Origin of the sequence: Pseudomonas sp. ABC1 (assembly GCF_013395055.1) — a bacterium.
GTDB lineage: Bacteria > Pseudomonadota > Gammaproteobacteria > Pseudomonadales > Pseudomonadaceae > Stutzerimonas.
Genome location: NZ_CP058349.1, coordinates 3014693 through 3072363, shown reverse-complemented (window position 1 = coordinate 3072363; position 57671 = coordinate 3014693). Strand labels below are relative to the sequence as shown.

The following is a 57671-nucleotide window of genomic DNA, read 5'->3' as shown; positions in this document are numbered from 1 at the left end:
AGTGGATCCCCGACGGCAAGGCCTACAAAGTCCTCGGCACCGACGGTTTCGGCCGCAGCGACAGCCGCAAGCAGTTGCGCCACCACTTCGAAGTGGACCGTAACTGGGTGGTCATCGCCGCCCTGGAAGCCCTGGTCGCCGAAGGCGAGCTGGAAGCGCAGGTGGTCGCCGATGCCATCGCCAAGTTCGGCATCGACCCTGCCAAACCCAACCCGCTGGACTGCTGAGGAGCGAAGCCATGAGTGAATTGATTCGCGTACCCGACATCGGCAGCGGCGAAGGTGAGGTCATCGAACTGTTCGTCAAGGTCGGCGACCGTATCGAAGCCGACCAGAGCCTGCTGACCCTGGAATCGGACAAGGCCAGCATGGAAATCCCGGCGCCCAAGGCCGGGATCATCAAGAGCCTGAAGATCAAGCTGGGCGACCGCCTGAAGGAAGGCGACGAACTGCTGGAGCTGGAGGCCGAAGACGCGCAAGGCGCCAGCGATGCTCCGGCGCAAGCGCCTGCCGCAGAAGCGCAAGCCAAGCCGGAACCCGCACAGGACGAGGCCCCACAGGCCGACGACAGCGCCGACAAGGGCGAGGCCGGCAGCCAGGAAATCCGTGTGCCGGATATCGGCTCGGCGGGCAAGGCCCGGGTCATCGAAGTGTTCGTCAAGGCTGGCGACACGGTCGAGGCCGAGCAATCGCTGATCACCTTGGAGTCGGACAAGGCCAGCATGGAAATCCCCTCGCCGGGCGCCGGTGAAGTGGAAAGCCTGAGCATCAAGCTGAATGACGAAGTCGGCACCGGCGACCTGATCCTGACCCTCAAGGTCAAGGGCGCCGCTCCCGCCAAGGCGGCACCGAAGGATGAGGCCAAGCCAGTCGCGTCGGCTCCGGCAGCCCCGCAGCAACCGACGGCGAAAGCCGAGCCAGCCTCCAAGCCGGTCGGCGCCCCCAGCCGCGACGGTGCCAAGGTGCACGCAGGACCGGCCGTACGCCTGCTGGCCCGCGAGTTCGGCGTGGAACTGTCCGCCGTCAACGGCACCGGCCCGAAAGGCCGCGTGCTCAAGGAAGACGTACAGGACTACGTCAAGAGCGTGCTGCAACAGAGCAAGACAGGCACTGCTCCGGCCTCGGCTGGCGCGGGTATCCCGCCGATCCCGGCGGTCGATTTCGCCAAGTTCGGCGAAATCGAAGAAGTGGCGATGACGCGCCTGATGCAGGTCGGTGCCGCCAACCTGCACCGCAGCTGGCTCAACGTGCCCCACGTGACCCAGTTCGAGTCGGCCGACATCACCGAACTGGAGGCCTTCCGTGTCGCCCAGAAGGCGGTCGCCGAGAAGGCCGGCGTCAAGCTGACCGTGCTGCCGCTGCTGCTCAAGGCCTGCGCCCACCTGCTCAAGGAGTTGCCGGACTTCAACAGTTCGCTGGCCCCCAGCGGCCAGGCGCTGATTCGCAAGAAGTACGTGCACATCGGTTTCGCCGTGGACACGCCGGACGGCCTGCTGGTGCCCGTCATCCGCGACGTCGACCGCAAGAGCCTGCTGCAACTGGCGGGCGAAGCGGCCGAACTGGCGGAAAAGGCACGCAGCAAGAAGCTCTCGCCGGACGCCATGCAGGGCGCCTGCTTCACCATCTCCAGCCTCGGGCACATCGGCGGCACCGGCTTCACGCCGATCGTCAATGCGCCGGAAGTGGCGATCCTCGGTGTCTCCAAAGCCGCCATGCAGCCTGTATGGGACGGTAAGGACTTCCAACCGAGGTTGATGTTGCCCCTGTCCCTGTCCTACGATCACCGCGTGATCAACGGCGCAGCCGCTGCACGCTTCACCAAGCGGCTCTCCGAGCTTCTGGCGGATATACGCACCCTGCTGCTCTGACCCCCAGCGTCCCCCGCCTACTGGCGGGGGACGCTTCTCAAAACTCCGGAATACCTGACCGGAAACGTCGCTCATACAAGAAAAAGCGTTTCATTAACAATAAGTTGGAAAGCTCTCTTGTCAGCACGATAGAGCTTGGTGCAACCTTGCCAAAAGGATCGCGAAGACTCGCCTTGAATCGTGCGAAAAACGCTCCGACCACGCCAACCAGCCCACTGCGAAGCAGCCATTCGATGAAAAGACATCCCGATGCCGCCAGCCGTATGGCGAGTGAGGTTGTGGCGCCATCACCCGAGCCCGCGCGGCTTGGCATGCTGCATTTCGAACGGCTCAACGAGCCCGGCTGGACACTGCTCTACCTCGACCCGAACTGCGAACAACAATTCGGTATCGCCGCCAGCAACCTCTGCGCGTTGATCGACACCCCTTACGCCAGGTTGATGGAACCGAACATCCATCAACCCCTGCACGAAACCATTCAGCGACAACTGGCCCAGACGGGCCATTATTTCGTGCGCTACCACCTGAATACGCCACACGGGCTGATCCGCCTGATCGAAACGGGCGAGGTCCAGCAGCGCTTTGGCAAGGAACTGCTCAGTGGCTATCTGTTGGCGGACCTGCAGGAAGACGCCGGCGAGGCGAGACAGGAGCCGCAGTATGCCGATCAGCCCGAACACCTGTTGCGCTCGCGAGCGCAACAGAACCTGATCGTCAAGCTGGCCAGGCAGCGCTACAAAGCCGCCGACCCACACCAGGAAGCGGCCCAACTGATCACCCAGGCCGCCTGCGAAGCCTACGGCCTCAGCCGCGCGGCGATCTGGCGACTGGATAACGACAAGCTGTTCCCCATTGCGTCCTACATCACCGACGCGCAGAGCGGCGAATACCCGTCGGAACTCGACATAAGTGGCTTCCCCGCCTACCTGCAAGCGCTGCACAGCGATCGCGCGATAGACGCCAAGGATGTCGAGGAAGACCCGCGTACACGGGAGCTGTTCGGCACCCTGTTCCAGCCCTTCGGCGTGCGCTCGATCCTCGATGCCAGCATCCGCATAGGCGGCGATGTCGTCGGCGTGCTTTGCCTGGAACACAAGGGTGAACCGCGCAACTGGCATCCGGACGAGATAGCCTTTGCCGGCGAGCTGGCGGACCAGTACGCACAGGTCATCGCCAACCAGCAGCGCCTGAGCCTGACCCATACCCTGCACCTGTTCCAACGCGCCATCGAACAGAGCGCCAGTGCGTTCATCCTAGTCGATCGCAAAGGCATCGTGGAGTACGTCAACCCCAGCTTCACCACCATCACCGAGTTCTCCAGCGAAGAAGTGCAAGGGCGCCACCTGACCGAACTCACGGCCATGGAAAACCTCAGCACGCTGCTGTTCGACACCTCCTCGGTCATGGCGGGCAGCAACAGTTGGCAGGGCGAGTTCCGCAGCCGCCGCAAGAACCTCGACCCCTACTGGGGGCAACTCTCGATTTCCAAGATTTTCGATGAAGACGGCGAGCTGACACACTACATCGGCATCTATGAAGACATCACCCAGGCCAAGCTGGCCCAGGAGCACATCGAGCGCCTGGCCTACACCGACAACCTGACCGGCCTAGGCAATCGCCCTTGCTTCATCCGCGAGATCGGCAAGCGCTTCACCAAGAACCCGGATACCCAGCAATGCCTGTTGCTGGTGGACATCGACAACTTCAAGCGCATCAATGACAGCCTCGGCCACCACACCGGCGACAAGTTGCTGATCAGCCTCGCCCAGCGCTTGCGCAACGGCCTGAGTCGCGAGGCGTTGCTCTCGCGCTTCGCCAGCAACGAGTTCGCCCTGCTGTTCGATGACATGAATGCGGTAGACGGCCAGGTCATGGCCGACCAGGTGCTGAGCATCATCGACAAGCCGCTGTTCGTCGATAAGCAACTGATCAGCATCAGCGCCTCCCTCGGCCTCGCCTGTAGCCCGCAGCATGGCAAGGACCCGGCCACCCTGATGAAGCATGCAGGCCAGGCGCTGCACAAGGCCAAGGCGAACGGCAAGAATCAGGTGCAGGTCTTCACCGACGCCCTGCACGCCGAAACCAACTACAAGCTCTTCGTCGAGAACAACCTGCGCCGGGCGCTGGTACAAGACGAGCTGGAAGTCTTCTACCAGCCCAAGCTCTGCCTGCGTACAGGCAAACTGCAAGGCCTGGAGGCTTTGCTGCGCTGGCGCCACCCCGAGAAGGGCATGATTCGCCCGGACCAGTTCATCACCGTTGCCGAAGAAACCGGCCTGATCATTCCTATCGGCAAATGGGTGGCCCGTGAGGCTTGTCGGATGGGCGTGAAACTGGCAGCACTGGGACGCGGCGCCCCGCAGATCGCCATCAACCTGTCGCCCAAGCAGTTCTCCGACCCGGAGCTGGTCGAAGCCATGCAGGCCATTATTCAGGAAGAAGGCCTGCCACCCAGCCAACTGGAGCTGGAACTGACCGAAAGCCTGCTGCTGGAAGCCACTGGCGAAACCCGCAAACAGCTACAAGGGCTCAAGGCACTCGGCCTGACCCTGGCCATGGACGACTTCGGCACTGGCTATTCATCCCTGAGCTACCTGAAGAAGTTCCCGATCGACGTGATCAAGATCGACCGCAGCTTCATCAAGGACATCCCCGACAACCAGAACGATATGGAGATCACCTCCGCAGTGATCGCCATGGCGCGCAATCTCAAACTGAAGGTCGTGGCCGAAGGTGTCGAGACGGTCGCCCAGCTCAACTTCCTGCGTCATCACAACTGCGATATCGGCCAGGGCTACCTGTTCGACAAACCCATCCCCAGTGGCGAACTGCTGGAATCACTGGATCGCTATCCGCACTGGCTTTGACGGCAAGCTCAGGGCCATCGTATAAAAATCGCCATGCTTGCTCATGGTGCCCATGGGCAGTGAGTGCACCTTTGCCCTCCCCCGCCTGCGGGAGAGGGTTAAAGACGCAAGAGCCCGCTCACATCGACCGTGCTTGCAGCAGCCCGATCAGCGCACCAGCAGGAAGGGAAGATTGATGCGACGCAGCATATTGGTCGTGGTGCTGCCCACCAGAAAGCGGCGTATTCGCGAGTGCCCATAGGCCCCCATCACCAACAGGTTCACGCCGTGCTCGTCGATATAGGCTTCCAGCACATGCTCGACCAGACCATCGCGTACCGACACCGAGCCTTCGACACCAGCCTCTTTGAGGCGCTCATGCACCCACGCCAGATGCAAACGTGTCACCTCACTGTCGCTACCGACCAGCAGCACATGCAGTTGCATGCCCTGGCATAGCGTGCCGCCCAGCAAGAGCTCCAGCGCCCTGCGTGCGGTATCACTGCCATCGAAGGCAAGCAGCACGCTGGATGGCTCGATGAAGTGCTCCGGCACCACCAGAATCGGCTTGTCGAAGACACGGATGACGCTCTCCAACTGGCTGCCGACATAATCCTCTTCCGAGGACTCCTCCCCCTGGCGCCCGATCACCAGCAAGCGCGTACCAGCCGCCTGTTCCTTGGCCACACGCGGCAGGCTGCCTTCGCACAAACGCAACTGTGCTTCCGGCGCCCCTGACGCCACCAGCCAGGATGCGGCCGACTCCAGCAAGGCCTGGCCCTGCTCGAGCGCAACACGGCTCTTCTCCGCATCCAGACGCACCAGCTCGTCCAGGAAGTGCTCGCGCCCTCCGAGGCCGATGGTTCCACTCAGGGAAACGAAACCCGGATAGCGAGGCCGATCGACTACATGCAGCAACATCAATGGCGCAGACAACTTGCAGCATGACCATGCGGCGTAGTCGCAGACCGCCGGAAGAAACGGCGAAGTATCGAGACAGGCAGTTACGTAAGACATTCCTTTTCCTCCCTTGAATCGAACAGGTTCATGAACCATACCCGATAAACAACCACTCAAGCAGCATGGTTATATGGACGAAAGGTAACAAGGGAAGAACGACGAAACGGTAACGGCCTGATGACAGGCAGAAAAAAAGCGAGCCAAGGCTCGCTTTCTTCATGCAGCGGTCGATCAGTCTTTCTTGCGGACGTACAACACCAGGTTGTGGTCGACCAACTCGTAGCCATGGCGCTTGACGATGTCCTTCTGCAGTTTCTCGATCTCCGGATCGAAGAACTCGATGACATCGCCCGTATCGACGCAGACCATATGGTCGTGATGACCACCGTCAGCCAGTTCGAATACCGCATGGCCGCCATCGAAATTGTGCCGCACGACCAGACCAGCCGCTTCGAACTGAGTCAGAACGCGATAGACAGTCGCCAGACCGACATCTTCGCCGGCCTCCATGAGCGCCTTGTAGACATCCTCGGCACTCATGTGACGCTGCTCGGCAGTGTCGAGCATTTGCAAGATCTTGACCCGAGGCAGGGTCACCTTTAAACCAGCTTTACGCAGTTCGCTATTCTCTACCATGGTTGGCTTTCTCACTGCTGCTGTTTCGCAGCATCCTCCAATGCGGGTATGATCCGGTTGTTTGCCCAGCCAAGATAGTGGAAGTCACCCACCGATGCAAAATACCAAGCTCATGCTGACAAGCCTAACCTTCGTCGGGCTACTCGCACTCGCCGGCTGTTCATTTCCCGGGGTTTACAAGGTCGACATCCAGCAAGGCAATGTCGTCACTCAGGACATGATAGACCAGTTACGCCCCGGAATGACCCGTAGGCAAGTAAGGTTTATCATGGGTAACCCCATGATAACCGATACCTTCCACCCTAGCCGCTGGGATTATCTCTACAGCATTCAGGTGGGCGGCAGCCAACGGCAGCAGGAACGCGTAAGCCTGGAGTTCAGTGACAACGATCAGTTGATCGGCCTTGCAGGCGACTTCATGCCGGGCGTCAGCCGCGACCAGTCGATTCTCGGCGAAGAACGCGCCACGAGCGTCGTTCCCAGCGAAAGCGACAAGGCTCCAGTCATCGAGGCGCGCCCTGTACCCGGCTCGCTGGAAGACGACATCCAACGGGAAGTCGACGCCGCCAAAGCCGCTCCAGTGGCGACTCCCGAACCGCTCGACACCCCCTGATCAGGATTGGCCAGCGCGCTCTTTTGCCCTGGCCGCCCTCAGTTTCCGCACTTCCTTCGGATCGGCCAGCAAGGGCCTGTAGATTTCCACCCTGTCGCCCTTGCTGAGCAGACGCTTTTCGGGTTCCGCCACACGCTTGCCAAAAAGCCCAAGTGGCGCATTTAACAAGTCCAACCCGGGAAAGCTGGCGTCCAGCCCACTTCGCACAGCCGCATCCCTTACGCTCGCCCCTTCCGGCAGGCGAATACTGACCAGCCGCTGCTGGTCAGCCAGGGCATAAACGACTTCAACCTCGATCCCCGGCTCAGCCATACAAGGCTTTAGCCCGCTCGCAGAACGCATCCACCAACGTATTCGCAGCCTGGTTGAACAGCGGCCCGAGGGTCGCACGCACCAGCGGCCCGGCATACTCGAACGTCAGGTCCAGGCTGATCTTGCAGGCCTTATCCCCCAGCGCCTTGAACTCCCACACACCGTTCAACTGACTGAAAGGCCCTTCTTCAAGGCGCATTTCAATACGCTTGCCCGGCTCAAGCTCATTGTGAGTCCTGAACGTCTGGCTCATGCCGGCCTTAGCGACCGTCATGCTGGCCCGCATCTCGCTCTCGTCAGCGAAGAAGACCTCGGTCGCGGAACACCAGGGAAGGAAGCGGGGATAACTGGCCACATCATTGACCATGTCGAACAGGGCCTGCGCCGGGTAGGGCAGTAACGCCGAACGTTGGATATGCGTCGTCATTCAAACCTTCTGCAATCGGGATTTCAGCCGCAGCCTGATGGCATATTGTCAGACATAAGCGCCCGCCCCTCAAGTTGGCCAGCAGCAAGCCATCTTGCATATCGCCAGCAAGGCTCGGACTGCCTATAATCGCCGGCTATGGCCAAGCAAAAGAAACAGTCCCCCGGGACCATCGCGCTCAACAAGAAAGCGCTACACGACTACTTCATCGAACAGAAATTCGAGGCGGGCCTCGTCCTGGCCGGCTGGGAAGTGAAAAGCCTGCGCGCGGGCAAGGCACAGCTGGTCGACAGCTATGTCCTGCTCAAGGACGGCGAAGCCTGGCTGCTCGGCAGCCACATCACGCCGCTGACGACCGCCAGCACCCACGTGATCGCCGACCCGACCCGCAGCCGTAAACTGCTGTTGAACAAACGCGAGCTGGGCAAGCTGTTCGGCGCCGTACAGCAAAAAGGCTACGCCTGCGTCGCCCTGTCGCTGTACTGGAAGAAGCACATGATCAAGTGCGAGATCGCCCTGGGCAAGGGCAAGAAAGAGTTCGACAAGCGCCACACGGAGAAGGAGCGCGACTCCGACCGCGAGATTCAGCGCGCCATTCGCTCCAAGGGCAAGGACGACTGACAGTCGTGATCGGCAGAATGACGCTTTCACTCAAGAATTTTGAAGCGTCTTTCTGCCCTGGCCTGCTACCTGTCGCTTGCCGCAGCTACAACTTGTAGCTGCCCTCTCCTCCCAGACGTCGCTGCGCCCGCTCCATCCGCTGGTGCTCCTGCTGCCCCTCTGCCAACACCTCCTGAACGTAGTCGATATGCCGTGTCGCGACATCACGGGCATCGTCGGCGCGGCGCGCCAGGATGGCATCAAGCAGTTCCCGATGCTGCCTCATCAGCATGTCGCGTGTCTCGTCGCGCAGGGCATACATGCCCCCGATGTTGGTCACGACATTACGCTTGAGCAGATCGAACAAACCTCGGATTGTATGCAGCAACACGACGTTGTGACTGGCCTCGGCAATAGCCAGGTGGAAGCGCGCATCCGCCGCCCCCTCTTCGGCTCGGCTCACGTTGTCATGCTGCGCATAGCAGTGCTGCAACGTTTCGAAAGCTGCCAGCAGACGCTGGTGGTCGGGTGCGGTTGCACGCTGGGCCGCGTAATAGGCGCAGGCACCTTCCAGCGTATGGCGCAGCTCCAGCAAATCCCGCTGCGCGGCCTCGTTGCTCTCCAGCAACTGCACCAGCGGATCGCTGAACGTGGCACCCACCCCCTCGGAAACGAAATTGCCACCACCCTGGCGACTGACGATCAGGCCGCGCGCAACCAGCTTCTGGATCGCCTCGCGCAGGGATGGCCGCGACACGCCAAAGCGCTCGGCGAGAACCCGCTCGGCCGGCAGCCGTTCGCCGACCGCCAGCGTACCTTCCAGAATCATTGACTCCAGACGCACCACGATATCGTCTGACAGGCGCCGTTGGCGCACCGGATCAAATGCCATCCTTTCCTCTCAGTTCACAGGCCCGGATGTTCCGGGAAATTTCCTTCTGCTCATGGGCCTTCTGCGGACCCTTTCTGCGTCACCCGGGCCACGCACGACAGGGTCACACAACCCGACAATCATCCCCGCTTCCACAAGAGGCGAGCGCGCCTTAAGACGAAAGTTGTAGTGAGTCAAATTGACGGGCTCCCAACTCGAATCTTATGCTTGGTCAGCGCCAAGGTAAATTGGTAATACCAATAATACAAAACAATCGGGATTCAGCCGCCCCTCCCCCGATACAGCGAAAACAACCCGCTTAAGCGAGCTTTCGACATGCAAACATGGCAACAGCTTTACACGCCGCTCGGCAGTCTCGGCCTGTCCGCACTGGCCGCCGTCGTCCCGATTGTCTTCTTCTTCCTGGCCCTGGCCGTCTTCCGCCTCAAAGGCCATGTCGCCGGCAGCATCACCCTCGCCTTGTCGATCATCATCGCCATCGCCGCGTTCGGCATGCCGGCGGACATGGCCCTGGCGGCAGCAGGCTATGGCTTTGCCTACGGCCTGTGGCCGATCGCCTGGATCATCGTCGCGGCAGTGTTCCTCTATAAACTGACGGTCAAGAGCGGTCAGTTCGAGGTCATCCGCAGCTCGGTCCTGTCCATCACCGATGACCAGCGCCTGCAAGTGTTGCTGATCGGCTTCTCCTTCGGGGCCTTCCTGGAAGGCGCGGCGGGCTTCGGTGCCCCAGTGGCGATTACGGCGGCCCTGCTGGTCGGCCTCGGCTTCAACCCGCTCTACGCCGCAGGCCTGTGCCTGATCGCCAACACCGCGCCAGTCGCCTTCGGTGCCCTCGGCATCCCGATCATCGTCGCCGGGCAGGTAACGGGGATCGATGCGTTCAAGATCGGCGCCATGACCGGTCGTCAGTTGCCGATCCTGTCGGTCATCGTACCCTTCTGGCTGGTTGCCATGATGGATGGCTGGAAAGGCATCCGGGAAACCTGGCCTGCCGCGCTGGTCGCGGGTGTCAGCTTTGCCATCACCCAGTACTACACCTCCAACTACATCGGGCCGGAGCTGCCGGACATCACCTCGGCACTGGTCAGCCTGGTTTGCCTGACCCTGTTCCTGAAGATCTGGCAGCCCAAGCGCGCCGGGGAGACTCAGATCGCAGGCGTATCCGGCGGCGGCGCCGTCGCCAGCGCGGGTGGCTTCGGGCGCTCCAGCCTGCCTCCGTCACCCTACAACTTCGGACAGATCCTCAAGGCCTGGTCGCCCTTCCTGATCCTCACCGCCCTGGTCACGATCTGGACCCTCAAACCCTTCAAGGCGCTGTTCGCCGCAGGTGGCGCACTGGAGAGCTGGGTGTTCCTGATCGCCATTCCCTACCTGGACCAGATGGTGATCAAGGTCGCGCCGATCGTCGCCAACCCGACACCGATCGCAGCGGTCTTCAAGCTTGACCCTGTCTCAGCCACCGGCACCGCGATCTTCTTCTCCGCACTGCTGTCGATGCTGGTCCTGCGGATCAATGTAAAAACTGGTCTGACCACGCTCAAGGAAACCCTGTTCGAACTGCGCTGGCCAATCCTCTCCATCGGCATGGTGCTGGCATTCGCCTTCGTCACCAACTACTCGGGCATGTCCACCACCCTGGCGCTGGTTCTGGCTGGCACTGGTGCGGCCTTCCCGTTCTTCTCGCCGTTCCTCGGTTGGCTGGGTGTGTTCCTGACCGGCTCGGACACCTCGTCCAATGCCCTGTTCAGCTCACTGCAGGCAACCACCGCGCACCAGATCGGCGTCAATGACACCCTGCTGGTTGCGGCCAACACCAGCGGTGGCGTCACCGGCAAGATGATCTCGCCGCAGTCCATCGCCGTCGCCTGCGCCGCAACCGGCATGGTCGGCAAGGAGTCGGACCTGTTCCGCTTCACCCTCAAGCACAGCCTGATCTTCGCCACCTTCGTCGGCCTGATCACCCTGGTCCAAGCCTATTGGCTGACCGGCATGCTGGTGCACTGAGTGACAGTCCGCGTCTAACCTGTGAACGAGGAACCACCGCGAGGTGGTTTCTCTTTTCTCTTTCGCAACGGCAGGAATCCACATGATCATCTCCGCCTCCACCGATTATCGCGCCGCCGCCCAGCGCAGGCTCCCGCCCTTTCTTTTCCACTACATCGACGGCGGTGCCTACGCCGAGTACACCCTCAAGCGCAACGTGGAAGACCTGGCCAGCATCGCCCTGCGCCAGCGCGTCCTGAGGAACATGTCCGAACTGAGCCTGGAAACCGAGTTGTTCGGTGAAAAACTGTCGATGCCGGTGGCCCTGGCGCCGGTCGGCCTGACCGGCATGTACGCGCGACGCGGCGAAGTGCAGGCGGCCAAGGCGGCGGCAGACAAGGGCGTGCCTTTCACCCTGTCCACCGTGTCGGTGTGCCCGATCGAGGAAGTCGCCCCGGCGATCAGCCGCCCGATGTGGTTCCAGCTGTATGTATTGAAAGACCGCGGCTTCATGAAAAACGCCCTGGAACGCGCCAAGGCCGCCGGTGTGACCACCCTGGTGTTCACCGTAGACATGCCCACCCCAGGCGCCCGCTACCGCGATGCTCACTCGGGGATGAGCGGCCCGAACGCCGCCGCGCGACGCATCCTGCAAGCCGTCACGCACCCGGCCTGGGCCTGGGACGTGGGCCTGCTGGGCAAGCCTCATGACCTGGGCAACATCTCCACCTACCGCGGCAACCCCACTGGGCTAGCGGACTACATTGGCTGGCTGGGCGCCAACTTCGATCCGTCGATCTCCTGGAAAGACCTGGAGTGGATTCGCGAATTCTGGGACGGCCCGATGGTGATCAAGGGCATCCTCGACCCGGAAGATGCCAAGGATGCAGTCAAGTTTGGCGCCGACGGTATCGTCGTTTCCAACCACGGCGGTCGTCAGCTCGATGGCGTACTGTCCAGCGCCCGAGCCCTGCCGGCGATCGCCGATGCGGTCAAGGGCGACCTGAAGATCCTCGCCGACTCCGGCATCCGCAACGGCCTGGACGTGGTGCGCATGATCGCCCTGGGCGCCGATACCGTGATGCTCGGCCGCGCCTTCGTCTACGCACTGGCTGCCGCCGGCGGTGCGGGCGTGACCAACCTGCTGGACCTGATCGAGAAGGAAATGCGCGTAGCCATGGTCCTGACCGGCGCCAAATCCATCAGCGAAATCAGCGCCGACTCGCTGGTGCAGGAGCTTTGACCCATGAGTGAAACAAGCCGCGATACCTTGCTGGCAACCCTGCACGACCTGGTCGGGCCATCTCACGTCCTCACCGATGAGCAGGCCACTCGACGCTTCCGCAAAGGCCATCGCACCGGTGAAGGCGGCGTACTCGCCGTGGTGCGCCCTGGCACGCTACTGGAGCAGTGGCAGGTTCTGCAGGCAGCGGTCGCGGCGGATCGCATCGTCATCATGCAGGCTGCCAACACTGGCCTGACGGGCGGCTCCACCCCCGATGGCAACGAGTACGACCGCGAGATCGTGCTGATCAGCACCCTGCGCATCACCGGAGTGCAACTGATCAACGACGGTGAACAAGTGGTCTGCCTGCCCGGCGCCACCCTCGACCGCCTGGAACAGGCCCTCGCGCCACTGGGCCGAGAGCCTCACTCGGTGATTGGCTCCTCCTGCATCGGCGCCTCGGTGCTCGGCGGCATCTGCAACAACTCCGGCGGCGCACTGGTTCGGCGCGGCCCCGCCTATACCGAACTGGCGCTGTATGCCCGGGTGAAGGAAGACGGCTCGCTGGAACTGGTCAACCACCTGGGCATCGACCTGGGCAGCACGCCCGAGGACATCCTCACTCGCCTGCAAAAAGGCGACTACACCCCGCAACAGGTACACAACGACAGCCCGGGCAAAGCCTCGGACGCCAGCTATGCCGAGCATGTACGCGAAGTCGATGCCGACACCCCGGCACGCTTCAACGCCGACCCGTCGCGACTGTTCGAAGCCTCCGGCTCCGCCGGAAAGCTGTGCCTGTTCGCCGTGCGCCTGGACACTTTTCCCAAAGAACCCAGCTCGGTGTTCTACATTGGCAGCAACGACCCGCACGACCTGACCGAAGTGCGCCGGCACCTGCTGACCGACCTACCACGGCTCCCCATCGCCGGCGAATATATCCACCGCACTGCCTTCGATATCGGCGAGAAGTACGGCAAGGACACCTTCCTGGTCATCGACCGCTTCGGCACCGCCAAGGTACCGGCCGCCTTCGCCCTGAAAAGCCGCATCGACGGCTTCTTCGAGCGCTTCGGCCTGCGCGGCGTAACTGACAGGGTGATACAGGCCACGATGAACCTGCTCCCCAGCCACCTGCCACAGCGCATGCGCGACTACCGCGATCGCTACGAACACCACCTTCTGGTACGTGTATCCAACGACACCCTGGAAGCCACCCGCGCTTTCCTCGGCGAATACTTCGGCAACAGCACCAGTGGCGCCTTCTTCGAATGTGACGCCGAGGAAGGCCGCAAGGCATTCCTGCACCGCTTTGCCATTGCCGGCGCAGCGATCCGCTACCGTGAAGCCCACCGCGACAGCGTGGAAGACATCGTCGCCCTGGACATCGCCCTGCGCCGCAACGACCGAGACTGGGTGGAAACGCTGCCGCAGGCCATGGAAGAGCAAATCATCCACAAGCTCTACTACGGCCACTTCTTCTGCCATGTCTTCCACCAGGACTACATCGTGCGCAAAGGCGTCGACCCGCTGGACATGGAGCACCGCATGTGGGCACTGCTGGACGAACGCCGCGCCGAATACCCGGCCGAGCACAACGTCGGCCACCTCTACATCGCCAAGCCGGCCCTGGCCGGCTTCTACCGCGAACTGGACCCGACCAACACCTTCAACCCCGGCATCGGCCACACCCCGAAACAACGCGGCTGGGGCGAATGCTGCGGCCAGGAGCATCACTGAGGCAGCGCCAAACGGCTGGAAGAGTGGTCGACGCTGCCCGGCCTTTGGCGTAGACTGCGCCCTACCTGTCAAAGACAGTTATGGGGCCGATTAGGATTCGACGCCGGTAACGAAACTTGAGGGGCATGCCGAGTTGGTAACAGAACTCGTAAATCCACTGTTGCAAACCTATAGTTGCCAACGACGACAACTACGAAGGGTACGCGCTAGCCGCCTAACCTTCATCTGGTCGCTTCGGCGCCAGCGATCACCAGGGGATGCCTGTAAACCCGAAGTGATCGTCAGATAGAACAGGATCGCCGCCAAGTTCGCTGTAGACGTAACGGCTAAAACTCATACAGCTCGCTCCAAGCACCCTGCCATTCGGGCGGCGCGGAGTTAACTCAATAGAACTGGCTACGCATGTAGAACCGATAGCGGAGAGCTGGCGGACGGGGGTTCAAATCCCCCCGGCTCCACCAAATTAACATCTAAAGACGTCCACGGACGTCTTTTTTTGTGCCTGAAAGCCAGTAAATACGAGGCTTTCAACGCTATCGGCGTCCACGCACGTCCATGAGAAGCTACACCTTTTGGCATTCCAAATGGCATTCCAAGCCCGTAGGTGCTAATTTTTGGAATGCCAAAATCAAGTCTGGAATGCCAATGTGCGCACAAGCTACCCGCCTCTCTGAACTCAAAGTCAAATCTGCCAAGCCTGCTGAAAAGGACTACGTCCTATTTGATGGCGGCGGACTTCAAATGCGAGTGAGAAGCAATGGCTCTAAGCTATGGAACTTCAACTATCGACACCCTGTGACGAAGAAGCGGATCAACATGGGACTGGGAACCTTCCCCGAAGTTTCGTTAGCGCAAGCACGCAAGGGTTCCGTTGAAGCGAGGGAAGCCCTTGCCCACGGCATCGACCCTAAAGAGAAACGGGCCGCTGTGCTGCAAGCTAAACAAGCTGCGACTGAGCACACATTCCAGAATGTGGCGACGTCCTGGTATGAACTGAAGAAGGATGCTGTGACGCCGGCCTACGCTGAGGACATCTGGCGCTCGCTAACATTGCACATATTCCCGGACTTGGGCGCCACACCGATCTCAGCCATCAGCGCACCTCAAGTCATCAACCTGCTCCGGCCACTCGAAACCAAGGGCAGCCTTGAAACCGTGAAGCGGCTGACGCAGCGGCTCAACGAGATCATGACCTACGGGGTCAACTCTGGACTGATTCACGCGAACCCGCTCAGCGGTATCCGCTCCGTCTTCAAGAAACCGAAAAAGAAAAACATGGCGGCACTACCCCCCGAAGAGCTGAAAGAGCTCATGGTGGCAATCGCCAATGCCAGCATAAAAAGAACTACCCGCTGCCTGATTGAGTGGCAGCTCCACACCATGACCCGGCCAGTCGAGGCAGCAACCACCCGCTGGGCAGATATCGACATCGAGAAGAAGATCTGGACGATTCCTGCGGAGCGCATGAAGAAGCGCCGCGCGCACATTGTCCCACTCACCGACCAGGCTCTTGCGCTCCTAGAAGCAATCAAGCCTTACAGTGGACATCGGGAATTTGTGTTTCCCGCAGACCGAAACCCTCGTACCCACTGCAATAGCCAAACCGCCAACATGGCGCTAAAGCGCATGGGCTTCGAAGGGCGCTTGGTAAGCCATGGGATGCGCTCTATGGCGAGCACCATCCTCAACGAGCACGGCTGGGATCCTGAATTGATCGAGGTTGCGCTTGCCCACGTCGATAAAGACGAGGTACGTAGCGCGTACAACCGAGCAGATTACATAGAACGCAGACGCCCTCTGATGGCGTGGTGGAGCGACCACATTCAGGAAGCTGCTACAGGCAACCTGTCGGTGTCAGCCATCAGAGAAAATCAAGATAAAAAAGTCGTCTCGATACGTTGACCCAACGTCAGCCCCTAGCCCAAAGCGGGCTACGGACATGATGCTACCTCACAGGGTTGCCGATGGTGACCCATGTGCTGTGGTTCACTTGGATCAGTTTTCGCTCAGGACCGCGAGCGTCCCAGTTCCTCATAATTTAATTATCGACCTTCCTCGCCCTTCTCAAAGCCTGAGGGACCCCTTTCCGGTTACGTCTACAGCGCTAGATTAATCGAAATTGGATCCAAAAATATTTCAAACCTATATCACCTCATTGAACACCCCGCAGTATCGACTGCTGCAGGGGGATTTGGCGTGCCAGCTTCTACCTCGGCACGCCCATCACTTGAGAGGATCTGCGTATGTATACACCTTGCCCAAGCTGTAACTCTGGACGCGTCATCACTAAAAATATCGGTAAACAAACGGGAGGTTTAATTGGTGCCGCAGGCGGTGCAGCCAGTGGCGCCGCCGGTGCCCTGTCAGGTGCGGAAGCCGGCGCGGTACTGGGTGTAGTCGGTGGGCCGGTGGGCATTGCTATCGGAAGCATCGCCGGGGCGATTTTGGGTGGCCTGTTTGGCGGGGTCGCTGGCGGCATCGCCGGGGCCACGCTGGGCGAGCAGATCGACGACAACGTGCTGGCCAATTACCAATGTCTGGAGTGCGGTTACAGCTTCAGCGCCAGCCGTTAAGCCTTTGTGAACAGGCGTCGCTCGTTGATGAAGCGACGCTCTTTCCCCTTCATCTGTAAGGAATCATTCTCATGGCTCATCTCGTTGATACCATGGCCTACGCTGGCGCTACTCCCTGGCATGGCCTGGGCAACAACCTGCCCCGTAAACAACCTATTGAGGTCTGGCAGAGCGAAGCCGGCATGGACTGGCAGATTCTCGAAAGCCCGGTGCACTTCAAGTCGGACGCAGTCGGCCACCTGGGCACCATCCATTCTTTCCCCGAACAAAAAGTACTCTACCGCTCAGATACCAAGGCGCCGTTGTCGGTGGTCTCAAAGCGCTATCACACCGTACAACCCCGTGAGGTATTGGAGTTCTACCGCGACCTCACCGAGGTGTCCGGCTACGAGTTGGAAACCGCAGGCGTGCTTAAAGGCGGGCGCAAGTTCTGGGCGCTTGCACGTACCGGGCAAGGTGCAGTGCTCAAGGGTAACGATCAGGTCAACGGTTACCTCCTGCTCGCCACCTCCTGCGACGGCACTCTGGCCACTACCGCCACACCGACCACGGTGCGGGTGGTGTGTAACAACACCCTGACCATCGCCTTGGATGGCAGCAGCCGCGCCATCAAGGTGCCACACAACACTCGCTTTGACCCGGCGACGGTGAAAAAGCAGCTAGGCATCGCCGTCTCTGGCTGGGACGAGTTTATGTACCGCATGAGGGCTTTGGCTGAACGCAAGGTGCAGTGGCATGAGGCACTGGGTTTCTTCATGAACGTGCTTTGTGAAACCACTCCGACCGGTGCTCTGCCGGAGGTGCTGCCCAATGAGCGTGCCCTGCGCAAGGTTCAGGAACTGTACGAAGGGCGTGGCCGGGGTAGCCAGATTGACTCGGCACGCGGCACCGCCTGGGGTCTGCTCAACGCCGTGACCGAATATGTCGACCACGAACGCCGTGCGCGCAGCAACGAGTACCGCCTGGACTCAGCCTGGTTCGGCCAAGGGGCGCAAATCAAGCAACGCGCTCTGGATGCCGCTCTGCAACTCGCCGCCTAACTCTAACTCACATCAACCCTTGCGCCCGGTCAGCCTTGTGCTGGTCGGGCGTTTTTATGTCTGCCGGTGAATACGATGAAAGCAACGTCATTGAATAGTAGCACCCGTAAGAAACACACTGCCCTGCGCCTGGTCAGCACCAAGGAGCTGCCCCGCGAGGACTGGTTGCAGATCCGCAAGCAAGGCATCGGCAGTTCGGATGCCGCCGCTGCGGTGGGCCTGAATCCCTACAAGTCGCAGTTGGAGCTGTGGCTAGAGAAGACCGGTCGCGATGCTGGGCTACCGAAGGCCGATCCTCACGATGAGCAAAGCCCGCTGTACTGGGGCAATGTGCTGGAGCCCATCGTGGCTTGGGACTACAGCAAACGCAGCCAACACAAGGTTCGACGGATCAACGCGGTGCTACAGCATCCCGATCCGGCGCTGCCCTGGATGCTCGCCAATATCGACCGCGAGGTGATCGGCGCTCCAGAGGTGCAAATCCTCGAATGCAAAACTGCCGGCATAAACGGGGCACGCCTCTGGAAAGAAGGCGTGCCCGAGTACGTGCAATTGCAAGTCATGCACCAGCTCGCCGTCACTGGTAAGCAGGCCGCTGATGTGGCGGTCCTGCTCGGTGGCCAGCATCTGGAAATCCATCGCATCACACGCGACGAGGCACTGATTGCTCGGCTGATTGATCTGGAACGGCTGTTCTGGGATTACGTCGTCAGTGACACCTCGCCACCGGCCGACGGCACAGCGTCTGCGGAAGCGGCATTACGCTGCCTCTTTCCCGAGGATAACGGACAGACCCTGGACTTCAGCCAGCACACGGAACTGGCCAGCACCTTTCTAGAACTCAAGTCTATTCGCCAAACCATTGCCCAGCAGGAGACACGTGAAGCGCAGCTCAAGCAGGTTCTGCAACAGGCCATGGGGGAAGCCACCCGTGCCGAGTTTGCCGAGGGCTATGTCAGCTGGAAGAAGTCCAAGGACAGCATTGGCCTGGATGTCGAACAGATGCTCAAAGACAAACCCTACCTGCAGGCCCGCTATCCCAAGACCAAAGCCGGAAGCCGTCGCTTCCTGATCGCCTGAAGCAGCCTGTTCATCCTGGCCACCCGGACCGTTCAAGTCCCGGTGGCTTTTTTATTTGCAGATCAAGGAGTACCACCATGCTCAAAGGCTTAGCCATCACCCCGCCGGTACTCGGGCGCATTTCCATCGGCAAGGTCGTCGAGAAAAACGGCAAGCGTCTACCCGAAAAAGACGATCAGTTCACCATCACCTCGCAAGTCCAGAGTCGTGACGGCTGGTTACTGCACCCACTCAATGACGAACTACGCAATGGCCAGGATGGCAAGCTGCGCAGCATTCCGATCCGCTTGTTGTTCAACGAACCGGACCTCAACTTTCGCGCGGACTACAGCCTGTTCGATCGTACTACGGGCAGGCCGTTGTGCGTCGGCAATGGTGAAACTTGCAAGCGTTTGACCAAGGACGGCATCCAGTCGCTGCCCTGCCCTTCGCCAGATGGCTGCCCACTGGCCCAAGGCAATGCCTGCAAGCCCTACGGCCGACTGAACGTGGTGATCGGTGAAGATGATCCACTGGGCAGTTTTGTCTTTCGCACCACGGGGTTCAACAGCATCCGTACCTTGGCGGCGCGTCTGCAGTACTTCAGCGCCATCTCTGGTAATCGCTTGGCATACCTGCCACTAGAACTGCGTCTGCGGGGTAAGTCTACGCGGCAGAGCCACGGGACACCGATCTTCTATGTGGACATCACCGTGCGTCACGGCATGAACCTGGAAGAGGCATTGCTGGAAGCCAAACAACGGGAAGAAGTTCGACAAGCGTCGGGCTTTCATCAGAGCGCTTTGGATCACGCAGCCCGTCAGGGCTTCAACAATGGCGCTTTCGAAGACAGCGAAGAGGACACCAGCGCCATCGTCGAGGAGTTCTTCCCCAACATTGAAGATCAGCCCAGCCCTGGAGGGCCCCAAGCCCAACCGGTAGCACTTGGAAAACCCTCACTGGCTCAGAAGCTGGAGGCTCAGGCTATTCAGAACAGCACTAGGCCATAGGTCCAGTAACGCTCTCCTCCTCCACAGCATGCCCCTCGTTCGTATAGGACTATTGTCATGAAATATCACAAACTCAAAGCCGGTGAAACGACCGGCACCTACGTCATGGAATCACCAGTCACCGAAGCCGACATCCTTCAGATGGCGCAGCAACTGGCCATGAGTCGTCTGTCTAAAGGCCGGGCACTGACTGAGCCGAAGCAGGTGTTCAACCACTTGCAAACACTGTTGCAATACCATGAGTACGAAGTCTTCGCTTTGCTGTTGCTCGATTCCAAACACCGAGTTATAGGCTTTAGAGAACTGTTCAGAGGCACGCTGGATGGGGCCAGTGTGTACCCACGAGAAGTGGTCAAGATCGCCTTGGAACACAACGCTGCGGCCGTCATTATGGTTCACAATCATCCCTCCGGCGATCCAGAGCCCAGTCAAGCTGATCGCACCCTGACCACCATCCTCAAGAACGCTCTGAACATGGTCGGCACCCGGATATTGGATCATGTGGTGGTGGGCCATGAAGGTTGCGCATCCTTGGCCGAACGAGGTTACCTCTAACCAATGCCGCATATGAAGGTTGTCCCTGGAGATCCCCAGGGGTAAACCTTCCAAACAGGAAGTTTTTTATTTTTTTGTCTTGATGTGACAACACTGCCGTCATACCGAATCACATTATCCTCGACAATCTGCATGATCACCTCGCGCAACGCCCCTAAGGGCTGCCGATCTACGGAGACGCAACCAGAGCCTCTCACTCTCCGGCATCCTCGACCCTGACGAACGTCGCGCTGAACTCCTTGCATTGGCGATGTTGCTGTAAGCGATTCACAAAGCTAAACGCGTCGTTCAACTCGAAGCGCTGGAAGATATCCAACCCACGTCCAAGAATAATTTTCCAGCCAGTGTCAGTAGTAATGTCACGATCATGCTTAGTCCCTGTCGTGTCATACGCCCAGCTGAACTGAATACCCACCCCCGCACAGGCGTCGGCAATTTTCTGCAGGCTTTCGGTTTGACGATCACCGTTGAACTCATCCTCCACGGTGACTACATGTACAGCCACTTCCTCACCTGAGATCAGCTGCTTGCTGATCGTCTCCAGCAGCTCCATGAGATTGCGCAGTTGATGGAACATCCGCAGGTACGGATCTATAACGATGATCCGCTTGGCCCCTTTTAAATAGGGCCCAAACAATTTATCAAAGGTAACGCCGCGCTGATTCTCCTGAATAACCAGATGCTGAGGCTTCAGCTCTTGCTCTCTGCTCGCCGAAACAGCAAGTTGTTGAATAGGCAGAGGACTGGCTGCATCGCTATCCGACTCGCTGGGAACGACCTTAGCCATATCGAATAGATCCGACTCCGAGACGTCACTCGCCACTCGCCGGTGGTACTGGTTCGGATACTCCCCTTCCTCAAGGGCGCTGACCAGCCTCTCCACGCCATCTTTTCCTTGATAGGCAAAACGCACAGCTGGGTAGGTGGTGTCTATGCGCAGCAGCTGATCCTTGACCCGCTTGCGCCCTTCGATGGCACAGCGCAGCACATCTTCGACCTCCGACTCAGTCGCCTCACCATGTGGGAAGAGGATCTTCATCAGACCGGAGAAAGTTTTATTGATGCCGTCACGATCACGTGTGGAGATTTCATCCGACAACGTGAACAGACATTTGTAGCGATCCGAGAAGTCATGGCTGCGCAATGAACGGAGGATCTCGGCCAGATAATCGACCACAAAGCCGTAACCGCCGGAGAACATCTCCCCACGGATCACGTCCACCTCCCAGCCCGGAATGTAGCTGTGCAGACGGTCGAGGAAGGCGGAGTCGTGGAACTTCTCCGGCAGAGGGTCGAACAGGTCGCTGTGCTTGAGCATATACGGCACTGTGTGATCGGTGTTGCCCACGAATACCATGCTGGCCTCGGCCCCAAGGGTTTCCACTCCCCGCGAAAACGACTTGTTGGCCATGTAGTTCTTCATGATGTCGACCAGCGCCTTGTCCACGCGCTTCTGCTTGCCGGCGAACTCGTCGAAGGCCACCACATCCCAGTAGCCCACCAGACCGAGCTTGCCCGTGCCGTTGTGGACGAACAGCTTAGGCACCGTCACCTCGCCACCGGAGATCAGAATGCCGTGAGGCGAGAACTCCGAGTAGACATGCGACTTGCCGGTGCCCTTCGGCCCCAGCTCGATCAGGTTGTAGTTGCGCTCGCAGAACGGAATCAGACGGATCAGCTGCAGCAGCTTATTGCGCTTGCCGAACATCTGAGGGTTAAAGCCGACGCTCTGGATCAGCAAGTCGATCCACTCATCGGTGGTGAACTGCTTGCGGGCATCCAAGTAGCCCTCGAAGTCGAAGCGGGAGATCTGAATCGGCTTGAGCGATGCAAGCACCCACGGTGAGGCCGACTTGTCTTCGGTGTACTCGTACTCCAGATCGGCGATGCACCACACGCCGCCGACCAGCAGCTTCTGGTGGGACTTCACCGTACTGGAGTCGATCAGCACCTTCTTGATGCCGAGGTTGGCGAATTCCGCCTCGTAGACGTCATCCTTGTCGTTCAGGGAGACGCTGACGCGGTCGATCACCTTATGCCGGCCTTTCTCCTTGATGATAGAGCGTACCAGGCCAGCTTCATTGCGATGCACATAGTGCTTGCGCAGGATCTCCTTGACCGTCTCGATGCCGGCCTGGATCGTGGCCTCGTCGTTGGTGGCGCAGTATTGGCCCAACAGGTACTCCAGCACATAGGAGGGCACAATGGCGTTGCCCTTTACCGCCTTGACCAGATCCTTGCGGACGACCAGACCGGCGAAATACTGGTTGATCTTGTCATCGAGCTGACTCATGAAGGCTCCCGCTTAAAAATCGAATTCACTGGTGAACGAACGACGAATCGTATACCGAGCAGCCTTGTACCGGGTGAAATGCGAGGTGCCTTCCACCTGCTCTTCGAGCCGCAGCTCCACCTGCTGGTTGTTCGCCTCATCGGCCTTGCGACTGAGGATGAAGCGTACCGACAGCTCGCGTTCACGTGGATTTTCCGACGCAAAGTCGAAGGTCAGCTCATGCGCATCCGAGATCAGCTCACTGTCTAGGGTATACAGGCCAGCGCGCAGTCTGCGTGGCTGCTTCTTCTCGGTGACCGCCTCGGTCTGATACAGCACCACGGCCAATTGCCCGGTAGTGATCGTCTTGCCACCAGCGCCGATGAAATCGACTTCCACACGGCCCACATCGCTCTGACGTTTCTTGTTGATGCGGACCACCGGAATCACCACCTCCTGCAGCGTCGCCCCGCCATGCACGAAGCGGCTGCCGGAGCCTTTCAGACGCAGACGGTTGATGGACTTGGGTATCTGCACCTCCAGAGTTCCTTCCAGGCCCAGCTGGTTAGGGCTGAAGGTCTTGAAGCCAGCTTGGCTGCACAGGCCACGCCCCAAGACAAATCGCCGGTCGCGATACAGCACCTCATCACCATCCGGCTCAGTGCTGAGGAAGTCACTCTCCTCCAGGGGAAGGTTCTGGTAGATGAAGCCGTGGTCCGCAGTGATCAGCAGATTGCTGGCATTGGCATTGGTCAGCTTCTTCACCAGGCGGACCAGCTCGGACAGGGTTTCCTCTGCCGCCGCAAACACTCGCTCCTCGGTGTCACGGGTATCACCGGTCTTGTCGATCAAGTTGTGATAGACGTAGACCACATCGTTGTCACGCAGCAGCGCCCGTGAGTCAACCTGGTTCATGGCCAGCAGATCCTTGGCCAGCACTACCTCAGAGTTCGGCACTGCTGCTGCGAGGATCTTGCCGCGATTGACCGCCCCCTGAGCGCTCTGACCGTTCACCATGGCACCGCCACTGTCGTTTTCAGCCAGCTGCAGTGCCTGGTTGGGCAATAGCGCTGCCATGCCCAGCTGGGTGTAGCTCGGCAGCATCGACAGTGCAGGCTCAAGCTCGGCCTCGAAGCGGTCCTCGCGGCGAATCAGGCTTTGCAGCTCCTCGCCAACCTCGTAGCGGAATGCATCGGAGATTACCACGCAGACCTTGGTCTTGCGCTCGACGAATGGCTTCACATAGCGACCAAAGAAATTCCGCTGCAGCATGATCGGTGCGGCTTCCCAGCGATGCGCGGCATCGACGTGCTGCTGCCAGCGGTCATTGAGGCGCACCAGGAAATTGTTGGTGTAATGGTTTTCAACCTGAGTGTTCAGCTCCTCCAGCAACGAGGCCTGCCCCGATTCGCGGGCGTGATAGACGAACTTGCGGTACAACTGGTCGAGTCGATACCAGCTCTGCGCATACTTCTCCACGCCATCGCTCAGCGATGTCATCTCCAACTGCGCCGTATCCAGTAACTGCAGGAACTGCGCGGCATGGTCGACTGCCAGGTAGACATCCTCGAAGTGGGTAAACCAGTGGCTCTGCCGGCGCTGGCGCACCCACTGCTCGACCTCCTGCGAGGTCACCGTCCTCGCCACCACCTCATGCACCAGCTCACTGAGGATCTTGCGGTCGATCAGCTCGAAGTAGTCCAGCTCCATCAGCTTGCGGTAATCGAGCCCATGCAGCCGATCACTGATCTGCAGCACTTCGGCGCACTGCTCGGAGAGCAGCTCGAAGCTCTGCTGATGGGAGCGGCTGTCCTTCCAGCGCTTAAGGAACACCAGCGACTCGGCCGACAGCCGTGCCTTGTGCTCCGGATCGGTTCCCATCAGGAAACAGGCCTTGAACAGCTCGATGACGAAGTCATGGAGGCCCGGCTGGTCCGAGACATAACCGTAGGCACGCCTCATCTGCTCCCACAGGAAGCCACTCAAGCCACTGCTCTCGATCAGCTTGATTCGCGCATCGCCGGCACTGGCCAGCTCAGCCAGCAGTGCCTCCAAAATCACATCCAAGCGCGGCTCAGCGTCGGCACAGACCGCCAGCATCTTAAGACGCAGCATGTTGTTCGAGTCCACCTGCTGCTGCAGCTTGCGCAGATCCTCGCGCCGCTTGGCGGACTCAAAAAACGCAGCATGGGCTTCCAGCAACGGATAGCAATCTGGCCCCAACTCCAGCTCAGCCAGCCACAGGGCGACCTGATCGGTGCGGAAGCTATTGCCACTGGCCAGCTGCACGTCGAGCAGCCAGTTCTCCAGATGTGGCGGTTCTGCACCCTCGCGGTAGAGCAGAAATTTCTGCTCCGGCTGCTCGCGCAGGATGCGGTACTTCACGCAAAACTCGTTGTTGGCCAGCTCGATCTTCTCGACCCCCGGCAGCTCCAGAGCCTTGAAATCAGAGCGGAACTCCAGGCGGTTGTCGTACCAGAAGACGATACGCTGCTTCTCGAACAGGTTGGTCAGCGCCTGGGTGATCTTCGGGTTGCTCATGCCACAGCCTCGATTTCTTCCTCTTCATCCAGCACCTCCTCAGGTACTGGTAGTGGACCGCTGACCACCACATTGCAGCGCAAGCGCTGCAGGAGTGCTTCACGCCGTGCATGGCAGAAAGCCTGAAAGTCCTCAAAACGCAGGCTGTCACTCTCGTCCAGCAGCAGATCGGCCGGTTTGATGCCACAGCCCTTGTCGGCCAGCCATTCGATCAGCGGCATATCCTTCTTCGAGCGGTTCTGCGAGGCATTCAGCAGGTGCAGGTTGGCAATCGAGTTCCAGTTGAGCGAGTTCCGGTAGAACGCCATCAACTCAGGATCATTATTGAGGAAGCCTTGCTTGGATAGCTCTGCCTTGGTGAAGGCGCTCTGCGGATGCAGGTGATCAACGTCCAGCTGCAGGTTTTCGTTGATCTCGGGGTACAACAAACTCAGTACCGAACGGCACCGCGAGTCCCCATGCTCGATGTCGAGCAGCCCTCTGAGGTAGGCCTCGTCGAAGCGCAGATCCTTGTTGGTCGCAGTGAATGCTTCGATGATTTCCTCCAGAGGGAATCCCTTCTTGCCAAGATGCCTGGCAAGCAGGCGCTGCATTTTCGTGAGCACACCATCGGCTTGACCGCCAAACACCCCACGCAGCAGCACCATATGCAACCAGCGCGATAGCGCCAGGCGCTCATCGCGCAAATGGTTGATGTTGTTGATGCTCAGATAAAGCGGCTTGCCCTGGAAGAGCTGCTTATACAGGTAGAAGGCCAACGGGATGACAGCATTCTTTGCTCTCAGCGAATGGTCATTCAGACCGAATAGGCGCAGTAGCTTGAAGGTTGCGACGATACAGGATCGGATCTGCGGCCACTGCGCCTGAATGACACTGACCTGATCAGTATCGAAATTCTTGACCTTGAACCGCACATCGGCGCCGATCAGCATCAGACAGGTCTTCAGAACCCAGTCACGGGCAATCGAGAACTGCATCTCCGAGCTCTGCCTTACCTCAGCGACCAGCTCGTCGATGTCCTTACGGGCATCGCCCTGCCAGTTGGCAATGGCGATGGACATCAACAGGTCGGAGAACGCCAGCGGCGTACCCCCGCTATTGGTGCGAATGAACACGTCAAGGACATGGTCGATGTCCTGACTTTCCTCGTTGTAGTAGTGGATGACCTCCTCCCGCCGGACGAGGTAGTACAGACGATTCAGGGTCTTGACTGCAAACCTGTTGCTAGCCAGCCCTTGCTCCGCCAAGTAGGGCAGCACAACCTCCATCAGTATCTCATCATCAGAGCGCACATCGGGCAGGCTCAAGACCTTGCCCACTTCGAACCAATACGAGGTTCTATCGCTCTTATACGATGCCGCCTGCTTTTCGGTCAGGAAGCGGAAGTCGTACTGGGCCATCGACTCGTTGTCATCTCCTTCAACGCCCTTGCTCAGGTTGAGATAGAGCCGGCGTGGCGGGAGAACCTGATTGTTTCGCGTGTTGGGCCACCAGACTCGAGGCTGCTTGTAGGCATAAGTTCCTTTCAGGCCGATGTAGATTGAGGTCAGCCGCTGCTGCCCATCTATGACCGCCTTGAAGTCCTTGAAGTCCCCCTGAGTCGGGACATAGTCGTTGGACTCCTTGAAGCGCTGGCAGTAGTCGGTCAGGAAGCTGTAGAAGCGGTATTTGTTCTTGATTTCCGGACTCGTCACATCCCACATCATGAAGGTGTTGATGGGGTACTCACGCATCAGGGAGTCAAAGAGCGTGCAGATCTGCTGCGTCGACCAGACGAAATTGCGCTGGATCGCCGGCAACAAAAATGTCCGGTCATCGATGTTGCGTATTGCCTGGCGAATCGTGATCGCCTTTTCGAATCGGCCTGCCATATCAGTCTTCCTTGGCTTCCAGTCCTGGAATTTTCTTCAGGGCTGCTCCCAGCTTGAGGTAGTTGGACTTAACCCCAAGGTCAAGATCCAGCTGCACCTGCTCGGTGGCCAGCGGGTAGAGGGTTTCGCGCTCGTAGTCGTCCAGCTCCAGCAGCTGCTTCTTGATGCTCTCCGCTTCCTTGTTGGCCTTGGTCTTTTCGCCCTGGCTGGCTGAGGTGCTGATGGCCACCTGCTGCAGGTAGTCCAGTCGCGCAGCGAGCTTCTTACGGAAGTCACGGAGGTACTGCAGCACCACGCTGACGGTGTCCGGCCGGTAGCGGTGCTGGTAGACCAAGGCGCTGAAGGTACCCTTGGGGCTGGAGAACAGCCAGTAGATCGGGCGCTTCTTGTAACGTTTGACGTGATCGGCGTAGAAATCTTTGAGGAAGTACTTGCGCACATCCTTGCCCAGCGCCTTTTCGATAAAGGCCAGGTTTTCCTCGTAGCGCTCCTCGCCAAAGGTCACGCGCAGGAACTGGCGGAAGCGCTCGGTCACATCATCGGCGAACCATTCACCATCCAGCAGCGGGATCACGTTGTCTTCATCCGGCATGAAGCGCGGCGCAGGTACCTGTCGCAGGTAATCCGCCAGCGACTCGCCCTGGTTGGCCAGCACCAAGCCCGGCTTGTCCAGGCTGTAACGGCCGAACATGCAACCCACTGCATAGCTGAGGTACTCGGCGATGGTGTCTGCTCGCAGACGCTCCTCTCTCTCCTGCGCCGTGGCCTTGCCACCGTAGCGGTATGTAGGATTGCAGGTGATGGTGACCTCCTCGATAGGCACCTCGGGGGTCAGATCGTCCTGTAGGCCATATGCATCGATGAAGATTCGGTTGTTTTCTTCCTCCAGCCGCTGCATGTCGTCAGTCATGCTCTGCCAAAGGGTGCGTAGGTACGCGTAGCTGTCCTCCAGCGTCTTCCCTCGATGAACGGGCGAGAGGAGCGGGAGGTTGGTGAAATCCCAAGAGGTTTCATAGGCATCCCAGTCAGAGCGGGACAACTCTGAAGCCGCATGGGCAAGATCCACTGTTCTCTCGATTTTCGGTGGAAATGGCAATCTTCCAACTGCGCCCTCCCCGTAATCCATAGTAGGAGATGTCGCTGCAATAAGTGCGTCGACGACGGATGAGTTCAAATACGCAAGCATCAGCCACCGATCTCTAGTATGTTCGATCGGTATTGCAGATCCCTTGCTCTCGAAAGCAAAGTGACTTGGAAGCAATCGCATCGACATCGACGCGATTGTCAGGGTCGACCAAGTTAGCCCACCCTTGAAAAAATGCTGAATGTTTTGAGGACGCGATAATAGCTTCCCACTATCATCTTTGAAGTTCTTTATCCGCGCGCCTTCGTTCTCCCAATCAAGCAAATGCTCATAATTACCGTACCATCTACGAAAGCTTCCACCCTTCGAACATGGGAACCAACGTCGCGCTTGGATATCGCTATCTCCCGACGCTACAGCAGAATTATTTCTTTCTACTTCATGCCACAGCCTAAGAAATTTATCGTTGCTTCCAGTCTTAATGCCTTGTCTCGGGGGAAAATGATCCTTTACCGTTCCACCCACCTGATAAATATTGATAACTTGCTTTGGAAGAGTGAAGGAGATTGGAGTACCTGGGAGCGAACGAAACACCTTTGACTTCATCTCGTAGCGCCAGGGCGAAACTGGGTTTTTGATTGCCTCAAGCAACTTTGCTGACTGATGCTCCCTTCTCTTGAATTGCTCCAAGTTGAAAAACACGCCCGTACTTTCTGTTTTCCCGACCTCAAAACAGAAAGCGCAAATCGGGACCGCTGCGCTATCAAACATTGTGTGATATTGAGGTTTGACCAGTGAAATAAGCTGACCAACCTCAAGAAGCTTTGACCGAAGCTCCTCAAACGAGGAAAGATACATCCATGTGAAGGGAGTCATTAGACCCGTAACACCTAAGCGTGGCAGCATTTCGCTGACCCTGAGGATGAACATCGAATACAGGTCAGACTTTCCACTTTCGTAATTTGATTTCGCCAACTCCTGTAGATCTGCATTCATCCCTTTCCCGCCCATATACGGCGGGTTAGCAACTACAACATGATATTTATTCGAGAGAAACTCGGCCATACGTAGCACAGCCAATACGCGCCCCTGCACTTCTTTCAGCAACAGATCGCCACCAAAGTCCTTTGCCGCTACCAGCCGAGCCGTCTCCACTGGATCCCGCAGTTTAGGTACGATCAGCGAGCCAAAGTTTTTAGCCTGCTCAAACTGCAAGAGTGTCTCGCGCAGCTCATCCGTGAACAGGTCACGCCCCATGATGGCAACCACGTCGTGCAGCTCATCCTGGGTGAAGCTCACATTCTCGAGCACGCAGATATTGGGCTGTGCCTTCATGCGCAGGAAACGACGCCTCCCGAGCCGAGCGGCGGCCTTCATCACAAGCGCAAAGGCCGCCAGCGCTCCGGCACGGTCGTCGATCTCAACTCCATAGAGGTTATGGGTCAGAATCAGCGCCGGGATCTCGGTCGGGTCATAGCCCTCTTCCTCGTAGATTGCGTAAAGCAGATCGAAGGCGTAGGTCAGCATATGCCCCGACCCGCAGGCCGGGTCGAAGATGCGGATTTCTTCCGGTCTGGAGATGCGCAGGAAGTCCGTCTCCGACTCTTCCGGCGCAATGTAGTAGTCCATCCTCTCGGCCAGCTTCGACTGCGGACGGTTGAGCAGCCACAGGCGGCCCAGCGAGTTCTCGACCAGATAGCGGACGATCCAGTGCGGGGTGAACAGCTGCGTCGCGGCGGGGATGTTCTCCGCAGAGATCTTGATGTTCTTCTTCAGTCCGGCGAAGACCTCATCCTTCTTCTCCGCGATATAGAATTGGTAGAGCCAGCCGATGACCTCAACGTCCTGACAGACTTCCTCATTCATCACCTCACGCAGACTGGTAACTATGGAACCTTGCGACAGCAAGTCTTCGGGCATCAGCAGTTCGGTATAGTCGGCGATCTGCTCGAAGAGGAAGGGCATCTGCCCATACCAGTGGTTGCACACCGACACCAGCAACAGGCGATATGCCTCTCCTTGAGGATCGGAACTGGGTGCCTTGCCGGCCAACAGATCCAGAACCTTTTCTCGCGTCTTGCCAGTGACTAGCTCCTCGTCCAGGAGCGCCATCTTCGCCTCGGCGAGGATTTCCGGGGTGATCTGTCCCTCCATGGGCGTCAGCACACGGGGATTGGTGAAGCCGTTCACATCGAGGAAACGCAAGGCGCAGAAGCGGTTGAACCAGGTGTAGGCGACCCTCTCGATTACCTGCTCCTTGCTGGACTCCTGGATCTGCCTTTCCAACTGAGCCACAGCCTGCGGATTCTCGCGACGCGCAGCACTGCTGGCGTGCAGCACCTGGATCAACTTGGTTTCGACCTGCTTGCGCAGCTCGGTGCGGGCAGCCTGGGCAAACTTCTTCAGCTTGGCGGTTTCCATCTTTCCAACTCTCCTGCTCCCGGCACTCGACCGGGCAGTCTCAACCTAGAGTGGCCCGCAGCAGGCAGGCCACTTGAATTCGTTACAAAATCAGATCTGTACGCGGTTACCGGCTTGGATCTCTCTCAGCCAGGCCTCGCGCTGCTTCTGCAGGTAATCGTCCAGCTCGGCCTCGCTGGTGAGCCACGGCTTGCCGTAACCGACCTTGATCTGACGCGCCTGTACGATGCGCGGCTCAGCAACTCTCTGCGGCGGCTGGCCGGGCGGCACATTGCCGCCCCCCGTCAGTTCCTTGCTGGGCTGCGGTGACGGCTCGGGTTGCTCGGGCTTTACAGGTTGTGGGCGGGCCAATAGTTCGAGGTTAAGCAACAGTTGCGGGTAGCGCTCATCCTCGAAACGCCGGCGCTGATCACGCAGTACTGCAATCAGTTTTTGTCCATTCAGTGCCTGGCGAGCAGCACTAAAGGAGGATGCCAGTTGTTCCTTGTGCCCCACACTTAGCCCTGCATAGCCGTCAGCACCACACAGGCGCTGCTCCAGTTCGTCGAGCAGTTGCTCGCTGGCTTGCTGCTCGCTGGCCAGTTGGTTGGCAATGGCCAGCTGGAGCGTCTCCAGCTGCGGCCTGACCTGCTGTAAGCGGTTACCCTGCCAGGGCCTGCTGTCGGCCAGCACGGCACGGATAGCCTCAACCTCGACGACGTTCACATAGGTGAAGTTGTCTTGCTGCTCCTGCATCAGTTGGCGGGCCTGATCGTAGATCTCACGCAGCGGGCTGCGCATGAAGCGCTGCAGCGGATCAATGATTTGCTCCTTGGTTTCGAGCAGCGCGTCTTCCGCACGAGACAGGTCGGTCAGGAACCAGCTGGGGTTTTTCGCGGCGATTTCCTTGAGGGTCGCCAGCACCCCGTCTAGAGTCACCAGGAAGGGGTATTGCGTCTTCTGGCCGTGCAGCTCGGCAAGCTCCAGCTCCAGATCCTTGATGGCATCGATGGTTTCACGGGCCAGGGCGCGGGCCTCGTTGCTGCTGGTCGGCCGATCGAAGAAGTCGGCGAAGAAATCCTTGAGCGTCCGCACCTGGGAGGCAGTGAACTCGATCTGCGGCTCCAGCACCAACGTGGAATGGGCGTTGGTATTGCGCAGGCTGCGCTCCAGGATGTCCCCCTCCAGCGGGTTGCTGTCCTGTCGCACCTCGACCTTGCCGCGTGCGCAGAGCAGCGCGAGGTTGCAGAGGATGGCGGCGTAGTACCAGCCATAGCTCTTGCGCTCGAATCGCTCCAGCAGACTCTTCACCGTGGTCCGCACGCCACTGCGCGCATTGGTCTGGATGAAGGCCAGCAGCTCCTGCTCCGGCTCGCTCAGGCTGGTGACGTCGTTGCCCAGCAGCCCATCCTGCCCCTGGCGCAGGTATCTGCCGACGTCGTTTTCGCTGAACGCCACATCGCGTAGCATGCGCAGGTTCGGATAGGTGGTTTCGATGAGCTGGTAGAAACCCTTGAGGATGCGGGTCTGGCCATCGTTGCTGGACACGTCCACATCGGCCGCATTGATAATCAGTTGCGCGTGGCCGAGAAGATACTTGGCACGCTCCTGCAACTCGGCCAGACGCTCGGTGTTCTGGAAGCCCTTTGCATCGAGTATGCGTTTGACCGCCTCCTGCTGAGTGTTGCTGTTCTGCCTGATGTACTTCTCGGTGCGCTTGTACATAGTCAGGTCTTGCATGAAACGCGCGTCGGCGGGCAGCACGACACGCAACTCATCGCGCCCCATGCTCTGCATGCGCTGCACCGTGGGGTTGTCGAAGTTGTCGCTGAGCGGCGTGACGACGTGGATGGCCAGCTCATGCTCGCGGCTGAGCACCCGGTCATCCATCTTGCGCGCGTAGGGGTAATCCTGGCCGTTCTCGTAGCGGATCTTGCGCTGCTTGATTGCGCCCTCGAACAGCAGCCCCTCCAGCTCCTTGATCACGTCGGCCGACTCGACCTCGGTGTTCTTGATCTCTTCCTCTATGTCCTTCTCTTCGTCGGTCAGATACTCGTAGAGATCACCATTGCGCTGGATGTAGGTCTGCAGCTCCAGCAGGTTGAGTGCGGCCTCCAGCTTCTTGCGCTGGGCTGGTACATCCTCGCCGAAGCGTTCCAGCATCAGTACGCTGAGGTTGCGCAAGGTGGCCTTGAACTCCTTGACGTACTTGACCAGGAACAGCGCCTTGAGCACGCGCACGGCGTAGGGATCACCCAGGTGACGTTCGGCGTTGTTGATCGCGCTCTGGATCGAGCTCTTCAGCGCGCCTCGAATGCCTTCGAACATACGGTCGAAGGTCGCCAGCTGGCCAACCGGCTCATTGTCGATGGCCATGGCCACCTCGCGGAACACACCGAGCATGGAGCGCTCACCTACCGAGTTGGCCTTGCCCTCGAAGCCGTTGTGCAGTGAAATGCCGCGGATGGCCGACTGGAACAGCGGGAACTGGTAGGGCACGAATGGATAGCAGTAGGTGAAGTGCTCAAGATCGCGGAAATTCTGGTAGTGCTGACCGCCATCAGCGAACTCGAAGAGCGTTTTGAAGTTGTTGAACTGCTGGCCGTAGACGCTTTCCAGCAGTCCAGTGCCCACCGAGTTCTTGGTCAGCAGGCGCTTCTGGATCACCTCGGCCACATCGGCGCTGGTCAGCTTGAGGCGGTTGGCGAAGCGCGCCTGGATCTTGGTGAAGTCGTTGCTCTGCTGCTTGCTCATATCGCCGAGCACGGAGTTCATGTCCTCCTGAGCTGTGACGATGATCCAGGCTCGCCCCTGGCACTTGGTCGCCAGGCTTTCAGCGACGGTCTGCAGGTTGGTCATCAGCTTGGTGTTGTCGGCGACGTATTGCCCCACCTCGTCAACGAAGAAATTCAGGCGGAAGTTGGCCGGCTGCTTGTCCAGCCAGGCCTTGACCTGGTTGCCGAAGTCTTCGATGGAAACGCTGTACTGAGTGCGGTACTTGTCGAGGATGCCCTTGGCCAAAGCCGGATCTTCGCCGGTGATCTGCGCATAGGCCTTGGCAATGTTGCCGGACTCAAGCAGGGCCTGTTCACGTCCGCGCCCCCAGGGCTTTTTGGCGATGATCTGGTAGGCGTCCTTGAAGGCCTCGAACTGTTCGCGGCTGTCGAGATCACGCTCGAACTGGGCAATGTAGCCCTGCTTGCCGAAGTAGCCGCACATCTCGTTGAAGACCTTGACGAAAACCGACAGCAAGGCGTCGATCTGGGTCTTGCTGATGATGTCGGCCTTCTGATCGATGTTGAACAGGATGCTCTTCGAGGGGATGGTGACCGCCTGTTTGAGCTTGCTGCGCAGCAACGCATCGTCCCCGTGGATCTTGGGCAGAAAAATTTCCAGGGCACAGGTGCCATCGATGCAGCGATTTTCCAGTAGCAGAGCCAGCATCTTGAGCAGGTGCGACTTACCCGAACCGAAGAAGCCCGAAACCCATACCCCGTTGGCACCGTGGTAATCGGTGTAGGCGTCGAGGAAGTGCTCCAAGCGCTTGGCAACCTCGTCGGTAAGGACGTACTCGCTCAGTTCATCATACAAGCTGGTCTCATCGTCGGCCTTGATCACCCCCTCGATGGGGCGGCTGACGGGGTTCAGGAAAATACCGTTGAGTTCCATCTACTACTTCCTCAGCCCTGAATCTCGAAAATATTGAATGCGCGGTAGTACTTGTCGTCGTGCAGCAGGCCGAACAGCTCCAACGAAGCCCCCTCCTGCAGTGAATGACGGTACTCGCCAGGGAAGAACATCACGGTTGGTTTTCCCTTGGCCGTGCTCTGCAGGTTGTTGAGCACGTTGTGCGAGCGAATGTAGGGGAACACCTCGCCAATCCCGGAGAGAAACAGAACGTCGTACTCCGCCCCAGCGAGGCGCTCGCCAATCGCCGGGACCAGGTACTCTTCGACGCCTAGGACATTCTGCAGCAGCTCCAGCAGGGCATCTTTCTCTACCTCGGACTCAACAGCGAGTATCTCGTCCCAGAGGCTGCTGTCATCGCTACTGCCATCGCGGGCCTTGAGCAGCTCAATGGACAGATCGTAAAGGTTGATCTCCATGACGCGCACGCCACGTCCCTGTAGGCAGCCGATACTCATGCTGGCCAGGTTGTTGACTAGCTGCCGCTGCATGCGCTGCATCTCGAAGGACTCGGAGGCTTTGAACTCGCAAATGTAGAACGGCAGGTCGTTGTTCAGCCCTTTCATCTCCAGAAATCGCTGGCTGCTGATTACGCCCAGCAGGTGCTCGAAGCGCGTGGCCAGGGGCTGCTGGCTGATTTTTCGGCTCATTGAAGCCACCTTTGAATTTCACTGTCCGTGGCTGGAAAAACCAGCAGATGTTCGCGCCCATGCTTGGCTATCAATCGGACCAGATGCGGGGTAAGCAGTGCAGGCTGGATCTGACCTTGCTCTGAGAGCAGGTCGGACTCGCGCAGCATCTGAAATACACTGTGGCGCAAACGCTTTTGGGTGGAGACTGCAATTTCATCCAGCTCCTTATGCCAAAGCGCCTTGGCGTTGTAGAAAGCCTCATAGTCAGTAGTCATGATCCGGTGACGCCGGCTGAGGTAGTACTCGTGCAGTACCTCAATGGCAAAATCACGGATGAAGCCATAACGGCGACAGACCGCCGACCAGAGCAAGTAACTGCGCTCTCGCCGGTTACCGTCGACCAGAGCCTCCAGTTCTTCGATATCAAGCAGTTCAAGTCGCCCGAACAACTCGATGCTAATGCGCTTCGCAGAGCTGGCTGTACGCGCCTGCAGGAGGTTGCCATTACGTACCTCTGCACGGGTCTGCGACCAGTCGCGCAATGACAGGTAACGCTCGGCAACCAACGGGGCTTCCTGCAGAAATAGACCACCCGTGGTGAATGACAGACGGTAGCGCTCGGCACTCATGCTGACCCCAAAGTCGCATCATCACTTGCCCCACCAGCTTTAACCCACGAATCGACCTCAGCCTTCTGGAATTTCCAGAGCCGCCCCACCTTGTGCGCAGGCATGTGTCGCTTTGCGATCCATGCATAGACAGTGTCCTTACTCACGCCCAAGTGCTCACCGATTTCCTCGACACTCAACCACCGATCGGTCATTTCCAGATCCATATCGATTAAGAGTCGAAGATTTTAGCTGACTTGCTAGGGTTAAGACTGATTTATTTGGGTCAAGCCTGTTAAGGAGCACTAAAGAAATCCACTGAAGCACCTGACGCATCAGTGACAGCACCTTCTATCAGGCTGACACGCCCAACGCTGCCCATGCCCTCCCCTTAGCCCTCTGCCGGAATCAACTCCTGCAGAATCACCAGTTTCCTTTGCAACTGCTCAATGTGCGCTTTCTCAGCCCGCAGTGCTGAACGCAGCTCCCGAATTTCCATCCCCCAAATGCGAGCCCAACGCACATACCTTTTGAAGTCGAGAGCCATTTTCCAGAGCTCGCGTAGCCCCCATCAACAGCAATGCGCCTATAGAAACCCCATCCCACGCAGCCATGTTCGCCCCCTTCAAAACCCTGATAATTCCGAAGACAGCAAGACGATATGTAGCTCAAAGTGACACGTCTATAATGTAGACTTATACAGGTAAAGAATTCGAGCATACGGAGAGGGTATGAAGCCAAGCAATCCATCGAACAGGTTCGCTGGGACCTAGCTCTTCGCTATCGCCTGATTGAAACCGCAGCCTGGCGGGAGGGCCGGCTGACCACGGGACACTTGATACAGAGCTTTGGCATTAGTCGGCAGCAGGCGTCCAAGGATATCAATACCTACATCACCGAACATGCGCCCAAAAACTTGACATATGACAAGCAACTCAAGGGTTATATGCCAAGCAAGCAGTTCAAGCCGCTGCTCATCGACGACAGTGCCAGCGCACGTCCAACAGTGGTGGTAATGCTTGATAGTTCTGAAAAGAGATAAAAAGGCATCAAGTGCGTAGGGGCCGGGGCGTTTTGGATTTGTCTTTCAAGCAGTAGTACCCCGCCAACATCAGCAAATACCCAACCCACTTGTAGGGCAGTAATTTCACCATGAACCCTGCTGCTGTCCAGTCTTCCCAGGAACCGCCCCCTCCGCCCAAAAACAATGCCACAGTCAGCAGCTGGGTAAACACAACGTATGCGCCACCAAACTTCAGCAGAAAAATCCAGACTCGCTTACGTTTGGCTATGTACTCCGACTCACTGCCAGCACTCGACCGTATGCCACCCAGCACTGCCCCGAGGACCAAAAGGCCTACCGCCCCGGACACGAGTGAAAGTGCGGTGGACGCCTCTGCCAGATCCCCTTTACCGCCATACAGGTAGATGTAGTAAATCAGGAAGACCAAATAGAGGGCGAAACCAATCCTGAAAGGACGAGACATCATCGCAAAGCCGATCAACGCGACGACGATACCGATAACCCACACCATTCATTGCTGCTCCTGCCAGTTCGCTGGATAACCAAGCGAGGTCCATCACCAAAAACGCGACCAGCATAATGCCAATAGGCCGCCACTAAAAAATGAAGCCTTCGCCAAATGCTTATTGGCGAGAAAATAGCTTGACTTGCTTTCGTTCTATCCCTACCGCTTGCAGTTACACGTGCAGCGCCTGAATACTGGTTAAGCATACAGGTAAATATTTCAACCATGCACCTCCGCGCAAGGCCTTGAAAATGCGCGTTGCATCTGAAGAAAAACCCCGGGATATGGGCGTTTTGTTGACAGTTTACCATGCCGAATCAAAGTGCCATCATACAGGCAGAACAGATTGCGCCGATCTATTGGTTTCACCCAACGCAATCTCATCCGGGATGCGATATGCCATCAGTTATTTGGTATGCGCGATCAACACCCTACAGACAAGGACGTGTGCATGCCTTTGCCCTCCCCTTCCATTGCACTCAATGCTTCTGTAACAAGACCACGAGCCAAGCAGTGACGCACTGACCTCGTGAACGGCCCTGAACGCGACCCGAACGCGGCAACTGCGGTTGTAACCTTCTCGGGCCGGCCCCCTTCTCGCACGACGAGAAAAGACCAGCGATTACTTGAATATCCCAGCGCATAAGCCTCTGTGCACCCTATGCCATGCCTTCGCGCAGACCATCAACACTTAAAGGAATATCACCATGCTCGAAAGCCAGAAAGAGTTCGCCACTTACTTGAAGAAAATGCAGGTGCTGCTCAATGACCAAGCGTTTTCATTCGATCAGTCATTGCTTCCAAAAGTGATGGAGACCGAGCTTGTAGTGCCCGTGATCGGGGCCTTCAGTGCCGGTAAGAGCTCGCTGTTGAACGCGCTGATGGGCAAGGACATCTTGCCGGTCGGGATTGCGCCAGAAACTGAACTGGCGACCGAGCTTCGTTATTCCTCCGAGCCTTATCTGCTGGCGATCAAGCCCGACGGCGTGCAGGAACGTTTGCCTGTTGAAGCACTGAGTACCATCAACCGTCGTTCCAGCGAGTTTTCTCACTTGCGCCTGTACCTCGACAGCGAGGCGTTGAAAGCCATTGCGCCCCTGGTGCTGGTCGACATGCCGGGCTTCGGCTCATCGCTGGAAAACCACAATAAGGCCATTGCTTACTACCTGCCGCGCGGTGTGCACTTCGTGGTGCTGACCAGCATCGAGGACGGCAACATTACGCAGTCGATGCTGCGCAAACTCGACGAGCTAAAAACCTACAACACCGATTTCACCTTCCTGCTGAGCAAATGCAACCTGCGCGCCGCCGACCAGGTTGAAGACGTGCAGGCCTACATTGACGACCAGCTCGGGGTGTATTTCGGCGAGCACTACCGCAGCATCACTATCGGTAACCGTGGTGGTGAGGAACTGACAAATGCACTGACCGCATTGCAGCCTGACGTGCTGTTCTCGCGCCTGTTCATCGACATCCTCAAGGACCAGAACTTCGAAGTACTGGCGCAGATCAACCTGGCGCTGAGCATGCTGAAAAAGGACAAGGCCGAGAGCGAGCAAACCGCACGCGCACTCGAGCAGGCCTTGGCCAAGCTGCTGGAGCAACGCAAAGACGTCGAGTCGGACCTGAAAGATCGCTACTCGGGGAAAATGCTCGACCGTAGCCTGCGCGGCCTGGACAACGCCCTTAACGACTCCCTCGACGAACTGGTCACCTTGGGCAGCAGTAAGAACCCGAGTGCCCTGTCGAATGCACTCTCCGACATCATCCGCAGCAGCCTGTCCAGCACGATCAAATCTGAAGTGCAGGACATCTCCACCAACATGGTCGACCGGATTGCCAGCAACCTCAGTGCCACCAGCAGCCAGATGTCCGTACTGGACATCAGCGGCAACTGGAGCGAGGAGCTTTCCAGCAAAGTCAAGTTCTCGCTGGAGCGCACCACGGAAATGCTCAGCGACTGGTCGACACGCCTGAGCAATCGTGCCGAGGAAGACAAGAACAGCGGCGTCATGCTCTACCGCAGCCTCTCTACCGTGCTCGCTGTCACCACCACCGTGGTCAATCCGCTGGTAGAGCTGGTGATCATCTTCTTGCCCGAAATTCTCAAGATGTTTAACGGTGGCGGTAACGAGCGCGAGAAGTTTCGCCAGAAACTGACCGGCGAAGTGTTCCCCAACATCAAGGCGGAACTGCGCGGAAAAATTCCTGCAATCATCGACGAGCAGCTCAACGCCATGCTGAAGAAGATCAGCGACGGTTTCGAAGAGCAGATCACCAAGCAAAAGCATGTGATCGACTCAATTGCACAGGAAAGCCTGCAGCTTGAAGCACAGATCAGCGAGAAGACTGCTGTGCTGGAAAACCTTGCCACCGCAGTAAAAGCCGCTGCAAACGAACACCTCTACAAGTAAGGCGAACGACCTAATGGATTACCAATCACTCGTCGCTTTTAGCGAAAGCCTGCACACGCTGGCAGCAAGCAACCAGGACCTGTTTGAGCGCGAAATCGAGCAGTTCAAGCGGCTGAACGGCATCGACCAACCGCAACAGCTCGCGCAAGCGTGCCAGACGTTGCAGGACCAGAACCGGCTGATGAACATCGGTATTGTTGGTCGTGTGAAAGCCGGAAAGTCATCGCTGCTCAATGCGCTGATTTTTAATGGCGAACCGATCCTGCCCAAGGCCGCAACACCCATGACCGCTGCACTGACCACCATTACCTGGGGCGAAGTGTTCCAGGCCAAGGTTGAGTTCTACAGCGAAACGGACATCGCCGCGATCCGCTTCAAATCGGACCAGTTCGAGCAACGCCTTGCCACGCGCAAGCGCGAATGCCTGGAAGAGCTGGTGAAGCGTCGTAACGCCCAAGCCAATAGCGCGCCCCTCGATATGGCGCAGCTGACGATCATGGCCGATAAAAAAGCCTTGAGCGAACTGCAACGCGAAGAAGGCTTGTTCGCGGCATACGACCAGTTCCAGCGCATGAAGAGGTCAGGGCTCGATGCGGCCACCCTGCACTTGCACAGCGAGATTCAGGCAGGTAACCCGAAAGAGCTGGCGGCTCGTCTGTACAACTATGTCGGTGCCGACGGCACGTACATGCCGTTCACCAAGACGGTTCATGTCGCCATGCCGCTGGAGGCACTACGCGATATCTGCATCATCGATACCCCCGGCATGAACGATCCGGTCCAGTCGCGCGAAGAGCGCACGGTCGAATTGCTGAAAACCTGCGACGTGGTGTTCATCGTCAGCCCGGCCGGCCAGTTCCTCAATGAGCAAGACCTTGAGGTGATGGGGCGTATTACCCAGAAGGAAGGCATTCAGGAACTGGTACTGGTGGCCAGCCAGATCGACACACAACTGTACGGCAGCGAAAAACGCGCGCGCTTGAGCGATGCCGTGGAAGCCATCCGTGCCCAGCTGTCGGCACGGGCACAGAGCACCCTTGCAGACCTCAAGATGAGCAGCCCGGAAGTGGGCTCGGTGTTCGACAACCTGATCGGTTCGGTGCACCGTAACCTGCTGCATAGCTCCGGCTTGTGCCACAGCCTCAACCGCCGCTTCGAAACGCCCGAAACCTGGGACTCGAACGAGCAGGTGACCTGGGACAACCTGTCCACCGATTACCCGGATTACTTCACTCGCGACAACCAGGCACTGTCGTTGAGCAGCCTGGACAGCTTGGCAAACATTGACGCGATCAACGCCATGCTTGCCCAGGTGCGCGAGAAGAAAACGGAGATCACACGGGAAAAAATCGCCAACCTGATGGTTCGGAAACAAAAGAACCTTGAGGCATTCAAGGCGCTGATCATCACCCTGGCACGCAACCAGGTCATCCAGATCAAGAACGCCAACGTCGATCAGCTGGACGAACAACTGGCTTCGCTGGAATCGAAGCGACTGGATCTCTCGCTGGAACTGGATGTCAGCTTCAAATACACCATGGCCGACTACCGCCAGAAGTTGCGTGACGACATGCGCAAGACAGCTGCGCAATTGCTTCGCGAGACGCAGTCCACTGTCAAAGATGCGGAAGGCTCTTTCAGTGAAACCATTGTCGTCGACAACCCTGGGGTTGGCAGCTGGTTTGCCCGCAAGCTTTGGGGCGGCGGCACTACCGAGAAAACGGTCGTCCGCTCCAAGATCATCAGTAGTCAGGTCATCTCCACCATCAACGAGTTCATGAACGACATCCAGGATGAGCTGGGCGCCAAGGTGGAGAGCTCTCATCGCGGGTTGAACGAAGAACTGGCCCGGACCCTCACGCCGAAGATCCGTGAGGTGCTTGAACAGGATGCCAATGCGCAAATGATCAAGCTCGCGATTCTTTCGATCATTCAATCGATTCCTGACGATGACTTTGATTTGGGCATTCCGTTGCCTGACTCCCTGAAAAGTAACGGCACACTCAAGGGCTACGAGGCCGAACGTTTCAAGGATGCCGCCGATGACTTCATTGGCTCGTTGGGTAGCAAGGTCAAAAGCAAGATCAGTTCGTTCTTCAACGATGTTGAACGCAACGCACCTTCCACCATCTCCAACTCCTTCGTCGATGAAATTCAACGCCGGATCAATGTGCTCAAGGATCAGGTCGACAACGCGGCTCAAACCATTGACCGGCTTGAACGTCTGGCACGCAAGGCCGAAGAGGTCACCCTGTGAGCAACCCGCCAGCCATTCATGAACAGGCACGCTCGACGCTGGAGTCGCTGTCCCGCTTCTGGCAGTTCAAACGCAAGAAGCTGGCAGCTGAACTTCAGGGCCACCTGGATGATGCCCAGTGCCAGCTCGACACGTTTTTCAGCACCAATCAGCAATTGTCCGCGCTGTGCGCGGGCCAGAACGACGAAATCGGCGAGCTAAAATCACGCAACGGCTCGCTAGTCGATGCGTTGCAGCTTGAAACAGCCAATTTGGCCTCGACCTCCGAAGCGTTAGCGCAGGAGAAGGGCAAGCTCCAGAAGGCTATGCTCGCACTGGCCCAGGCCAAGGTGTACGCCAAGGATCTGGAAGAGCGTCAGGCTCAGGCCATGACCCAGATCGCAGGGCTCGAAGAGCACCTTGCCGACCACAAACAGGAGCTTGTCGACAAAGAGCGGTGCATTCAGGAGCTCCAGCACACCCTGGCCGATACTCGACAGCAGATCGAAGCGCTGAACAACGTCAAACAGCGGTTGACCGAGCAGTGCGCCGAGCAGACTGAGCAGATCCGCACGCTGGAGTCGCGCAATGAGACGCTCAGCGACCAGTTGCAGGCAGAACAGGCCAATACGGCAGAGTTGGAAGCACGCAAGGACCAGGCGCTTGCCGAGATCGCCACCCTTCAACAGCAGCTAGCAGATCGCAAGCAGGCGCTGGCGGAAAAAGAACAGCGCATCGCTGAACTTGGGCACACCCTCTCGGACGCGCAGCAGCAGATCGAAGCACTGAACGACGCCAAACAGCAGTTGGCCGAACAGTGCACCGGGCAGGCTGTACAGATCGACTCGCTGGAGTCGGACAATGAAGCGCTAACAACACAGTTGCAGGCAGAGCGAGCCAATGCGGCCGAGCTAGAGGAACGCAAGGCACAGGCGCTGGCACAAATTGCCGAGCTGGAGACGTACCTGGAGGAACATAAGAACCAGTTGATTTCCACGGAGCAGAACGTCGACCTACTGGAAAGCCTGACCGAACAACTGAAGGCCTCCCAGCAGCACCTGGAAGACAACTACGCCGACATCAACAAGCAGCACCTGTCGCTAACCGAGAAATTTTCCCTGGTGAGCAAAGTCCTGGCCCAGCAACCGCCCGGTAATGAAGAGCTGGCCAAATTCGCCGACCTGATCAACCACGACTATATGGAATTCGCCAGCCGAGAATCGTCGTTGGCCGGTGAAGCCCAAGCAGTGCTCGACATGCAGGCGATCCTCGCCGAGATGCAGATGCTGAACAACTTCCCGAGCATTGCCGGCAAAACCATCCTGAGCATTGCGGGTGGTTTCAGCAGCGGAAAGTCGGCGTTCGTCAACAGCTTCATCCGTAACCCGAGCGTGAAGTTGGCGACCGGCATCAACCCGGTGACCGTGGTCCCCAGCTACGTGGTGTGCTCCGAAGAAACCCGGATCAAGGGTTATTCGTATAACGGTGGGGCCATCGACCTGGAGCCCAGCCTGTACGCGTCGATGTGCCACGAATATGTTCAGGCCTTCGGCTTCGACCTGCGGCGCATCCTGCCCTTCATCAGCGTCAAGGTTCCCATGGACCCGGAGCTGTTCGGCAACCTGTGCATCATCGATACGCCCGGCTACAACCCGGGTACCACGGGTGGGGCCGCGGCCTCCGACCGTAGCACTGCAGCCTCCCTGGTCAATCAGGCATCGGCGCTGGTCTGGGTCATCGGCCTTGACCCGGCCGGGACCATCGACCAGTCCGACATCGAGTTCATCGAGTCCACGCCGTTCCGCGCAGAGTCGCTGTATATCGTGTTGAACAAGGCGGATGTGAAGTCTCAGGACGATATTCTCGAGATCATGGAGCAAGTAGCCGACGACCTGAGTTTCGCGGGTATCGAGTACGCCGGCATGTGCGCCTATTCGTCCACGCGCAAGAAAGACTACCCCTCCAGCGGCCTGACGTTCGAGCAGTTCCTGCGCTCGATCAACCGTAAAGTGGATGTAGTCGGCAAGGTTAACAGCAAGCTCGATACCGTATTCGATGCCTACAAGCAGGCCATCCAGGCCGATATTGCGCAACTGGAAGGCCGCAAGGGCGAGTTCAATGCGTTCAAGCTCGATGCACTGGAAATAGGCGGAACGGCGCTGTTTGACAGAATTGATCGAGCATTCCCCATCTCTGAGCAAATGTTCGATTCTTCCGGGCTGGAAAAACTCGTTGATGAATGCGAAGGCCTTCGTCGAACGCTCAAGCTGGCCGCTCGAAAAGCCCTGGAGGTTTGCGAACTCGTTCGCACCAGAACCTCTGTCGAGTCTGATGACTTCCTTCGCACTCGAATACGCCGCTAAACGCCGGCACACAGCGTGTTACTAACCCAGGCCTGCCTGCTGGCAGGCCGTTGCTGGCCAGGGCGCTGAACCCTGGCCTGTGCGCTCAAAATCGCCGCCGCGCCAGCAACTCCGCCAACGCCCCTTCAAGCCACCCGGCGGTGCGCATCTTCAGTGCCTTGCTCCCGCACCTCGGGCACTGGTCAAACCACTCGCCGGGCATCAGCACATCACTTTGCGGTGCCACTGTCTTTGTCCAACCGCATCCTTCACATTCAAAGGTGAAGGGCCTGGGTTTGATGGGCATTCTAAAGCTCCTTGGTCTCTTCGCTGATGTATTGCCATCGGTGCATTCAACTGCCCGGATAAGCCAATTCGATCTGCTCGTCGAACGCGCCACCAACCCCGCAGTAATCACGTGGAACACGCTCAAGATCCTCGGCTACCTGCACGATCACCTGGCGCAGTTCCAGGCGTTCGAACCAGCGGGCAGGAATGGCAGCAGCACCATACTGGGCACCCAACAAGTGCCCGGCGACAAGCCCTGTGCTGTTGCTATCGCCACTGTGATTCACTGCCGTGATCACCCCTTCTTCGAGTGATCGTGCTGTCAGCGCACACCACAGTCCAATCGCCAGCGTCTGTTCGGCGACCCAACCACCGCCAAGATCGCAAATGCGTTGCGGGGTTGGCTTATAGCCCTCGTAAAAGAAGAACAGCACCCGTTCAATAAGGCTGCGCGTTTCTTCCATACCAGGCACTTGCCCATACTTGGCCAAACTTTGAGTCACGGCGTGTTCCAGGCTGTCTTGTAGATCGACAACACGCTGAAGAATGTCTGCGAATAGCCCAGCCGCCAGGTAGCCCGTCGGATGCCCGTGCGTCAGGCGCCCAGATTGCGCTGCGTAGTCAAATGCATTGGCAAAGAATGCACAGGGCGCAACACGTACCAACGCGCCACAGCCTTTGCTGTTGTTTTCGGCAACCGCTCCCAGCTGCGCGCTGGCCTTGAGTGCGCTCAGGCAGGTTGTGCCAGGGGCGCGACGAGACCAGAGCTCCACCTGCTCGATCAGCCAGCCATCTGCGGCGACCGGTGTCGTCGAGGGGTAATCCTGGGTCAGCAGCCAGCGCAGCAACGCGTGGTGAATAACGCTCGGGACATGGCACGCCTGCCGTGAACTGCCAAACACAAAAGCGCGCAGTAAACCTTCTGCGGTGAACAACATCATCTGCGTGTCGTCGCTGATGGCACCGGTAATGCCGTAAGCCGGGGCAAAATCAATGATGCCCTGCGGACCGAACCTGGCCTCGATGGCAGGCCACTCAAGAAACTCCACGGGGGCGCCGAGCGCGTCTCCGACAGCACCGCCTAGCAGGCAGCCTTTGATCCGTTCAAGTCTGTTCATGCCCTTCTCTTATCGCTCTGCACAGATCAAGTTCTGCAAAATCATGAGCTTGCTTTGCAACTGCTCGATGTGCCTTTTCTCAGCACGCAGTGCCGAACGTAGCTCCCGGTTTTCCATTTCCCAGATCCGCGCCCAACGCGCGTCCTTGCGACAGGCGAGCGCCACGTGCCAGATTTCTCGCAACCTCAGGTACTGCATCAGGAGCACCGTCAGGATCATCCCGATCAACACCAGCGCCCCTGTCGAAACCGCTTCAGACATAGTCATGTCCACTTCCTTTCGTGACTTCAACTTATTTCGAAGACAGACACACGATATGTAGTGATTAACGACAGGTCTAGAATGTAGACTTATACAGGTAAAGTATTCGCGCACATGGAGAGGGTATGAAACGCAAGCAATCCATTGAACAGGTACGCTGGGACCTGGCACTTCGCTATCGTTTGATCGAGACCGTTACCTGGTGGGAAGGCAGGCTGACCACGGGGCACTTGATGCAGAGCTTTGGCATCAGCCGCCAGCAGGCGTCCAAGGACATCAATACTTACATCAGCGAGCATGCGCCCAAAAACTTGACATATGACAAGCAGCTCAAAGGGTATGTGCCGAGCAAGCAGTTCAAACCCCTGTTCATCGACGACAGTGCCAGTGCCTATTTGCACCTGCTCTATCAGAACAATGAGCGTGCCCCGCACATCGACGGACTGGCACTGGCCTATGCGCACACCAAAGTGTTGGAAGTGCCGGATCGCCCCATTCGGCCGGAGATCCTGCGCCCCTTGCTCAAGGCTTGCCGCGAAGGCCTGCGCCTGGAAACCGAGTACGTGTCGTTTAATACCCCGAACGTAGAGGTTCGCCTCATCGCCCCTCACACGCTGGTCTACACCGGCATGCGTTGGCATGTGCGGGCTTACTGCGAAAAGAATGGCCAGTACCGCGACTTCGTGCTCAGCCGCCTGCGCGGGCAGCCGGACCTGCTCGACGAATCGCCGAATACACGGGAGCTGGATGAAGACTGGAATGTCGAGATTCCGGTTATCTTCGAGCCCGATGGGCGATTGAACGAGGCACAGAAGGCAATCATTGAAACCGACTTCGGAATGACGCAAGGACAATTGGTGGTGCCCAGCCGCAGGGCCTTGGTGAAGTATGTGTTGATGCGTTATCGGATCGACCCGCGCAACCTGGCGACGAGCCCTGAGGCCCAGCAAATTGTGGTGAGCAACCTCAAGGAACTGAGGCCGTGGCTGATGAATGACTGACGCTCAAATCCCTGAGACGAGGGGCATGACGTCCCGAGTCGATGGCCAGCTAATGCTCGTTCAGCCGCGGGTGTATCTGCTCAACCCTATTCGGAGGACGACTCACCCACGGCCAGCCAAGAAGAGATCCAACCGTCGAGGATTTCAGCCATACCGGCTGGCGACATCTGTATCAACAGTCAGGGCTGTCCCCAGTCACTGTAGCTTCCGCCCCATGCCTTGGGCCTCGATGATCATGCAGTCGAGCAGAGCGAGCATGTCATCGACGTCAATTTCCTGGAAGCAGCCCTTCGCCTCCTGCTCCAGGATCATGGCGGCGAATTCCTCGCTGTATTCGACCTCACCCTCGGTTTCAACTTGCGCAGGTGCTGGGTCATCCGAGTGACCATCCTCTTGATCGTTACACATCACGAACCTCGCGTTGAAATGGGACCTTAGCTGAACGGTCGCGCCAACTTGGCCCAAGCAGACACCCGTTGGAAGCAGAAAAAGGACGGAGTTGTCGACGTTATCGGCGTTTGTCAGGCCGAATCAGAGGCACGTCGGTCCAGCTCCTGTTTCATCTCCATGTATTCACGGACAAACTCGTAGCCCTTCTTGGCAACGACGATGACACCGATAATTGCGAACAGATTTTTCATAGCACAACCTCTTGGGATTGACGGGTTTCGTCGACCGTTCCGAACCTGACCGCCATGCACAAGCCGTTGACCAGGTTCATGTCTTGCGGCGTCTGGCAACGAATGGCCATCAGATCAGGACTGGCGACGATACAAGCCAGCGACTTCGCCCGACTGACTGCTACATTCAAACGGTTTTTCGAGTACAGGAAGCCGATGTCCCTGGGCAGGTAGTCTTCATTCGACGTCGCCATCGAGACGATGACAATCTCTGCCTCTTGCCCCTGAAACTTATCCACAGTGCCGACGCGCGCACCCGCCGGCAGCACTTGCTTCAACAGCTGTACCTGCAAATTGTAGGGCGCCACGACAAGGATGTTTTCGAGAGACACCGCGTGCTCCTCGCCGGTGTTATCCACAAAGCGCTGCTGCAGAAAGTACGTGTACAGCGCTTTGACGTACGCGGCTTCTTCATCGGAACTCTGGCCGTTGCCGTCGTGCTCAACAGGGCAAAACATCAGTCCGCTGCCCGGTACGTCCGGGCGCTGGCCATCCAGTCGCAACACCTGCCGCTCGGCTCCTGGTGCCGACGACAGCTGACCTTCGTACACCGCATGAGAAATGAATGAGCAAACGTGCGGATGCATCCGCCAGGTTTGCGCCAGAAACACCCCACGGTCAGGCGCAATGGTGGGCGTGCCATCCAGCAGATAATCGAGGATAGAGTCACCGGAACGGCCAGGGTGCACGCCTTGCACGGGTTGCGACAATTGCATCTGGTCTCCCATCAAGACGATGTTGCGTGCCGCAATGCCCATGGTGACCAGGTTCGCCACGCTCACTTGCCCGGCCTCGTCGATGAAGAGGTAATCCAACGCCTCGGTGAAGGTCTCGTCGGCAAATAGCCAGGCGGTACCCGCAGTCAGGTCAATTCCCGGCCCCCAGGCATCAAGGAAATCCTTTTTGTCTTCGATGGAGCGAATGCAGCGACCAGTGAACTCAGTGCCATCTCCCTCCGATGACTTTTTCAACCCCTTGAATGCAACGCCCTCTGCTTGTGCACGAGACTCAACAGCAGCCAACAGGTTGTTGATGGCATGGTGCGAATTGGAGGTCACACCGATGCGCTTGCCTGCTTTGAGCAGGTCAACAATGACGTGCGAGCCCGTGTAGGTCTTGCCGGCACCCGGTGGCCCCTGAATAAACAGCACGCTGTTCTCGAGGTTGCGTACCACCTGCTTGATGGCATCCGTCGTCGTCAGGCGTGGATCCAGCAGTGGCGCACCCGGCTGGACGTCTTTCACCCGTGGAACGCGTCGATGGAGAAAGTCCGCCACCGCCTGGAAGCGCTGCTCACCGGCCAAGACGCTGTCGGCATAGCGAAACAGTGCCTCGCGCAGCGAAGTCGATGGAATCGGCCTGCCGGGAATCATGTCGAAGTCATCCGGTGGCGCTTTGTTCGCGGTGGCTTTGAACATCGCCAGACACGCGTGACTGTCCAGGTTAACCAACTGCACATTGGCCAGGGACTCGGTGATGACGCCTTGGGAACCCGTGCGCATCTTGCTTTCTTGAGGTTCGAAACTGTATTCAAACAGAAATGATTTCTTGATCGGTTCGGGCGGCGTTTTTGTACGCCGCAAACCGGCCAGGCTCTCGATATCCTCCAGCAGCTCCTCAGTGGTCATGTCCTGACGACTGAACAACTGCCACCATGTCGGCTTGTCTGCCCGACGGTGGAAGTCGAGCAGTTGGAAGGTGAGCAACCTGACTTGATCCGCTTCGCTCAGAGCACATTCGGCGGCGGACAAGCCAGCGAGCAAACGATCGCGATAGCTTTCCAGACGAACCTCGATCTCCTTTTGTTCCGCTACAGCTTTCTCGCTTTCTGCTTCAGGCTCGGAAAGAGTGCTCGCATCCGAAGGTTTAATGCTCAAAAGCCAGTTGCGCAGAAGATAGGTGGATAGCACGTCGTCTTCGTTGTACCGCTCGATCTGCTCGAGCAACGCCGACTCGCCAGTCTCTTTCCAACGCTCATAAAACACGATGCTCGCACCGGCATTGGTAACGTCCCCGTCGCGCTGCCCCATGTAAAAATGCTCGATGTTCTTGATCGAGTAGCTGGGCTCAGACACCCGGATCGCTTCGCGCACGACCTTGTAGAGGTCGACCAGCTTGCCGTTGCGCAGCAACCAGTCCACTTGTGCCTCGCGTGTACCGTGCTGGCTCATCAGGCGCTTGATGGCCGTCTCTTCATAGCTGGCATAGTGGTAGACATGTGCGCTGGGGTAACGCTTGAGGTGGGCGATGACCCAGTCGATGAACTGCTCGAACGCGATCTTTTCTTCCTCTCGGCTATGTGCCCAGAAGGGTTTGAAGGATTGTTGGCCACCTTCGTCGATATACAGACCGAAGAGATATTCCAGGCCGCCCTCCTCCAGCGGATTGCCCTCCATGTCGAAAAACAGATCGCCTTCAACCGCCGTGGGCATTCGGCTAAAACCACGCCTTTTCCCCACGACCGGCAGAAACTCGAACAACGGGCCATCACTGGAACGCCCCTGGAACTGCAAACGCGCCTGATGGCGCAACTTGCCCAGCGACTCCACTTGCAACTTGGGGATGCGCAAGTCATCGGTACTGTTCGCCAACTGCTGCAATGTGGTCACTCCACCAGCCTGCAATTTCTTGATTTGCGAGCGGCTGATGCCGGCGACTGCCGAGAGGTGATCGTCTTGCAGCCGTTGTTCGTCACAGCGATCGCGCCACACACAAAACCCGCAATGCCCGCATGGCTCCGGGTACGTCACAGGTTGTCCGTCACCGTTCACGAACGCCGTGAAACGCTGCAGCACTTGCTCCAGATAATCGGCGTAGTCAGCGACCCGAAACGCCTGCTCCGTACGCGCAGAATCACCCAGTACGACATACATGAACTGCGGCTGTATGCCCTGGATTGCAATCAGCATTCGCGAGTAAAGCGCAACCTGCACAAGGAACTTGGCCTTTGCAGACTTGGCCAGCTTGGTGTCGATCACCTCATAGCTATGATCGCCCAGCGTCGACGCCCGCGGCACCTTACGCAGGAAGTCGGCATGCCCAATAAAGGCACCTTCCTGGAGCGAAGCCTGGAAGATGATGTCCGCACCAGCCTTCATGGCCTCAATGGTCAGTTCCACCCGCCGCGCGAAACTCGGATTGCCCTCGGCAATGTCGACTACGTGAGCATTTTCGCGTTTGAGTCGTTCAAGAAACGTCGCTTCATGAGCGAGCCCCTTGCCCTGGATCAGGCGGTTCTGCTCGCTTGCCGGCGCTTTTTCCATAGGGGCAACAAGATGCTGAAGGTCCAGTGCCGTTAGGTGCTGGCACTCCAGAAAACCACAGATGTCTGAGGCGGAATACAACTGAACGCCGTTCCGGGTTTGCATGGTTGTATTCCACCCTGTGAAAGGCCAAGGGGCACATGGTGCTGCGCAAATGTTGCGTGTGTTGCTCAGGCGTCGAGCGAGCAGTCCTGGTAAAACTGCTCGAACAGACTCGTTGGCGAGTGCTGCGCATCAAGCAGGCCGAAGTGCTTGCCCACGTTACGCCCCAGGGCCATGAGTGTCCTTGCAGAGTTCTCGGTACCGGCATAGCCGGCACTCACGATGTAGTCGACACGATCCTTGTCGGTCGTCGCTCGCGCATACGCGTTGCCCGTGATCAACACATCCACCAAGCAGACACTGACGCGCTCATCACCGACTGTGAACGGCTCGAGGGCCTCGGTAGCCAGGGCCGCACGCAATCCGTCCTCACCACCGGCGACGATGCGCTCAAGCTGTGCAAGCGGTCGGCCGAACAAGTCGAACTCTTCAATGGAAAACGGGAAACAGTAGCCCTGTGCAGTGGTACGCGTGAGCGGCTTCTCGTCACGCGGCTGGGCCACCAGCCATTCAACAAACGAGGCTTTGTTATCGAGAGCACCGCTGTAGCGGAAGGCCAGATAATCCTTGAGAACCTGGCTGAAAGGATGCCCCGTGGGCACCCAATTATTGCCTCCACGCTCGCAGTCCTGCGCCTCGACTTCTGGCTTACCCGCTATGGAATTAGACGCCAGCGCCAGACCAAAGCAGCGAAGGTCATAGCCAAGCATGAACAGGCTGGCCTCGAGGGCATGGCAACGCGCGGGGAGAGTCCCTTGCCCAGCAAACCAATTGGTACGCTCGAGCAGCGCTCGAATAATCCAGCCCAAGCGCACTTGCCAACGCGCCCACTCGGCATAGTCGATCGTCGAAAACTGCGGCGCCGCCACGCTGTTCAGGAACGCTCCCGGGTTGCGGATCTGGCTGCCTCGCGCGCCGCCGGACGGGAACATCAGCAAGGGTTTACCACGCCCCGCCCACTGCTGGCGAAACAGCGAATACAACATGGCAATCGCAGCGCCCACACGGCTGTCATAGATTGGAGAACCGGACAAATCGAGCAAGGCGTGAATCTTGGTCAGTCCAGAATCGAAACGCTCGACACTGCTAGCGTCGAGGTCATCCAGGTCATTGTCACCCTCGAGCGTCATGAGTCCGGCCATCTTATTCAGGTAGCCCGACAACTCGCCTTTGGCCGCCAGCCGGTGCAAGAACGGTATGGCGCCCCGCACGCCGCCCCAACGAAGAATCTGCAAACACGCCTGAAGCGCTTGTTGCTCATCACCTGCGTTGACCGCACTCGTCAGCCACTCACGCAGTTGCCCCAAAGAGCGTTGGGTTTCAGCCCAGGTTTCAGACTCAACCACACTCTGGTTGGAGTCGTGCCAGCTTGCCTTCCAGCGATAGTGCTCAAGTACCCGCTCAATCCCCTGGACATCAACCGTCAAACCGCCAGGTACAAACTTGCTGGACTTGAAGCGCAGCTTGAACGTGAGCGCCGGCAAGTTGGCTGCCAGCCATGCAACGAAAGATTCCACTTCGGGTTGTGCCAGGAACTGTTCACGCTTCATGCAAGCCGCCTTGCGGGCAATGTCGAATGGCCATACCCTAAGCAAAATGGCAGGCCACGTCCACGTTGTCTGTTCATACAGGTAAACAAATTGAGCAGGTTCTAATGCCCTGAATAGACGCTTTTCAACGCCAGCGGCGATTGGCCCGGCCACCTGTAAAGTTTTCAGGCACACGCTACCTCTTTACCGACCGCCCACGACTTCAAGGATCGGCACTTCATGGACCATCAAGCACTCAAAGCCCGTCACCGCCAGGAACGTGAAGGCCACCATCCCAACCTCACCTTGCGCGTTCATCGCGCATTAAGCTGGCTGAATCGCGCCGAGCAGGCGGATGATCTTGATGGGCGCTTTATCTTTCTGTGGATCGCCTTCAACTCTGCCTATGCCACGGACATTGATGAGCAGTTCCGACTTTCCGAGCAGTCCACGTTCAAGGCGTTCCTGGACAAACTCTGTGCGCTAGACACGGCCAACCTGATCGAGAACCTGGTCTGGTCCGAGTTCTCAGGCAGTATCCGCGCATTGCTGGACAACCCCTACGTATTTCAGAGTTTCTGGGACAACCAGAACGGCAAGATCAGCGAGCAACAGTGGACCGAGCGGTTTGCCAGCGGTCGACGAGCAGCGCAGCAAGCGTTAGCCAACCGCAATACCCCAGCAGTACTCGGTGTTCTGTTCAATCGAATCTATACATTGCGTAACCAGGTAATGCATGGGGGCGCAACCTGGAACAGCAGTGTGAACCGGGATCAACTGCGTGACTGCTCGAACCTCCTCGGCAAGCTGGTGCCTGTGATTATTTTGCTGATGTTGGATAACCCGGAAACGCTATGGGGTGATGCTTGTTATCCGGTTGTTGCTTAGGCAGACCACATTCCAATCCCGCGATGACCGGTGAAAAACCAAGTGATTCCGCTTGCTGCTTACACTGAGTGGAAGGCGTTCACACGCGTTTGAATATGCGCGAATGCTTTGCCTGTAGGAAGTCAACGCAACAAGAATTTGAATTCGGGGCTCGAATTTGTCCTCAGTGACAAAGCCCTCCAAGCCCTCAGGAAGGCAAACTGACCTGAGGGCTGGACTGGGAACAAGCTACTTACCCTCTATCCTCGGCTGAATCCGAAGCCATGAGCGCCCTCCCCATAACGCTTCGTCGCAGCTTTACAAAGGTAGCTGGCACGATGAAACAGATCAGGTAAGTAATCCACATTCCCTGGCCGGACCTCCCTGTCTACTCGGTATTCCGCATTAGACGGGATATGTACCAAGCCTCTCACTTGCTCAACCTCGCACTTCAACGCACTGGCCCAAGCCTCCTGCATGCGGCTGATCATGTTCGGCCTCTGTGGCTGCAACCGCCCGATTGTGTAGTAGGCGTCCCTGTTGAGCAGGATCAGCAGGTGGTAATGCTGTCGCCCTGCCTCGCTCCTCTCTCTCGCCCAGACGTAACGCACCCTGCAGTCATGGGCGTACTTGTTCTGCTCACGTGCTTTCTCACGATTGTGCTCAATTTTTGCTTTGAACGACTCGATGAACCTACTAATCACACGGTTTGACAACGCATCATCCGGAATACCCCCAAAACGCGGAAGACGCAGGTCCACCCTGAACGCAATCACCCTAGGATACTGATCAAGTGCAAGGTTGATGGTGCGACTCAGGGCTTCAAGGTATCCAAGTATAAAAGGGCCTTTTTCACCCATTATCGGCAGGCCCTGAAAAGTATCTGCTGAGTACAAACGAAGATTACGGTTCTCTGAAAAACGACGCATGGTTACTACCTACTCTACTGAAGTTCATATCTTCAGTCGGCTTGGTAGTTATTTACACGTTCACCGCAACCCATTGAGCTAGACCTCAACGAGCTCATCACGCAGATACCAAAGTTCAATATCGACCACCTAAACCATACTGCCAACCGCAAGGTATAAAGTAGACATTCATGATAGATACCCGCTAGAGGGACATCTATGACCTTAACCTAATGATTCAATATCAGGCCCTGCATGAGTGACAGGCAGGAGTTATTAAACAGTAGCGCTTAGAACACTAAAGCATACTACCCGCACCGAAAGCTCCAAAAGCATAAACCCTAGAGAAAGTTTAAGCATTCCTGTTCAGAGCCAGAAAAACAACGCCACCAAAAGGTCCGGCAAAAAAACATCATGTCCGGGAGTCAACCGGACATGATGTTTTCATTGAAAGAAAATAAAGCAAACAAGAAGCAGACCAGCTGCCAAGAACAACCCCATCAATACCTACTAATTTCTCTCAACTAGCCTAGACTGAATCCAGGAATGAACCTCTGACTCCAACCAGCCAACAGAGCGCCCGCCTAACGAAATAGGCTTCGGAAATATCCCTTCAGCAACGTACTTATACACCGTAGATCGGGCCAGACCAGTAATTTCAATAACCGTTTTCATTCGAAGTATGCGCATGACCAACTCCTCAAATCCGTACACAGGATCTAGGAGGCCGGTAAAGAGTTACTGACCATTACTGGCATACAGAGCGATTTACCCCCGATACCGATAGCGCGTGGGAGTATGAACCTGAAAAAGAAGGCCAAAACGATAACGGTCAATCTCAGGCATCTCCTCCTCACTTGAAAACCTCTCACACGTAGGCTCGCCAAGATTGCTCTCATTCATGACATAGCACTCTCCTGCTCGAAAACTATTACCAGGAACAATCAACAGAGACCGGCCAACAGCAAACCGCCCAAAGTATGTGCCGGGCTCAAAACTCGGCAGGATCTGCAACCCGGCAATTTCGTACGCAAAACCCTTAGCACTTAAAACCAAACTCTGCACACGCCGAGCCATCAAAACAGCAACTACATAAACGAACTCAAAAAACAGCTCGCTTCGAAGGCCATCATCCTTGAAATCTCGCCCTGTGCCCGTTCCTTTACTGAAATCTTTCTTGATTCGCAGCTGCAATTCATCATCAGAATTAAACTGACCTAGTTCCAAGGCTTTCCAATGCTTGGACAGTAGCCCTGACGCGTACTCCTCCAATCTAACCTGAAGCGCCCTCGACGAGCTTCTATCCTTGGCTAAAGAAGAAAACAACCCCGCCAGCGCATTAAATCTATCGCTATCAGGCAGTATTCCAGAAAACTTTTTATGCCTCTCGAATTCCAGCCCTTTGCCAAGCCCCGCAGAGCCAATGATGACTGCAACCTCACTCATCTCCCCCGAATCCCCACTGGATTTCGAGACGAAAGTTAGCACGATCGCTCCCGAAGTACCTTTTTGAAAAAAACCATGATGAAAATTAATAAAGTAAACTGACTTTGAAACGCCCAATACAACAGATGTTGCAACACCCGGAATCACCCCTCTCATGACCCTCAGAGCGATCAGCTTGTGCACCTGGGCCTTTATTCGATCTCGATTCAGACCAGTAGCCTGGGACAGCCTGGATACTCCGATTCCCCGTACAACCCCAAATTGATCGGCGTATAGAAGCAGAGTGGACAGTAGCAACCGATTACAAACACTCAAGCCACCCTCACAATATTCCGCAGAAGGGTTCAGTACGTGATCAATTCTCGGTCTATTTATCACATTGAGCTTTTTGTTTTCGTCTTCTAACAACCTAGACAACTTACTTGACGCCCGATACCCACTCTTGGGGCGTCCCCGCCCGCAGACGATAGGTGTGCGTATCAAAAGATCTTCGGCCACCAATTCAGCCAGAGCGCTAGATACCACACGATCCGTAGCACCTGAGGCCTTGGCTAACTCCTTAATCCCGATTGTGATCGACTCCCACAACCCGTACATCTGCACGAACCTTACAAGGACAAACTTCGCCTCAGGGCTCACCCCAGCCAATCCAAGACCCAACAGAACGCAGTGCATCACCCACCCTCACTTCTTCAGGAAGGCAGCCATTAAATCGTAGAATAACACCCTGTTTCAAGCACATGTAGAATAGTCTATGCTACTACGTAACGTCACTCCGTAACGACGCATTAAAAATTACCCTATATAACCTTTAATTCTAATAAGCGCATTAGCGAGGGATTCCTTGGAAAAGGCACAAAACAGACTTGGATGGATAAAAAAAGACAACCAAGACATGCTGAAGTGGGCCATTCGATATTTAAACAATCACAGAGCAAGTATTCCCGAGCAAATCACCTACGACGGGCTTATAAGGGAATCTGAGAAATGGCCTGAAGGCAGTGAAATACGAGAGCTCTTAAAAAAGATGAAAGGCGCCTGGCGCCAAAAGAAACTGAGAGAAAGCCTAAATGGGAAAAAGCCCAGCAACTTTATACTTTCGAATTCAGCAAAGAAATGTCTGGAAAATTTAGCCAAATCAAGACACAGCACCATAACCGAAACACTGGAGTGGTTAATTAAAAATGGAGTTGAAATAAAAAATCAATACCGCGACCAACTCAACGAGCTAAACAAGTCCCACCGCAAACAACTCGACGATTATCAAATAGCGGCTATCACTCTCACTGAAAAACTAAGCGAATCTCTAACCGAAAACTGCAAATTAACCCTTCAAATCGAAGCATTAACCCCCACCCCGAAAAGTCTTCCAACCCCACATAAGGACCAGATCGAAAATCTTTTCAGAAAGAAAAAATCAACACTCTTGAAATCAAGTTCAATCATCAAAAGAGAAGCCATACGCATACACGAAAGGCAGATACAACCAACAATCCACCACCTTGAGCAGGAGCTGGAGAAATGAATAGCTCCTAAAAATCACCCAATCAGTACTGCAACCGAAAAATCATCGGAAGATAAACCGCGTCCTGCGCTCAGTATTCTATTTCCGTCTGATACCTAACTGGTTATGAATTTTAATTTTCGGCATAACAATGCAATTACACCAGCAACCTTAGATATTCTTTACTTACTAAACCGAGGCTTCATACGTCTGAAGATACGACTTGGAGAATCACTAAGACCAAACTTTAGCGTGTCACCCAGCACCTTCTGACCGACTTTTCTAGCCTGGCCACTGGTACCAAATCACACCCATACTTGGAAAGCACCTCTGCCACAACCAAGTTTTCAGAAGTATTCCGTCAGGTCTGTTACGGGAGATACTGCACCGTCACTTTAGGTAGTCTTGGAGTAAGATCCGCGAACTCGGCAACACTACTTAGACCCGACTTTTATTCCTTTCAAAACCCTCAAAGACTATCTTTCTATAGACGACCAAAAATACTCAAAAGCTAAAACTCGGTCAAAGCTTTCCAAACCTGCTCTTGATTGATTGGCCACTTCAGCCAAAAAAGATCCAGCACCTGGCCGGCTGGACCGGCGAAAACATCACCAGGTAGCAGCTAGTGAAAGATACAAATTCTTAATACCTCGCAAAGTAAGTACCCTCAGGGTAGCAACTGACCCTTCAACATATCCTCGCAAGCGTCAAGAAACTTTATACTAATTGCATGACCAGCTCATTACAGTC

General features: G+C 57.3%; 42 protein-coding genes, 1 other RNA gene and 2 pseudogenes (1 of these 45 cut by a window edge). 22 read left to right on the top strand and 23 right to left on the bottom strand.

Annotated features, from left to right (window positions below; all coding sequences use genetic code 11):
• From aceE to HW090_RS13415, 3 genes are all read left to right on the top strand, one after another.
• A protein-coding gene (gene aceE, locus HW090_RS13425; protein WP_179113987.1) for a pyruvate dehydrogenase (acetyl-transferring), homodimeric type crosses the window boundary here: on the top strand, positions 1 to 227 show its end. The gene continues 2431 nt to the left of window position 1, outside the view; only the last 227 of its 2658 coding nucleotides appear in the window; the start codon falls outside the window, past its left edge; it ends in the stop codon at positions 225 to 227.
• Positions 228 to 238: 11 nt separating this feature from the next.
• Positions 239 to 1867 carry a dihydrolipoyllysine-residue acetyltransferase gene (aceF, locus tag HW090_RS13420; RefSeq protein WP_179113986.1) on the top strand — a complete coding sequence of 543 codons (1629 nt, stop codon included), beginning with the start codon at positions 239 to 241 and terminating at the stop codon, positions 1865 to 1867.
• A 233-nt stretch (positions 1868 to 2100) separates the two neighbouring features.
• Positions 2101 to 4734 (top strand): bifunctional diguanylate cyclase/phosphodiesterase, encoded by a 2634-nt coding sequence (locus HW090_RS13415; RefSeq protein ID WP_179113985.1) that lies wholly within the window; start codon positions 2101 to 2103, stop codon positions 4732 to 4734.
• A 147-nt stretch (positions 4735 to 4881) separates the two neighbouring features.
• Here the strand turns inward: HW090_RS13415 and HW090_RS13410 are convergent, their stop codons facing one another.
• Positions 4882 to 5730 (bottom strand): universal stress protein, encoded by an 849-nt coding sequence (locus HW090_RS13410; RefSeq protein WP_179113984.1) that lies wholly within the window; start codon positions 5728 to 5730, stop codon positions 4882 to 4884.
• A gap of 174 nt (positions 5731 to 5904) precedes the next feature.
• Positions 5905 to 6309, bottom strand: a complete 405-nt coding sequence (gene fur, locus HW090_RS13405) for a ferric iron uptake transcriptional regulator (protein WP_179113983.1) — start codon at positions 6307 to 6309, stop codon at positions 5905 to 5907.
• Positions 6310 to 6403: 94 nt separating this feature from the next.
• On the opposite strand from fur, the gene HW090_RS13400 reads away from it, so the two are divergent.
• Positions 6404 to 6922 carry an outer membrane protein assembly factor BamE gene (locus tag HW090_RS13400; protein WP_179113982.1) on the top strand — a complete coding sequence of 173 codons (519 nt, stop codon included), beginning with the start codon at positions 6404 to 6406 and terminating at the stop codon, positions 6920 to 6922.
• On the opposite strand, the gene HW090_RS13395 is transcribed toward HW090_RS13400, so the two are convergent.
• Both HW090_RS13395 and HW090_RS13390 read right to left on the bottom strand, forming a co-directional pair.
• Entirely contained in the window at positions 6923 to 7234 is a 312-nt protein-coding gene (locus HW090_RS13395) for an RnfH family protein (protein WP_179113981.1), read from the bottom strand.
• Complete coding sequence (locus tag HW090_RS13390; RefSeq protein WP_179113980.1) at positions 7227 to 7661, bottom strand: type II toxin-antitoxin system RatA family toxin; 435 nt, start codon at positions 7659 to 7661, stop codon at positions 7227 to 7229. The genes HW090_RS13395 and HW090_RS13390 overlap by 8 nt, the downstream gene beginning before the upstream one ends.
• A gap of 138 nt (positions 7662 to 7799) precedes the next feature.
• Here HW090_RS13390 and smpB point away from each other — a divergent pair, with 138 nt between their 5' ends.
• Positions 7800 to 8282, top strand: coding sequence for an SsrA-binding protein SmpB (smpB, locus tag HW090_RS13385; RefSeq protein ID WP_179113979.1), 483 nt, complete (start codon positions 7800 to 7802; stop codon positions 8280 to 8282).
• Between the two features lie 85 nt (positions 8283 to 8367).
• Here the strand turns inward: smpB and HW090_RS13380 are convergent, their stop codons facing one another.
• Positions 8368 to 9153, bottom strand: coding sequence for an FCD domain-containing protein (locus tag HW090_RS13380; protein ID WP_179113978.1), 786 nt, complete (start codon positions 9151 to 9153; stop codon positions 8368 to 8370).
• A 315-nt stretch (positions 9154 to 9468) separates the two neighbouring features.
• Here HW090_RS13380 and HW090_RS13375 point away from each other — a divergent pair, with 315 nt between their 5' ends.
• From HW090_RS13375 to radC, 10 genes are all read left to right on the top strand, one after another.
• A complete protein-coding gene (locus HW090_RS13375) occupies positions 9469 to 11157 on the top strand; it encodes a lactate permease LctP family transporter (protein ID WP_179113977.1) in 1689 nt (562 codons plus the stop codon).
• 82 nt (positions 11158 to 11239) lie between these two features.
• Positions 11240 to 12379, top strand: a complete 1140-nt coding sequence (lldD, locus tag HW090_RS13370) for an FMN-dependent L-lactate dehydrogenase LldD (protein WP_179113976.1) — start codon at positions 11240 to 11242, stop codon at positions 12377 to 12379.
• Positions 12380 to 12382: 3 nt separating this feature from the next.
• Positions 12383 to 14101: a D-lactate dehydrogenase gene (gene dld / locus HW090_RS13365; RefSeq protein ID WP_179113975.1), complete on the top strand. Its 1719-nt coding sequence runs from the start codon at positions 12383 to 12385 to the stop codon at positions 14099 to 14101.
• 82 nt (positions 14102 to 14183) lie between these two features.
• Positions 14184 to 14562: a transfer-messenger RNA gene (gene ssrA, locus HW090_RS13360) on the top strand.
• Positions 14563 to 14746: 184 nt separating this feature from the next.
• On the top strand, positions 14747 to 16003 hold the full coding sequence (locus HW090_RS13355) for an integrase domain-containing protein (protein ID WP_096426772.1): 1257 nt from the start codon (positions 14747 to 14749) through the stop codon (positions 16001 to 16003).
• Between the two features lie 341 nt (positions 16004 to 16344).
• Positions 16345 to 16674: a hypothetical protein gene (locus tag HW090_RS13350; protein ID WP_096426773.1), complete on the top strand. Its 330-nt coding sequence runs from the start codon at positions 16345 to 16347 to the stop codon at positions 16672 to 16674.
• Positions 16675 to 16745: 71 nt separating this feature from the next.
• Positions 16746 to 17714: a DUF932 domain-containing protein gene (locus tag HW090_RS13345; protein ID WP_096426774.1), complete on the top strand. Its 969-nt coding sequence runs from the start codon at positions 16746 to 16748 to the stop codon at positions 17712 to 17714.
• A gap of 75 nt (positions 17715 to 17789) precedes the next feature.
• A complete protein-coding gene (locus HW090_RS13340) occupies positions 17790 to 18794 on the top strand; it encodes a YqaJ viral recombinase family protein (protein ID WP_179113974.1) in 1005 nt (334 codons plus the stop codon).
• A gap of 77 nt (positions 18795 to 18871) precedes the next feature.
• Positions 18872 to 19783, top strand: coding sequence for a hydrolase or metal-binding protein (locus HW090_RS13335; RefSeq protein ID WP_179113973.1), 912 nt, complete (start codon positions 18872 to 18874; stop codon positions 19781 to 19783).
• Between the two features lie 57 nt (positions 19784 to 19840).
• Positions 19841 to 20338: a DNA repair protein RadC gene (radC, locus tag HW090_RS13330; RefSeq protein ID WP_096426777.1), complete on the top strand. Its 498-nt coding sequence runs from the start codon at positions 19841 to 19843 to the stop codon at positions 20336 to 20338.
• A gap of 193 nt (positions 20339 to 20531) precedes the next feature.
• Here radC and brxL read toward each other — a convergent pair whose 3' ends face one another.
• From brxL to HW090_RS17940, 9 genes and pseudogenes are all read right to left on the bottom strand, one after another.
• Positions 20532 to 22631, bottom strand: coding sequence for a BREX system Lon protease-like protein BrxL (gene brxL / locus HW090_RS13325; RefSeq protein WP_096426778.1), 2100 nt, complete (start codon positions 22629 to 22631; stop codon positions 20532 to 20534).
• 12 nt (positions 22632 to 22643) lie between these two features.
• The gene (gene pglZ, locus HW090_RS13320; RefSeq protein ID WP_179113972.1) at positions 22644 to 25151 is read right to left on the bottom strand and encodes a BREX-1 system phosphatase PglZ type A; all 2508 of its coding nucleotides are present in this window, start codon (positions 25149 to 25151) and stop codon (positions 22644 to 22646) included.
• A complete protein-coding gene (locus HW090_RS13315) occupies positions 25148 to 27022 on the bottom strand; it encodes a DUF262 domain-containing protein (protein WP_096426780.1) in 1875 nt (624 codons plus the stop codon). The genes pglZ and HW090_RS13315 overlap by 4 nt, the downstream gene beginning before the upstream one ends.
• 1 nt (position 27023) lies before the next feature.
• The gene (gene pglX, locus HW090_RS13310; protein ID WP_179113971.1) at positions 27024 to 30527 is read right to left on the bottom strand and encodes a BREX-1 system adenine-specific DNA-methyltransferase PglX; all 3504 of its coding nucleotides are present in this window, start codon (positions 30525 to 30527) and stop codon (positions 27024 to 27026) included.
• A gap of 90 nt (positions 30528 to 30617) precedes the next feature.
• On the bottom strand, positions 30618 to 34175 hold the full coding sequence (gene brxC / locus HW090_RS13305) for a BREX system P-loop protein BrxC (RefSeq protein ID WP_096426782.1): 3558 nt from the start codon (positions 34173 to 34175) through the stop codon (positions 30618 to 30620).
• Between the two features lie 11 nt (positions 34176 to 34186).
• Positions 34187 to 34843: a DUF1788 domain-containing protein gene (locus HW090_RS13300; RefSeq protein ID WP_096426783.1), complete on the bottom strand. Its 657-nt coding sequence runs from the start codon at positions 34841 to 34843 to the stop codon at positions 34187 to 34189.
• On the bottom strand, positions 34840 to 35454 hold the full coding sequence (locus tag HW090_RS13295) for a DUF1819 family protein (RefSeq protein WP_096426784.1): 615 nt from the start codon (positions 35452 to 35454) through the stop codon (positions 34840 to 34842). The genes HW090_RS13300 and HW090_RS13295 overlap by 4 nt, the downstream gene beginning before the upstream one ends.
• Entirely contained in the window at positions 35451 to 35648 is a 198-nt protein-coding gene (locus HW090_RS13290; protein WP_096426785.1) for a helix-turn-helix domain-containing protein, read from the bottom strand. The genes HW090_RS13295 and HW090_RS13290 overlap by 4 nt, the downstream gene beginning before the upstream one ends.
• A gap of 176 nt (positions 35649 to 35824) precedes the next feature.
• A pseudogene (locus tag HW090_RS17940) lies at positions 35825 to 36047 on the bottom strand (hypothetical protein).
• Positions 36048 to 36151: 104 nt separating this feature from the next.
• Here HW090_RS17940 and HW090_RS13285 point away from each other — a divergent pair.
• Positions 36152 to 36430: pseudogene (locus HW090_RS13285) on the top strand (WYL domain-containing protein); the annotation flags it as partial.
• Positions 36431 to 36482: 52 nt separating this feature from the next.
• On the opposite strand, the gene HW090_RS13280 reads toward HW090_RS13285, so the two are convergent.
• Positions 36483 to 36968 (bottom strand): hypothetical protein, encoded by a 486-nt coding sequence (locus tag HW090_RS13280; RefSeq protein WP_179113970.1) that lies wholly within the window; start codon positions 36966 to 36968, stop codon positions 36483 to 36485.
• A 701-nt stretch (positions 36969 to 37669) separates the two neighbouring features.
• On the opposite strand from HW090_RS13280, the gene HW090_RS13275 reads away from it, so the two are divergent.
• The 3 genes from HW090_RS13275 to HW090_RS13265 all read left to right on the top strand — a co-directional run bounded on the left by HW090_RS13275 (position 37670) and on the right by HW090_RS13265 (position 43975).
• Positions 37670 to 39376, top strand: coding sequence for a dynamin family protein (locus tag HW090_RS13275; protein ID WP_179113969.1), 1707 nt, complete (start codon positions 37670 to 37672; stop codon positions 39374 to 39376).
• Between the two features lie 13 nt (positions 39377 to 39389).
• A complete protein-coding gene (locus HW090_RS13270; RefSeq protein WP_179113968.1) occupies positions 39390 to 41633 on the top strand; it encodes a dynamin family protein in 2244 nt (747 codons plus the stop codon).
• A gap of 155 nt (positions 41634 to 41788) precedes the next feature.
• On the top strand, positions 41789 to 43975 hold the full coding sequence (locus HW090_RS13265; protein WP_179113967.1) for a dynamin family protein: 2187 nt from the start codon (positions 41789 to 41791) through the stop codon (positions 43973 to 43975).
• 332 nt (positions 43976 to 44307) lie between these two features.
• On the opposite strand, the gene HW090_RS13260 is transcribed toward HW090_RS13265, so the two are convergent.
• Complete coding sequence (locus tag HW090_RS13260; protein ID WP_179113966.1) at positions 44308 to 45360, bottom strand: ADP-ribosylglycohydrolase family protein; 1053 nt, start codon at positions 45358 to 45360, stop codon at positions 44308 to 44310.
• A gap of 9 nt (positions 45361 to 45369) precedes the next feature.
• The gene (locus tag HW090_RS13255; protein WP_096426791.1) at positions 45370 to 45627 is read right to left on the bottom strand and encodes a hypothetical protein; all 258 of its coding nucleotides are present in this window, start codon (positions 45625 to 45627) and stop codon (positions 45370 to 45372) included.
• 119 nt (positions 45628 to 45746) lie between these two features.
• On the opposite strand from HW090_RS13255, the gene HW090_RS13250 reads away from it, so the two are divergent.
• Entirely contained in the window at positions 45747 to 46622 is an 876-nt protein-coding gene (locus tag HW090_RS13250) for a WYL domain-containing protein (RefSeq protein ID WP_096426792.1), read from the top strand.
• A 195-nt stretch (positions 46623 to 46817) separates the two neighbouring features.
• On the opposite strand, the gene HW090_RS13245 is transcribed toward HW090_RS13250, so the two are convergent.
• The 3 genes from HW090_RS13245 to HW090_RS13235 all read right to left on the bottom strand — a co-directional run bounded on the left by HW090_RS13245 (position 46818) and on the right by HW090_RS13235 (position 52217).
• Positions 46818 to 47030 (bottom strand): hypothetical protein, encoded by a 213-nt coding sequence (locus HW090_RS13245; protein WP_172901756.1) that lies wholly within the window; start codon positions 47028 to 47030, stop codon positions 46818 to 46820.
• A gap of 229 nt (positions 47031 to 47259) precedes the next feature.
• Entirely contained in the window at positions 47260 to 50670 is a 3411-nt protein-coding gene (locus tag HW090_RS13240; protein ID WP_096426794.1) for a TM0106 family RecB-like putative nuclease, read from the bottom strand.
• Positions 50671 to 50735: 65 nt separating this feature from the next.
• The gene (locus tag HW090_RS13235) at positions 50736 to 52217 is read right to left on the bottom strand and encodes a hypothetical protein (RefSeq protein WP_179113965.1); all 1482 of its coding nucleotides are present in this window, start codon (positions 52215 to 52217) and stop codon (positions 50736 to 50738) included.
• A gap of 219 nt (positions 52218 to 52436) precedes the next feature.
• Between HW090_RS13235 and HW090_RS13230 the strand changes: the two genes are divergently transcribed.
• Complete coding sequence (locus tag HW090_RS13230; RefSeq protein ID WP_033968774.1) at positions 52437 to 53084, top strand: HEPN domain-containing protein; 648 nt, start codon at positions 52437 to 52439, stop codon at positions 53082 to 53084.
• A gap of 239 nt (positions 53085 to 53323) precedes the next feature.
• On the opposite strand, the gene HW090_RS13225 is transcribed toward HW090_RS13230, so the two are convergent.
• The 3 genes from HW090_RS13225 to HW090_RS13215 form a co-directional block, all read right to left on the bottom strand.
• Positions 53324 to 53992 (bottom strand): inovirus Gp2 family protein, encoded by a 669-nt coding sequence (locus HW090_RS13225; protein WP_034100791.1) that lies wholly within the window; start codon positions 53990 to 53992, stop codon positions 53324 to 53326.
• Positions 53993 to 54481: 489 nt separating this feature from the next.
• On the bottom strand, positions 54482 to 54661 hold the full coding sequence (locus tag HW090_RS13220) for an AlpA family transcriptional regulator (protein ID WP_023442851.1): 180 nt from the start codon (positions 54659 to 54661) through the stop codon (positions 54482 to 54484).
• Positions 54662 to 54739: 78 nt separating this feature from the next.
• Positions 54740 to 55600, bottom strand: a complete 861-nt coding sequence (locus HW090_RS13215) for a hypothetical protein (RefSeq protein WP_179113964.1) — start codon at positions 55598 to 55600, stop codon at positions 54740 to 54742.
• A 661-nt stretch (positions 55601 to 56261) separates the two neighbouring features.
• Between HW090_RS13215 and HW090_RS13210 the strand changes: the two genes are divergently transcribed.
• Positions 56262 to 56942: a hypothetical protein gene (locus tag HW090_RS13210; RefSeq protein ID WP_146018919.1), complete on the top strand. Its 681-nt coding sequence runs from the start codon at positions 56262 to 56264 to the stop codon at positions 56940 to 56942.
• The last annotated feature ends 729 nt before the right edge of the window (positions 56943 to 57671 follow it).

Coding starts and splice junctions, on each gene's coding strand:
- HW090_RS13380 (WP_179113978.1), bottom strand. CDS start 9,153: ATGGCATTTGATCCGGTGCGCCAACGGCGCCTGTCAGACGATATCGTG.
- HW090_RS13400 (WP_179113982.1), top strand. CDS start 6,404: ATGCAAAATACCAAGCTCATGCTGACAAGCCTAACCTTCGTCGGGCTA.
- HW090_RS13295 (WP_096426784.1), bottom strand. CDS start 35,454: ATGAGTGCCGAGCGCTACCGTCTGTCATTCACCACGGGTGGTCTATTT.
- HW090_RS13275 (WP_179113969.1), top strand. CDS start 37,670: ATGCTCGAAAGCCAGAAAGAGTTCGCCACTTACTTGAAGAAAATGCAG.
- HW090_RS13230 (WP_033968774.1), top strand. CDS start 52,437: ATGGACCATCAAGCACTCAAAGCCCGTCACCGCCAGGAACGTGAAGGC.
- HW090_RS13220 (WP_023442851.1), bottom strand. CDS start 54,661: ATGCGCATACTTCGAATGAAAACGGTTATTGAAATTACTGGTCTGGCC.
- HW090_RS13250 (WP_096426792.1), top strand. CDS start 45,747: ATGAAACGCAAGCAATCCATTGAACAGGTACGCTGGGACCTGGCACTT.
- aceF (WP_179113986.1), top strand. CDS start 239: ATGAGTGAATTGATTCGCGTACCCGACATCGGCAGCGGCGAAGGTGAG.
- HW090_RS13345 (WP_096426774.1), top strand. CDS start 16,746: ATGGCTCATCTCGTTGATACCATGGCCTACGCTGGCGCTACTCCCTGG.
- smpB (WP_179113979.1), top strand. CDS start 7,800: ATGGCCAAGCAAAAGAAACAGTCCCCCGGGACCATCGCGCTCAACAAG.
- pglZ (WP_179113972.1), bottom strand. CDS start 25,151: ATGAGCAACCCGAAGATCACCCAGGCGCTGACCAACCTGTTCGAGAAG.
- dld (WP_179113975.1), top strand. CDS start 12,383: ATGAGTGAAACAAGCCGCGATACCTTGCTGGCAACCCTGCACGACCTG.
- lldD (WP_179113976.1), top strand. CDS start 11,240: ATGATCATCTCCGCCTCCACCGATTATCGCGCCGCCGCCCAGCGCAGG.
- HW090_RS13270 (WP_179113968.1), top strand. CDS start 39,390: ATGGATTACCAATCACTCGTCGCTTTTAGCGAAAGCCTGCACACGCTG.
- HW090_RS13335 (WP_179113973.1), top strand. CDS start 18,872: ATGCTCAAAGGCTTAGCCATCACCCCGCCGGTACTCGGGCGCATTTCC.
- HW090_RS13245 (WP_172901756.1), bottom strand. CDS start 47,030: ATGTGTAACGATCAAGAGGATGGTCACTCGGATGACCCAGCACCTGCG.
- HW090_RS13415 (WP_179113985.1), top strand. CDS start 2,101: ATGAAAAGACATCCCGATGCCGCCAGCCGTATGGCGAGTGAGGTTGTG.
- fur (WP_179113983.1), bottom strand. CDS start 6,309: ATGGTAGAGAATAGCGAACTGCGTAAAGCTGGTTTAAAGGTGACCCTG.
- HW090_RS13280 (WP_179113970.1), bottom strand. CDS start 36,968: ATGGTGTGGGTTATCGGTATCGTCGTCGCGTTGATCGGCTTTGCGATG.
- HW090_RS13410 (WP_179113984.1), bottom strand. CDS start 5,730: ATGTCTTACGTAACTGCCTGTCTCGATACTTCGCCGTTTCTTCCGGCG.
- brxL (WP_096426778.1), bottom strand. CDS start 22,631: ATGAGTCAGCTCGATGACAAGATCAACCAGTATTTCGCCGGTCTGGTC.
- brxC (WP_096426782.1), bottom strand. CDS start 34,175: ATGGAACTCAACGGTATTTTCCTGAACCCCGTCAGCCGCCCCATCGAG.
- HW090_RS13315 (WP_096426780.1), bottom strand. CDS start 27,022: ATGGCAGGCCGATTCGAAAAGGCGATCACGATTCGCCAGGCAATACGC.
- radC (WP_096426777.1), top strand. CDS start 19,841: ATGAAATATCACAAACTCAAAGCCGGTGAAACGACCGGCACCTACGTC.
- HW090_RS13260 (WP_179113966.1), bottom strand. CDS start 45,360: ATGAACAGACTTGAACGGATCAAAGGCTGCCTGCTAGGCGGTGCTGTC.
- HW090_RS13350 (WP_096426773.1), top strand. CDS start 16,345: ATGTATACACCTTGCCCAAGCTGTAACTCTGGACGCGTCATCACTAAA.
- HW090_RS13290 (WP_096426785.1), bottom strand. CDS start 35,648: ATGACCGATCGGTGGTTGAGTGTCGAGGAAATCGGTGAGCACTTGGGC.
- HW090_RS13395 (WP_179113981.1), bottom strand. CDS start 7,234: ATGGCTGAGCCGGGGATCGAGGTTGAAGTCGTTTATGCCCTGGCTGAC.
- HW090_RS13340 (WP_179113974.1), top strand. CDS start 17,790: ATGAAAGCAACGTCATTGAATAGTAGCACCCGTAAGAAACACACTGCC.
- HW090_RS13390 (WP_179113980.1), bottom strand. CDS start 7,661: ATGACGACGCATATCCAACGTTCGGCGTTACTGCCCTACCCGGCGCAG.
- pglX (WP_179113971.1), bottom strand. CDS start 30,527: ATGGAAACCGCCAAGCTGAAGAAGTTTGCCCAGGCTGCCCGCACCGAG.
- HW090_RS13375 (WP_179113977.1), top strand. CDS start 9,469: ATGCAAACATGGCAACAGCTTTACACGCCGCTCGGCAGTCTCGGCCTG.
- HW090_RS13235 (WP_179113965.1), bottom strand. CDS start 52,217: ATGAAGCGTGAACAGTTCCTGGCACAACCCGAAGTGGAATCTTTCGTT.
- HW090_RS13255 (WP_096426791.1), bottom strand. CDS start 45,627: ATGACTATGTCTGAAGCGGTTTCGACAGGGGCGCTGGTGTTGATCGGG.
- HW090_RS13240 (WP_096426794.1), bottom strand. CDS start 50,670: ATGCAAACCCGGAACGGCGTTCAGTTGTATTCCGCCTCAGACATCTGT.
- HW090_RS13225 (WP_034100791.1), bottom strand. CDS start 53,992: ATGCGTCGTTTTTCAGAGAACCGTAATCTTCGTTTGTACTCAGCAGAT.
- HW090_RS13355 (WP_096426772.1), top strand. CDS start 14,747: ATGTGCGCACAAGCTACCCGCCTCTCTGAACTCAAAGTCAAATCTGCC.
- HW090_RS13300 (WP_096426783.1), bottom strand. CDS start 34,843: ATGAGCCGAAAAATCAGCCAGCAGCCCCTGGCCACGCGCTTCGAGCAC.